Origin of the sequence: Phormidium tenue FACHB-1052 (genome assembly GCF_014696675.1) — a bacterium.
Classification (GTDB): domain Bacteria; phylum Cyanobacteriota; class Cyanobacteriia; order Phormidesmidales; family Phormidesmidaceae; genus Nodosilinea; species Nodosilinea tenuis_A.
Map to the genome: position 1 here is coordinate 1 of NZ_JACJQN010000023.1, position 57671 is coordinate 57671.

47 protein-coding genes and 3 pseudogenes (1 of these 50 running past the window's edge) are annotated in these 57671 nt (G+C 54.6%); 28 read left to right on the plus strand and 22 right to left on the minus strand.

Annotation, left to right across the window (positions count from 1 at the left end; translation table 11 throughout):
- The 7 genes and pseudogenes from H6G07_RS26165 to H6G07_RS23465 all read left to right on the plus strand — a co-directional run.
- Positions 1-181, plus strand: a pseudogene (locus H6G07_RS26165) (hypothetical protein); the annotation flags it as partial.
- Positions 182-546: 365 nt separating this feature from the next.
- Positions 547-1317, plus strand: a complete 771-nt coding sequence (locus H6G07_RS23440) for a ParA family protein (protein WP_073610799.1) — start codon at positions 547-549, stop codon at positions 1315-1317.
- Positions 1318-1331: 14 nt separating this feature from the next.
- Positions 1332-1793: a carboxysome distribution maintenance protein McdB gene (locus H6G07_RS23445; RefSeq protein WP_479684961.1), complete on the plus strand. Its 462-nt coding sequence runs from the start codon at positions 1332-1334 to the stop codon at positions 1791-1793.
- A gap of 299 nt (positions 1794-2092) precedes the next feature.
- On the plus strand, positions 2093-2641 hold the full coding sequence (locus H6G07_RS23450; RefSeq protein ID WP_073610797.1) for a tyrosine-type recombinase/integrase: 549 nt from the start codon (positions 2093-2095) through the stop codon (positions 2639-2641).
- 930 nt (positions 2642-3571) lie between these two features.
- On the plus strand, positions 3572-5029 hold the full coding sequence (locus H6G07_RS23455) for an ABC transporter substrate-binding protein (protein ID WP_084173605.1): 1458 nt from the start codon (positions 3572-3574) through the stop codon (positions 5027-5029).
- A gap of 188 nt (positions 5030-5217) precedes the next feature.
- A complete protein-coding gene (locus tag H6G07_RS23460; RefSeq protein WP_073610795.1) occupies positions 5218-6072 on the plus strand; it encodes an ABC transporter permease in 855 nt (284 codons plus the stop codon).
- A gap of 61 nt (positions 6073-6133) precedes the next feature.
- Positions 6134-6946, plus strand: coding sequence for an ABC transporter ATP-binding protein (locus H6G07_RS23465; protein WP_199312388.1), 813 nt, complete (start codon positions 6134-6136; stop codon positions 6944-6946).
- Positions 6947-6995: 49 nt separating this feature from the next.
- Here H6G07_RS23465 and H6G07_RS23470 read toward each other — a convergent pair whose 3' ends face one another.
- A complete protein-coding gene (locus H6G07_RS23470; protein WP_073610793.1) occupies positions 6996-9041 on the minus strand; it encodes a LysR family transcriptional regulator in 2046 nt (681 codons plus the stop codon).
- A 361-nt stretch (positions 9042-9402) separates the two neighbouring features.
- On the opposite strand from H6G07_RS23470, the gene H6G07_RS23475 reads away from it, so the two are divergent.
- The 6 genes from H6G07_RS23475 to H6G07_RS23500 all read left to right on the plus strand — a co-directional run bounded on the left by H6G07_RS23475 (position 9403) and on the right by H6G07_RS23500 (position 15594).
- On the plus strand, positions 9403-11106 hold the full coding sequence (locus H6G07_RS23475; RefSeq protein WP_073610792.1) for a fumarate reductase/succinate dehydrogenase flavoprotein subunit: 1704 nt from the start codon (positions 9403-9405) through the stop codon (positions 11104-11106).
- A gap of 158 nt (positions 11107-11264) precedes the next feature.
- Complete coding sequence (locus H6G07_RS23480) at positions 11265-11492, plus strand: 4Fe-4S dicluster domain-containing protein (RefSeq protein WP_073610791.1); 228 nt, start codon at positions 11265-11267, stop codon at positions 11490-11492.
- 105 nt (positions 11493-11597) lie between these two features.
- The gene (locus H6G07_RS23485; protein ID WP_073610790.1) at positions 11598-12575 is read left to right on the plus strand and encodes a HEAT repeat domain-containing protein; all 978 of its coding nucleotides are present in this window, start codon (positions 11598-11600) and stop codon (positions 12573-12575) included.
- Complete coding sequence (locus tag H6G07_RS23490) at positions 12568-13662, plus strand: Mrp/NBP35 family ATP-binding protein (RefSeq protein ID WP_073610789.1); 1095 nt, start codon at positions 12568-12570, stop codon at positions 13660-13662. Before H6G07_RS23485 ends, H6G07_RS23490 begins: the two co-directional genes overlap by 8 nt.
- A gap of 129 nt (positions 13663-13791) precedes the next feature.
- Positions 13792-14514 (plus strand): sulfite exporter TauE/SafE family protein, encoded by a 723-nt coding sequence (locus H6G07_RS23495; protein ID WP_171973096.1) that lies wholly within the window; start codon positions 13792-13794, stop codon positions 14512-14514.
- Between the two features lie 27 nt (positions 14515-14541).
- Complete coding sequence (locus H6G07_RS23500; protein ID WP_084173603.1) at positions 14542-15594, plus strand: YeiH family protein; 1053 nt, start codon at positions 14542-14544, stop codon at positions 15592-15594.
- A 272-nt stretch (positions 15595-15866) separates the two neighbouring features.
- Here H6G07_RS23500 and H6G07_RS23505 read toward each other — a convergent pair whose 3' ends face one another.
- On the minus strand, positions 15867-17570 hold the full coding sequence (locus tag H6G07_RS23505) for a hypothetical protein (RefSeq protein ID WP_073610787.1): 1704 nt from the start codon (positions 17568-17570) through the stop codon (positions 15867-15869).
- A gap of 429 nt (positions 17571-17999) precedes the next feature.
- Positions 18000-18170 (minus strand): ribbon-helix-helix domain-containing protein, encoded by a 171-nt coding sequence (locus H6G07_RS23510; RefSeq protein WP_073610786.1) that lies wholly within the window; start codon positions 18168-18170, stop codon positions 18000-18002.
- A 513-nt stretch (positions 18171-18683) separates the two neighbouring features.
- Between H6G07_RS23510 and H6G07_RS23515 the strand changes: the two genes are divergently transcribed.
- Positions 18684-19064, plus strand: a complete 381-nt coding sequence (locus H6G07_RS23515) for a single-stranded DNA-binding protein (RefSeq protein WP_073610785.1) — start codon at positions 18684-18686, stop codon at positions 19062-19064.
- 99 nt (positions 19065-19163) lie between these two features.
- On the opposite strand, the gene H6G07_RS23520 is transcribed toward H6G07_RS23515, so the two are convergent.
- Genes H6G07_RS23520 through H6G07_RS23535 form a run of 4 tightly spaced genes read right to left on the minus strand, consistent with a single transcriptional unit; the run spans position 19164 to position 24365 of the window.
- Positions 19164-19586, minus strand: coding sequence for a hypothetical protein (locus H6G07_RS23520; protein ID WP_139297183.1), 423 nt, complete (start codon positions 19584-19586; stop codon positions 19164-19166).
- 47 nt (positions 19587-19633) lie between these two features.
- Complete coding sequence (locus H6G07_RS23525; RefSeq protein ID WP_139297182.1) at positions 19634-21889, minus strand: SDR family oxidoreductase; 2256 nt, start codon at positions 21887-21889, stop codon at positions 19634-19636.
- Between the two features lie 17 nt (positions 21890-21906).
- Positions 21907-23172 (minus strand): UDP-galactopyranose mutase, encoded by a 1266-nt coding sequence (gene glf, locus H6G07_RS23530; protein WP_084173601.1) that lies wholly within the window; start codon positions 23170-23172, stop codon positions 21907-21909.
- A 23-nt stretch (positions 23173-23195) separates the two neighbouring features.
- Entirely contained in the window at positions 23196-24365 is a 1170-nt protein-coding gene (locus H6G07_RS23535) for a glycosyltransferase family 1 protein (RefSeq protein WP_242026963.1), read from the minus strand.
- A 1006-nt stretch (positions 24366-25371) separates the two neighbouring features.
- Between H6G07_RS23535 and H6G07_RS26555 the strand changes: the two are divergent.
- Positions 25372-25848 (plus strand): annotated as a pseudogene (locus H6G07_RS26555) (NAD-dependent epimerase/dehydratase family protein); the annotation flags it as partial.
- 176 nt (positions 25849-26024) lie between these two features.
- Here the strand turns inward: H6G07_RS26555 and H6G07_RS23545 are convergent.
- The 7 genes from H6G07_RS23545 to H6G07_RS23575 all read right to left on the minus strand — a co-directional run bounded on the left by H6G07_RS23545 (position 26025) and on the right by H6G07_RS23575 (position 33687).
- Positions 26025-26363: a signal peptidase I gene (locus H6G07_RS23545; protein WP_073610782.1), complete on the minus strand. Its 339-nt coding sequence runs from the start codon at positions 26361-26363 to the stop codon at positions 26025-26027.
- A 9-nt stretch (positions 26364-26372) separates the two neighbouring features.
- Positions 26373-27377, minus strand: coding sequence for a glycoside hydrolase family 43 protein (locus H6G07_RS23550; RefSeq protein ID WP_073610781.1), 1005 nt, complete (start codon positions 27375-27377; stop codon positions 26373-26375).
- Between the two features lie 90 nt (positions 27378-27467).
- Complete coding sequence (locus H6G07_RS23555; RefSeq protein ID WP_073610780.1) at positions 27468-28274, minus strand: phytanoyl-CoA dioxygenase family protein; 807 nt, start codon at positions 28272-28274, stop codon at positions 27468-27470.
- Between the two features lie 168 nt (positions 28275-28442).
- On the minus strand, positions 28443-29501 hold the full coding sequence (gene galK / locus H6G07_RS23560; RefSeq protein ID WP_073610779.1) for a galactokinase: 1059 nt from the start codon (positions 29499-29501) through the stop codon (positions 28443-28445).
- Between the two features lie 2 nt (positions 29502-29503).
- Positions 29504-30607 carry a M24 family metallopeptidase gene (locus H6G07_RS23565; protein ID WP_073610778.1) on the minus strand — a complete coding sequence of 368 codons (1104 nt, stop codon included), beginning with the start codon at positions 30605-30607 and terminating at the stop codon, positions 29504-29506.
- Positions 30608-30677: 70 nt separating this feature from the next.
- Complete coding sequence (gene galT, locus H6G07_RS23570; protein ID WP_338420726.1) at positions 30678-31760, minus strand: galactose-1-phosphate uridylyltransferase; 1083 nt, start codon at positions 31758-31760, stop codon at positions 30678-30680.
- Entirely contained in the window at positions 31690-33687 is a 1998-nt protein-coding gene (locus tag H6G07_RS23575; RefSeq protein WP_084173597.1) for a glycoside hydrolase family 2 protein, read from the minus strand. Before H6G07_RS23575 ends, galT begins: the two co-directional genes overlap by 71 nt.
- Before the next feature lie 473 nt (positions 33688-34160).
- On the opposite strand from H6G07_RS23575, the gene H6G07_RS23580 reads away from it, so the two are divergent.
- The 3 genes from H6G07_RS23580 to H6G07_RS23590 all read left to right on the plus strand — a co-directional run bounded on the left by H6G07_RS23580 (position 34161) and on the right by H6G07_RS23590 (position 38069).
- Positions 34161-34304 (plus strand): transposase, encoded by a 144-nt coding sequence (locus H6G07_RS23580; protein ID WP_139297181.1) that lies wholly within the window; start codon positions 34161-34163, stop codon positions 34302-34304.
- A gap of 410 nt (positions 34305-34714) precedes the next feature.
- Entirely contained in the window at positions 34715-36244 is a 1530-nt protein-coding gene (locus tag H6G07_RS23585) for a hypothetical protein (protein ID WP_073610775.1), read from the plus strand.
- Positions 36245-36422: 178 nt separating this feature from the next.
- Positions 36423-38069, plus strand: coding sequence for a hypothetical protein (locus tag H6G07_RS23590; RefSeq protein WP_073610774.1), 1647 nt, complete (start codon positions 36423-36425; stop codon positions 38067-38069).
- Between the two features lie 90 nt (positions 38070-38159).
- Here H6G07_RS23590 and H6G07_RS23595 read toward each other — a convergent pair whose 3' ends face one another.
- Positions 38160-39422: a glycoside hydrolase family 10-like protein gene (locus H6G07_RS23595; protein ID WP_199312390.1), complete on the minus strand. Its 1263-nt coding sequence runs from the start codon at positions 39420-39422 to the stop codon at positions 38160-38162.
- A gap of 270 nt (positions 39423-39692) precedes the next feature.
- Positions 39693-40391 carry a Crp/Fnr family transcriptional regulator gene (locus H6G07_RS23600; protein WP_073610773.1) on the minus strand — a complete coding sequence of 233 codons (699 nt, stop codon included), beginning with the start codon at positions 40389-40391 and terminating at the stop codon, positions 39693-39695.
- A 215-nt stretch (positions 40392-40606) separates the two neighbouring features.
- On the opposite strand from H6G07_RS23600, the pseudogene H6G07_RS26560 reads away from it, so the two are divergent.
- A pseudogene (locus tag H6G07_RS26560) lies at positions 40607-41068 on the plus strand (SAM-dependent methyltransferase); the annotation flags it as partial.
- Positions 41069-41425: 357 nt separating this feature from the next.
- On the plus strand, positions 41426-41758 hold the full coding sequence (locus H6G07_RS23610; RefSeq protein ID WP_084173607.1) for a cupin domain-containing protein: 333 nt from the start codon (positions 41426-41428) through the stop codon (positions 41756-41758).
- A gap of 14 nt (positions 41759-41772) precedes the next feature.
- Here H6G07_RS23610 and H6G07_RS23615 read toward each other — a convergent pair whose 3' ends face one another.
- A complete protein-coding gene (locus tag H6G07_RS23615; RefSeq protein WP_073610772.1) occupies positions 41773-42294 on the minus strand; it encodes a hypothetical protein in 522 nt (173 codons plus the stop codon).
- A gap of 248 nt (positions 42295-42542) precedes the next feature.
- Positions 42543-43016 carry a hypothetical protein gene (locus tag H6G07_RS23620; RefSeq protein WP_073610771.1) on the minus strand — a complete coding sequence of 158 codons (474 nt, stop codon included), beginning with the start codon at positions 43014-43016 and terminating at the stop codon, positions 42543-42545.
- A gap of 338 nt (positions 43017-43354) precedes the next feature.
- Between H6G07_RS23620 and H6G07_RS23625 the strand changes: the two genes are divergently transcribed.
- Positions 43355-43546, plus strand: coding sequence for a hypothetical protein (locus H6G07_RS23625; protein WP_073610770.1), 192 nt, complete (start codon positions 43355-43357; stop codon positions 43544-43546).
- A gap of 174 nt (positions 43547-43720) precedes the next feature.
- On the opposite strand, the gene H6G07_RS23630 is transcribed toward H6G07_RS23625, so the two are convergent.
- Positions 43721-44776 (minus strand): PDDEXK nuclease domain-containing protein, encoded by a 1056-nt coding sequence (locus H6G07_RS23630; RefSeq protein ID WP_073610769.1) that lies wholly within the window; start codon positions 44774-44776, stop codon positions 43721-43723.
- A gap of 89 nt (positions 44777-44865) precedes the next feature.
- Between H6G07_RS23630 and H6G07_RS23635 the strand changes: the two genes are divergently transcribed.
- The gene (locus tag H6G07_RS23635) at positions 44866-45111 is read left to right on the plus strand and encodes a WGR domain-containing protein (RefSeq protein WP_073610768.1); all 246 of its coding nucleotides are present in this window, start codon (positions 44866-44868) and stop codon (positions 45109-45111) included.
- Positions 45112-45195: 84 nt separating this feature from the next.
- On the opposite strand, the gene H6G07_RS23640 is transcribed toward H6G07_RS23635, so the two are convergent.
- From H6G07_RS23640 to H6G07_RS26565, 3 genes are all read right to left on the minus strand, one after another.
- Positions 45196-45468, minus strand: a complete 273-nt coding sequence (locus tag H6G07_RS23640; protein ID WP_199312392.1) for a hypothetical protein — start codon at positions 45466-45468, stop codon at positions 45196-45198.
- Positions 45452-46048, minus strand: coding sequence for a ParA family protein (locus H6G07_RS23645; RefSeq protein WP_073610767.1), 597 nt, complete (start codon positions 46046-46048; stop codon positions 45452-45454). Before H6G07_RS23645 ends, H6G07_RS23640 begins: the two co-directional genes overlap by 17 nt.
- Positions 46049-46486: 438 nt before the next feature.
- Positions 46487-46834: a DUF6464 family protein gene (locus H6G07_RS26565; RefSeq protein ID WP_338420727.1), complete on the minus strand. Its 348-nt coding sequence runs from the start codon at positions 46832-46834 to the stop codon at positions 46487-46489.
- 572 nt (positions 46835-47406) lie between these two features.
- Between H6G07_RS26565 and H6G07_RS23650 the strand changes: the two genes are divergently transcribed.
- The 6 genes from H6G07_RS23650 to H6G07_RS23675 all read left to right on the plus strand — a co-directional run.
- Positions 47407-48429, plus strand: coding sequence for an IS701 family transposase (locus H6G07_RS23650; RefSeq protein WP_199312394.1), 1023 nt, complete (start codon positions 47407-47409; stop codon positions 48427-48429).
- Between the two features lie 1065 nt (positions 48430-49494).
- Positions 49495-53688, plus strand: a complete 4194-nt coding sequence (locus tag H6G07_RS23655) for a WD40 domain-containing protein (RefSeq protein ID WP_073610766.1) — start codon at positions 49495-49497, stop codon at positions 53686-53688.
- A gap of 301 nt (positions 53689-53989) precedes the next feature.
- On the plus strand, positions 53990-54346 hold the full coding sequence (locus H6G07_RS23660; RefSeq protein WP_073610765.1) for a hypothetical protein: 357 nt from the start codon (positions 53990-53992) through the stop codon (positions 54344-54346).
- Positions 54347-54517: 171 nt separating this feature from the next.
- Positions 54518-55156 carry a VOC family protein gene (locus tag H6G07_RS23665; protein WP_073610764.1) on the plus strand — a complete coding sequence of 213 codons (639 nt, stop codon included), beginning with the start codon at positions 54518-54520 and terminating at the stop codon, positions 55154-55156.
- Positions 55157-55263: 107 nt separating this feature from the next.
- Positions 55264-57309 carry a calcium-binding protein gene (locus tag H6G07_RS23670; protein WP_073610763.1) on the plus strand — a complete coding sequence of 682 codons (2046 nt, stop codon included), beginning with the start codon at positions 55264-55266 and terminating at the stop codon, positions 57307-57309.
- Between the two features lie 88 nt (positions 57310-57397).
- Positions 57398-57671, plus strand: the start of a protein-coding gene (locus tag H6G07_RS23675; RefSeq protein ID WP_171973094.1) for a DUF3574 domain-containing protein. Its footprint extends 1394 nt past the window's final position; 274 of the gene's 1668 nt are visible here — the first part of the coding sequence; the start codon lies at positions 57398-57400; its stop codon lies beyond the right edge, outside the window.

Consider the following 57671-nt stretch of genomic DNA (forward strand, 5'->3'; position numbering starts at 1 on the left):
CTTTCGTGGCCTCTATCACTTCTCCGTCGCTCACTCACAGGGTCAAGCCCATGACCTCATTGCCTACTTCACTGACCCAGCCAATGCTGACCTCGGTACGGCCAAAGCCCGGCGTAAAAAGCCTCCTAGGCTTACGTTCGACCCCGCACCAACTACCTTGACATCTGAAACCTATGCTTAAGTTGTCACCATTGGGTTGAGGCATAAAGCAGTAGTCATTTGGTAGATCAGCGGTAATAAAGTGACATGACCAGCGCAGAAACTCTGAATCTTGTAACAACGGTTCGACAAGGGTTTCAAGAGATGGGGCTCATTTTCACACTAAGTGGTGCCAACACCACCCACCCTTGAAATGCTTATTGTGTAATTATACAATTGACTAAAGACATAAATTTAAACTATTTTGACTTCGATCTGAACGAACTTCTCCTGCTAGTCTTTAATCTACAAGGGCTTGAGCCTTATTCAGATCTCGCTATACTCTGGCTTAATTAATTTCCTACGTCTTTAGCTAATTGTATAATTGTGTAATTAGGTGATCAATTCATGCTGACACTAGCGTCCCTTTCTCTATCCGGGGGGCAGGGCAAGACCACGGTGGCTGTCCTGCTGAGCAAGTACCTGGCCCGTGCGGGCTATACCGTGCTTGTGGTAGATGCAGACCCCCAGAGCAACCTGACTACGTTTTTACAGCATGAGGTTGCAGCCGATCAGCCAACCCTGCTAGAGCTTTATCGCAAACAGGTAAGCCTAGAAGATGCAACCTACCCGACAGCAACCAAAAATCTCTTCCTAATTCCGTCCGACGATGGGCTAGATCAAGTTCAGGAGTACTTGGCCAGCTCTGGGGTAGGGGCTCTGGCTTTGGGTAAACGGTTAGAAGCCGCCAAGGGATCTTTTGACGTTGTAGTGATCGACTCCCCACCTCAGCGGAGTCAGATTTGTAAAAGCATCATCGGGGCTGCGGATCAGATCGTGATTCCCTGTGAGGCTACGGTCAAGGGATATGGTTCGCTGATTCGTACAGCGGAAGCTGTTCGCGAATTAACAGAGGATGGCGCTTCTGACGCAAAAGTCTTAGGCGTAATTCCCTTTCGAGATCGCTGGGTAGGCCGCTCTCGCACCAAAGAGAGTGACATGGTCATTAGCGAAATGGCAGGAGAGGTTGGAGAGAACGTGATGCTGCCTTCGATTCGAGAGTCAGAAAAATATAAGCAGGCCATCAGCCAAGGTGTTCTCCTAGAAGATCTAGGCCATCCAGATCTGGCCTATCCCTTTGAATCATTGATTGGTCGTATTCGGGAGGTGCTGAAGTGAGTGATGGACAAGATATGTTGGCTCGTATTAAGTCTCGGAGTCAGCGGCCTAAGGTAGCGCGAGACACATCTCTAATTTCATCTGCCCAAGACTCCCGGGCTTTTGAAGCAGTGGCGATGGAGCCTTCACCACCGGCAGCAGATGATCCAGCGCATCTTCAGGAGCCCCCCAAAGTGACTGCTGAAAAGCCTGGGTTTGAAATACTTTCTATGGAAGACCAGCTAGGGCAGTTGATTCAGGTCGCACCTCGGCGCAACATCCGTCTAGAAGAAAACCTGGATAAGGAGATTGAGCGCTTTGTCCAAGACCAGGATTTGACTATAGATACGTTGCTAGAGGCTTGCTACCTCATCCTGCAAGAGGATTCTGAACTGCAAGCTCGCGTTGTCTCCCAGGCTTTAGAAAGGCTGGCTGAGCGCAAAGAAGCGGGCAAGCTACGCCGGATCTACAGCCAAATGCAAAAGCTCAAAGGATAGGTAACATTATTATACAATTATCTAATTACACAATGAATACCTTATGTATATAGCTTTTTGTATAAATAGTGGATTGAATAACAAATGGTGGAGGTAACTCAGCACCATAACTCAGATTCCGTCTCACTATTCCAGTTCTGAGACTGTGCAACGAAAAATCAAGGGTTTCCGGCTGTCTCACCTGAGACGCCAACCCGTTCCACGAGCCAACACCCCTAAAGGCTTTATAAACTTGGGATTTCTACTCTACAGAATTATCATACTGTCTAGTAAAATAAAGGAGGCACACAACGGATCCAATGAGCACGAACGGCCAGGCCAAGGTCTTAACCCACGATGAAATTGCCCGGCTGTTTGCAGCGATGGGCTCTCCCCGCGATCGGGCGCTGTTCGGCATCCTGCTCTACGGCGGGCTGCGGGTGAGTGAGGGGATCTCACTTCGGCCTGGCGACATCAAGGGCGATGTGCTGGTACTGCCGGCCAAGGCGACCAAGGGCAAGCTGGCCACCCGGCAGATCGATATCCACCCCAGGCTGGCGGCGCTGCTAGCGGCCTATGACAACGGCGGAGCTGAGTATCTGTTTCCGGGTCGGCATGGTCGGGGGCGATTGGCTCGGTCGTCGGCGGATTGGCTGCTCGACCAGGTGCTGGCCTATGCGGGGCTGGACGGGTTGGGGATTAGCACTCACTCATTCCGGCGCACGGCTCTAACCAATTTGAGTAATGCGGGTGTGCCCCTGCGGGTGATTCAGGAGATCAGCGGGCATCGCAGCTTGGCCAGCTTGCAGCGGTATCTGGAGGTGAGCCCTGAGCAAAAGAAGAAGGCGATCGCGGCCCTAACCTATTAAGCCAGCATGCCACGTATCGGCTGTGTGGTGACAATTCTGGCAATGGACTGTGATGTGAGTTCCCTCAGCTATAAGCGCAGCTCGCAGGGGTGCTATACGCTTGTTAACTGAGCAAATACACACACTTGGCGCTACACCGTTTAGCTGCTCCGAAAACCTTATTGGCCAGACCAATTCTTTATATGAGTAAGCGATGAACCTTATGGCAATTGATTAAGGCGAAGGGTGTCTTGGGCATAGCTAACAAGTGCCCTATGCCTATGTAAATGAGCAGTTCGTCCTTTTGGCCAATTATCTATTCCGAAAGCGGTTCGACCCTCAGCTAGTGCGGCTAGGCAGGTTGGCGAGCGCTACTGTAAGGACGACCCCTGTGCCTACTTGATTAAGCTTCGTTATTACGGAGAGCTGCTAGCTCAATTAACCGTTGCCAAGGCAGAGCTGTATGAAGACACCCATAAAAATCAGGTTGACCTGCTGCGCCGTGCGCGATCGCCGCGTTTGTCTGTGACATGTTACGGATGAGCGCTGTCGCTACTGTGGCGGCTCTTGGAGCATCTCTGTGCCACCGTCAGTGCCCATTGTTATTTGCCCATGCTGCAAAAAGTACTCCTTTACTGGGCGACCATCGCTGAGCTAAAGCCAATGTCAGCCTATTTCTTGACGATAAATGGTCATCTAGGCTTTTTGACTTCACTAAAAAAAGAGCTAGAAACTCAAAGAAACTCTAATTTTTCATAAGTGATTTGTATAGACCTAGAAAATAATTTTATGAGTAAAAGACCTAGATAAATCGAGATGTATCTCGGTTTACAATCCCCAACTAAGCTTGGTGGAATAAATGTCTTCAGATGAGTTGATGTAGGTAAAGCTATGCGCTACTTGCTGGGTTGGTCTCGGACTAAAATTGCTTCAGGTTTATTAGCAACCACGATGATTTTTATGGGAGCCTGTTCGTCAGGTGAAGTTAGCTCCAGCGGTGAATCATCTAGTTCAGGCAGCAATTCTGGCAAGGTCATTCGAATCGCTATTGGCACCCAAGATCAGGTGATCAATACTGCCGTAGGTGGGGCCACAGTGCGCGAGCTAGAGCTTTTAGAAAAACACTTGCCCACCGATGGTAAGTATGAAGGCGTTAAGTACGATATTCAGTGGTCTAGCTATACCTCTGGTCCACCAATTACCAACAAAATGTTGGCCGATCAAATTGATATTGGCCTGATGGGTGACTTTCCGGCGACGATCAATCTAATCAAGTTTCAGCAAGAAGCTGCCGATGCCGACACCATTTTTATTGGCACCCTAGCCTACAGCCCTAACGGGGCAGGCAATGCCGTCGTAGTACCTAAAGATAGCGATGCTAAAACCTTAGCTGACTTAAAGGGCGGCACCGTATCCGTTCCCTTTGGCTCGGCGGCCCACGGCATGTTGCTCAAAGCGCTGGCCGATGCTGGGCTTGATCCAGAAACTGATGTAGAACTGATTAGCCAGGCCCCCGAGGTGGGCGGTTCTAGTTTACGCACGGGGCAAATCGATGCCCACGCCGACTTTGTTCCCTTTGGCGAGCTGTTTCCCTTTCGCGGCTTTGCAAGAAAGATTTTTGACGGTGCTCAAACTGGCGTGCCCACACTCCACGGCATCACGGTGCGCTCTGACTTCGCTGAGGAATATCCAGAAATTGTCGTAGCCTATTTGAAGGCTGTACTGGAAGCCAACCAGATGTTTCAAGATGATCCAGAGGGTATTTCTGCCCAGATCGAAGAGTGGTCAGGCGTTGAAAAAGAAGTGGTCTACATGTTCCTAGGCCCTTCTGGTTTACAGACTCTTGATCCGACTATTGGAGAGGTGCAGGTGAGCACTCTTAAGAACAGTATTACTACCCTCACCAGTCTTGGTAAAATCGAAAAACCTGTCAACCCAGAGGAAGTCGTTAATTGGATTGATGAGAGCTATCTGCTCACCGCCATGGAAGAGCTGGGGCTGAATTATGACGAGGTGATTGCTACCGCTGAGGCCTATCAAATTACCGGCAAAGATGCCCTCACCGGTGAAGCGATTGAAGATCCGAAACTGGCGGCTCAGTTTTGGGTACAGGGGGAGGAGACCGTGACCAACTTTGCCTCGATCGCCAATATGGTCAAGGCGCTGTCTGCTCTCCAAACCGAGGGCCAAGCGGCGGATGTGATGTTCGTTCACGACTACAACAACGGTTGGAAGCTGTTTGCAGAGAACGCCTACTTTGTCAGCAACGGAGACGAGGTGGCGGCCTTCTTAGTGGAAGCTGATGCCCAGACCTATGCCTCATCTACTGGCGGCCAAATGACAGCCTTTAGGGGGCTACAAGACCTCTATGCCGATCGCCAGCCCGTGCTAGTCGGTGCTCAGCAGTAGCGGCTTTGATTCACCTGCGCCACGGTAGGGCAGCGGCCCTATCTATGCTTTGACACCCAGTTACTCTCACGGCAATGCCGCTGCACCTAGGGGGGCTTTGCGTGGGTCATAGGGAGCAGAATGGCGCAATCTGCTTGTCCTATTGTGGCTTCCAGCTAATACGTATTGATGTGATTGAGAGGCAACCCATGGCGGTTTCGGTTTCACGGGTAGGTAATCCGCGTTGGTTAAATCAGCTTGGTGATGTTTTTAGTGTCATATTTTTAGCCAACCGTTCGGCTCGGCGGCTGCTGTCTCTGGTTCTGTTTTTTGGGGTCTGGCAGCTGCTGTGCGCGATCAATCTCGACTTTTTCATCAATTTTCAGTTTGTGCCATCTCCAGTGGAGGTGTTGAAGGCAACGCTGACATTTTTTGCCTCTGGCCCTTGGGTGCATTTTCGCTCTAGCATCATGCGGGTGCTGATCGGCTTTAGCCTGGCAGCCTGCTCGGGTGTGCTGCTTGGAGTGTTGATTGGCTGGTTTGCGGCGGTTGAAGATCTGCTGCTGCCGCCCCTAGAGCTGCTGCGCCCGATCCCAGCAGTAGCGTGGATTCCGCTGGCGATTTTGATGTTTCCCAATGCCGAGAGCGGCATGGTATTTCTCACTTTTGTGGGGGCATTCTTCCCAATTTTAATTAGCACGATTAACGGGGTTGAGAGCACCCTCAGCGATACGGTGCTGATGCGGGTAGGGCAGTGTTTGGGGGCTAAACCCTGGCATACCTTCAAAGATATTGTGGTGCCGGGGTCGCTGCCCAGCATTGCCAGCGGGCTGACCATCGGCATGGGCAATGCTTGGTTTTGTCTAGTGACGGCGGAAATTTTGGCGGGCCGCTACGGCATTGGTTACATCACCTGGGAATCTTACGTCACCTCTAACTATCCGCCGATTGTGATGGGGATGCTGCTGATGGGGCTGATGGGGGCGTTTAGCTCTTGGGCCGTGAGCCGAGGCATGGGGGCGCTGATGCCTTGGCGGGTAGTGAAGAAGCAAGGCAGCGCCTAGGTTTTGGGGGAGTTTTGAGTTTTGAATTCTCAGTATTAAGAAGGAACGACCAGACGTGATGATGACGCAGCTAGAGCAACGGCAGACGGTCAAAGGCGCGGTGCAGGTGGAGGGGCTATCGGTCACTTTTCGCAGTCGGGGCCAGGATGTTCATGTGCTGAATCAAATTCAGCTAGGCATTAAACCGGGAGAGTTTGTCTGTTTATTGGGGCCTTCGGGATGTGGTAAATCGACGTTGCTGAATGTGATTGCTGGGTTTATTAAACCGACGGCGGGCTATGTGATGGTAGATCAGGCTCCAGTTAAGCGACCAGGGGCCGATCGCGGCTTTGTGTTCCAGCAATATTCGTTGCTGCCCTGGAAGACGGCGTTTCAAAACATTGAGCTGGGGCTCAAAATTCGCGGCATGGCCAAGGGCGATCGCACCGAACTGGTTCATGACTACCTCAACCGGGTAGGGCTCTACAAGCACCGCAACAGCTACCCCCACCAGATGTCAGGGGGCATGCAGCAGCGGGCTAGTATTGTGCGGGCGCTGGTCAACTCGCCCTCGGTGCTGCTGATGGATGAACCCTTTGCGGCGCTGGATGCTCAAACCCGGCACATGATGCAAGAGCTACTGCTGGATATCTGGGAGGACCTGAAAACTACGGTAATTTTTGTCACTCACGACATTGAGGAAGCCATTTTTTTGGGCGATCGCATCTGCATCATGGGAGTGCAGCCGGGGCATATCAAGGCCGAGCTGCCGATTGGCCTGCGTCGCCCCCGCCACTTTGACGACACCCTCTCGGCAGAGTTTGTCAATCTGCACCGCCAGGTGTTTGAGTGCATCCGCGAAGAAACCATGAAGAGCATGGAAGGGTGCCTGTAGGGGCAAACGCCGTTTGCCCTGTCCAACGGGGAGCAAACAGGATTTGGTGCTAAAGCGACGCGATCGCCCGTTCTAAAAACTCGGGCTGCATCCAGCGGTCGAGGTTGATTTGGCCCAGGTGCTCTTGTCCGGCAATCTGGCCTAACTGGTGGATGTGGGCCTGGAGCCAATCGGTGCGTAGCTGGGTCTCGGGCAGGTAAACCACATCGGCGCGATCGCTGGAGCTGGAGCGCAAAGTTTTGGCCACAATGGCGGCATCCATCTTTACCCAGCGGCTGACCAAGGTGATGGCCATGGGCTGGTTGGCATACCAGTACTGGGCGGCCAGCAGCGCCCGCAGATAGGCCACGGCAATTTCGGGATACTGCTCAGCCAGGGCGGCGCGAATCACTACCCCGTGGAAGGTGGGCAACCCGTCAAGGTTTTCGTGCAGCAGGCGGCGAAACTGGCCCCTGTGCTTGGCAATTTCGTGAAAGGGGGCGAAGTAAGCGTAGCCATCCACTGGGGAGGTACTACGGCCCGATCGCTGGGGGCCCGTGCTGTCAATGGAGGTGAGGGTGACATCATTGAGAATTTGCCGGTGGTGGAGCGATCGCATCACCATGCCGTGGGCCGCCGAGCCAAAGGGCACCGCAATCACCCGCCCTGCTAAATCATCAATACAGTCGAGGGTCGAGTGCTGCGGCACAATGATGTCGTTGCCGGTGCCATCTAGATTGCTGGCCACAAAGCTGATTAAGCGGGTACCCGTCGCCGGGGCCGTGCTGTCAGCGGGAGCCGCGCTGAGCAGCAGTGGGTAGTCGCCTAGCACGCCAATGTCGATCTGCTGAGCCTCTAGTCCGGCCACAATCGGTGCCCCAGAATCGTAGTCAGACCAGCGCAGCCGATATTGCACCCCACTGTAGCGACCCTCGCGGGGTAAGAAATGCTCCAGCAAGCCCAGCCGCTTGATAATTAGCCCAGCCGTAACGGTTTGAATGGTGCGGTTTTGGGTGCCGATAGTGAGGTTGATGGTTTCCGTGCCGCTGGTAGCACCAGAGCGCACCAAAAAGTTATGGGCCTGGAACCGGGGCACTTTCTCTGGAGTTTCAGTTAATAGTGTCGTCAATGGGTTGGAGGAAGACGAGCCTTGGGAGAGCATGGCCTGAGTAACACCAGGCCGGCCCTGCACCATGGCCACAAACTGACGAATCGGCTCTATACCCAGTCCACCCCGACCAGCGGGCTGACCCATCACCCCCAATGCGCGCCCTAGGCGCTTGGCCATCAGTAAAAACAGTGGTGTGCCGAGGGCAAATTCTTCTAGGGGAATGCGGCGCAGCAGCCCGGCCTGGCATTCCATTTGAAATTCTAAATCAGAGACAAACCCCAGATAGTGACCCTGAAGCAAATAGGTACGCATCAAACTTGCCGCATCGACAACTTCGACCTGGGCAAAATCGGTTAGATTTAGCCCCAGTTCTTGCACGCGCTTTTGCAGCATGATGCGGCTAGGTACGCCCTCGGGGGGAAAGACCCAGGCCTGGTCAGCCAGCTCTTTTAAGCTCAGCCAAGGGTGCTGAGCAAGCTGATGGCTACTAGACACTATCAGCGAGTAGTGAACGGAACCAATTGCCAACCCCAAAATTTCGTCAAAATTTGAAAAACTTAGATCTGAAACAGCAATATCGACTTCGCCAGTCTTAACGGCGCGATACAGCGGCTCAACCGCGTCAAACTGCAAACACTTGGTCTGAACATCAGGATAAGCCCGACGATACTCGTACAGCATCGACGGCAACCAACTACTTAACACATCAGGCATACAACCAATTTTTAAGGTGCTGAATTTTCCTTGTTTAATCTCTTCGATTTCAGCTACTAAACGGGTTTCTAAATCTACCAGGCTAGGACCCTCTTCTAGCAGATACTCGCCTACCCGAGTGAGCTCTATGCGCCGCCCTAAGCGCCTGAATAGAGGAGTTTCAAGGTTAGATTCCAGACACTTGATTTTGGCACTTACCGCTGGCTGAGTCAGATTTAGCGTATCAGCAGCCTCCGTAAAGCTCAAGCAGCGAGCGACTTCTAAAAATACTTTGAGCTGGTAAATTTCCATATCGCTTTACTTGCTTGATTTGCCTTGAAAGTTAGGTTTAAGTCTGCGATCGCCTCTCAGTCAATCATACTCCTTTCCAATCCATAGAAAATATTATAGATGCTTATTTTTCACCTTAGGGAGTTCTTAAAAATATCTAGAACAGTAACTTTTTTAATCTCATTTATTTTTTTAATGAGTGTATAGAAGGCTGTGATGGATAAACCGTAGCTATTGCTACAAACCGTATTGATTGACCTTGGGAAGCTCCCTTAAGCTACATATCAAAGGCCCAGAAGCTCAGGACTAGTCGTTGACTTTTAAGCATTAGCTAGCCTCAGTATTTCAATTTCACTGCCGTTTAAACCAAGGACGTGGTTACGTGAACATTCAGTATCTTAAAACTGATTTTCTAGTCGTCGGCGGTGGCACCGCTGGCACTATGGCAGGCATTAAGGCGAAGCAGGCCAATCCCGAAGCCGATGTGCTGATTTTAGAGAAGGCCAACATTCGTCGCAGTGGGGCGATCGCTATGGGCATGGACGGGGTCAACACCGCCGTCATCCCCGGCAACTCGACCCCCGAGCAGTACGTGCGCGAAATCACCATCGCCAACGACGGCATTGTGAACCAAAAAGCCGTCTACGAAACCGGGCGGCTGGGCTTTGAGGTGATTCAAGAGCTAGAGAGCTGGGGCGTCAAATTTCAAAAAGACCACGAGGGCAACTACGACCTCAAGCAGGTACACCGGGTGGGCAAATACGTGCTGCCTATGCCCGAGGGCAAAGACCTGAAGAAAATTCTCGCCCGCCAGGTGAAGCGCCACAAGGTCAACGTCACCAACCGGGTGATGGCCACCCGCGTCATGGTGCAAAACGGTCGCGTCACCGGGGCGGTGGGCCTCGACGTGCGCAACGGCAATATGGTGGTGATTCAGGCCAAAGCCGTCGTGCTCTGCACCGGAGCCTGCGGTCGCCTGGGTCTACCCGCCTCCGGCTACCTCTACGGCACCTACGAAAACCCGACCAACGCGGGTGACGGTTACTCCATGGCCTACCACGCCGGAGCCGAACTGACCAACATCGAATGCTTCCAGATCAACCCGCTGATCAAAGACTACAACGGCCCCGCCTGCGCCTACGTGGCCAGCCCCTTTGGTGCTTACACCGCCAACGCCGAGGGTCACCGCTTCATCAACTGCGACTACTGGAGCGGCCAGATGATGCTGGAGGTCTACAAAGAGCTGCACTCCGGCAAAGGCCCGGTACACCTGAAGATGTACCATCTCGACGACGACACCATCAACGAAATCGAGACCATTCTGTGGGACAACGAACGGCCCAGCCGGGGCCGCTTCCACGAGGGCCGGGGCGAGAGCTACCGCACCCACGGCGTCGAGATGAACATTTCTGAAATTGGTCTGTGCAGCGGCCACAGCGCCTCGGGCGTCTGGGTGAACGAGCGGGCCGAAACCACCGTTCCCGGCCTCTACGCAGCGGGCGACATGGCCAGCGTGCCCCACAACTACATGATTGGGGCCTTCGTCTACGGTCGCATCGCGGGCGAAAACGCCATGGACTACGTGCGCGACCTGGAGCATGTGGAACCCGACCCCGACTTTCTCGCCGCCGAACAGGCCCGCATTTACGCGCCCCTGCAACAGCCCGACGGTGTGCCCCACACCCAAATCGAGTACAAGCTGCGCCGCCTGGTCAACGACTATCTGCAACCGCCTAAGTCGCCCCACAACATGGACATCGGCCTGCAAAAATTTGTCGCCTACGAAGACACCCTCGGCCTAATGGGTGCCCGCGACCCCCACGAACTGATGCGCTGCATGGAGGTACACTTCATTCGCGACTGCGCCGAGATGGCCGCTCGCGCCTCCCTATTCCGCAAAGAGACCCGCTGGGGCCTCTACCACTACCGCCTCGACTATCCCGAAAAGAACAACGAAGAATGGTTCTGCCACGTCAACCTGAAGAAAGGCGAAACCGGCCACATGGAGCTGTTTAAGCGCGCCGTCGAGCCCTACATCGTTGATGTCGATCTAGTCGAAGAAGTTTACGATGTCGCCGTTCGGTAAAAAAGTGATGGATTGGGGACGTTTTGAGTTTTGTCCTATGGATTAAAGTTCAAAATTCAAAATTCACAGTTGGTGCTTCTTTCTGATTTTGCATTGATCATTTTGAACCCCCACCTATTCCTCCTCGCCTATTAACCTATCTATTTCAAAGAAAAACCATGGCCTTAACCTCCCAACGCGTTGACGTACCCGTAATTGTCGATGAATCGAAATGTCTCGAAAAATGCAACGCCTGCATTGAGGTTTGTCCTCTGGACGTGCTGGTGAAGAATCCTGAAACCGGCAAAGCCTACATGAAGTACGACGAGTGCTGGTTCTGCCTGCCCTGTGAGAAGGAATGCCCGACTGGGGCAATTACGGTGCAGATTCCGTTCTTGCTGCGATGAGGACGAGAGATATCGGTGAGGTAGGTGTATTGCTGCGCGAATGCACCCTACCCGTCTAACCTTCTCACTTCCCTCCCCCCTGCCGTCATTTTGGAACCCTTGCCCATGTACACCACCGATATGGACCCCGAAGTTGCCCAATGGGTTGAGCTGCTGCGATCGCCCGATCTCGATAACCGCCTGGTCGCCGTCAAGACCCTGCAACACCTGGGCGACGAAGATGCGATCGAGCCCTTGATTGGCGCACTCAGCGACGAAAACCCCACGGTGCAGGAGATCGCCATCACCACCCTGTGGGAATTTGCCAACCCAATCGCCATCAACCCGCTGATCGAGTGCCTCAGCTCGCCCCACGAGAATGTACGCAGCGAAGCGCTGTCGGCTCTCAAAGAGCTGGTTTCCACCAACGACCTGATGAGGCTACTCGATGTGTTGCAGGTGGGCAATGTTCACGCCCAGCTCAACGTGCTGGTGCTGCTGCGCAAAATCCACGATGCCCAGGCGCTGCCGTACGTCATGCCCTTCTTTGAGTCGGAGAACCCCGAGCTGCGGGAGGCGGCGGTGATCACTCTGCGCTACCTGAACCAGGTGGTGCGCTGCGAACCGGCCTTGGCCCTGGCAAAAGATCCTAACGAGGCGGTGCGGCGGGCGACGGCGCTCACCCTGGGCCACCTCAGCGATGCGGCGGTGGTGCCTCTGCTGTGCGAGCTGCTAACCAGCGATGAGGACTGGCAGGTGCGGCGCAATGCGGCCCAGTCGCTGGATATTTTGGCGGATCCTGTTGCCGTTGAGGCTCTGGTCAAAGCGATGGATGACTCCGAATGGCAGGTGCGCAAGTTCACCGCCCGCGCTCTGCAAAAAACTCCGGATATTCAAGCTCTGCCGGTGCTGATCAAGTCCCTAGCCGACGAATACTCCGACGTACGGCGCGATGCGGCTACTGCCCTGGGCAAACTGGCCGACACCAACGCCCTGCCCGCCCTGCAACAGACCCTCAACGATCCCGATATGGACGTGCGGATTTTCTCCCAGCGGGCGATCGATGCGATCCAGAAGTCTCAGCCAGAAACCTCTAATGTCTAGCCATTCCTCTCCGTTTCATCGCGCTGCTGAAGCCCCCGCTGAAGTGGCTCCCAGTGCTGAGGCGATCGCCCGCAAGGCCGAGGTGATTGCCCAGCTCAAAACCCTGCGCGAGCCCACCCTGGGCAACGATCTAGTCAGCCTGGGCATGGTGCGCAATCTGCAAGTGGTCGATGACTACGTCTACCTGCGGCTCTACGTTGGCCGTCATCAGCTGGACCTGCAATCTCAGGTGCAGGAAACTCTGGGGCAACTGCCCTGGTGCAAAAAAGCCTACGCCCAGCTCTGCACCATCCCCGGTGTGCGCACAACCCTGGCGGTGTCGAGCGGCAAGGGCGGCGTGGGCAAATCGACCACTGCCGTCAACCTGGCGGCGGCCTTGGCCAAAACCGGGGCCAAGGTGGGGCTGCTCGATGCCGACATCTACGGCCCCAACGTGCCCCAAATGCTGGGCCTAGGACATTCGGAAGTCCGTGTGATCGACACCTCCGAGGGCCAGCGGTTTGTGCCCCTGGAGGCTCACGGCATCAAGCTGATGTCCGTTGGGCTGCTGGCCAAAGGCGACCATCCCTTAGCCTGGCGCGGCCCGGTAATGCACAAAATTCTCACCCAGTTTCTCCACGAGGTAGCCTGGGGCGAATTGGACTATCTGCTGATTGACCTGCCCCCCGGCACGGGCGATGCTCAGATCACCATCGTGCAAGAAAGCCCGATCTGCGGCGTGGTGATGGTGACGACCCCGCAGCAGGTAGCGGTTTCCGACGTGCGCCGCAGTGTACACATGTTTCGCCAGGTGGGAGTGCCGGTGTTGGGCCTAGTCGAAAACATGAGCTACCTGCTCTGCGGTCACTGCGGCGAACCCACGCCGATCTTTGGCAGCGGCGGCGGTGCTCAGATCGCCACTGAACTCTCGGTGCCGCTGTGGGGTCAGGTGCCCATCGACCCCCGCATTTGCGAACAGGGCGATGCGGGTGTACCCCTGCCGATGAAGCTGCCCGATGCCCCCCTGAGCCAGATCTTTGGGCAAATCGCCTTGGGCTTGAATGCGACCTTTGGCATAGCGGCGGTGGAGGAGTTGATAGCGGTGTGAAGTTGAAGGGAGATGAGCGCCACCCCCTGAATCTCACCTTTTCCGGATCCCCACCGATACCTCACTCCTGACTTAACCTGGTCAATCGGGGATCCTTTTCTAATGTTTGCACTGGCAGGAGACACGCCCATGGGCATCGAGATCTGGCTGATTAGTCTGGGGGTGGTGGCGATCGCAGGCTTTACCCGAGGCTTCTCTGGCTTTGGCTCAGGGTTAATTCTCGCTCCTGCTTTGAGTTTGTTATTCAACCCGCAGCTAGCGGTAGCGACCATTCTCCTGATCGACATGACGGCTGGGGCTGGGATAGTGCCCGGAGCTGTGCAAAAGACCAAGTGGCGGCAGGTCTTGCCTTTAGCACTCAGCGCCATCGTAATGGTGCCGGTGGGAGCGCACTTTCTGGCCCTGCTCAATCCCACCCTGCTGCGGCGCATCATTGGCGGGCTAATTTTGGGGTTTGTGCTGCTGCTGCTGAGTGGCAAAAGCCGCTACACCGACCCCCACCTAGCCTTGACCTCGGGGGTTGGTGCCCTAAGTGGCTTCTTGACCGGCTTAGCAGGCATCGGTGGGCCTCCTATTGTGCTTTACCAGATGTCTAGCAGCAACTTGGCGGCAGCCAACCGGGCTAACTTTATCGTGTTTTTTGCTCTCATCCAGCTGATTGCCCTGGGATCTTACTGGGCCAGCGGTTTGATGTCGGTAGCGGTAGGGAGCCTATTTATCCGCTTTTTACCGGCGTTTTTTCTGGGGCAGATGCTTGGGCAGCTATGCTTCAAGCGGGTTGATGAGACACTCTTTCGCCGCTTTGTTATGGGGCTATTGCTGACGGTGGCGGTGCTGGCCTTAGTGGCTTGATCTAACCCTATCAACGGTCTTTAAATCATGAAGCTATCTTCTAAGGCTGACCTAGGGGTTTCTACCCTGGGTCGGGTGACGAGTGACTGGAAAACCCAGAGCCTCTCAATTTTTCCAGGGCTGTTGCTGACGACGCTGATTGCGGGGGTGGCCCTGGGGTTAGATCGCTTGAGCGACCTACACACCCTCAATCCGTTGCTGATTGCTGTTTTGCTGGGGATGAGCTGGCGACAGTGGGGCGTGGTGCCCGCCTCCTATCGCCCCGGCGTCAAGTTTGCGATGAAGCGGGTGCTGCGCCTGGCGGTGATTTTGCTAGGCCTGCGGCTGAGCCTGACAGAAGTGCTGGCGGTCGGTTCCTGGGGCTTGGGCCTAGTTACTATCGGCACTCTCAGTACCTTTTACGTGACCTGCTGGCTGGGGCAGTGGCTCGGTGTTAACCCTCGTCTGGCCAAGCTGATTGCGGCGGGCACGTCGATCTGTGGAGCCTCGGCGGTGGTGGCCACCAACCCAGTGATCGAGGGGTCTGAGGAAGATGTGACCTACGCGATCGCAACCATTACCGGCTTTGGCACCCTAGCTATGCTCACCTATCCACTCGTGGGGACCCTGTTGCAGCTTAGCCCCCAGTCCTTTGGCATCTGGTGTGGGGCATCGGTGCATGAGGTAGCCCAGGTGATTGCCACCGCCTTTCAAAATGGTGACCTCAGCGGAGAGGTGGCCACCGTCACCAAGCTCTCGCGCGTGCTGCTGATCGTGCCGATTATTCTCAGCCTTGGCTGGCAAACCCCTCGTCCTCGCCAGACCAAGCAATCAGCCCGCCCACTCCCCATCCCCTGGTTTGTGCTGTTCTTTTGCCTCTTGGTGGGGGTCAACAGCTTGGGCTTGGTGGCGGCCCCTATCAAAGCTGTCGTACTTAGCGGCAACCAAATTTTGCTCTGCATATCGCTGGTGGCCATGGGGCTAGAGACCAACATATCTAACCTGACCCAGCTTGGCCTCAAGCCACTTTATCTAGCCGGGCTTTCGTGGCTATTTTTAGCGGCGATCAGCCTATTGATGGTTCTTCTCGGCAGTCTTTAGGTAAAACTTCCCCTCTGAGGGGCGTTGTTGCATAAATGGGGTGTTACGGACGGGGTGATGGCTTTAAGGTTTAAGTACCACCCAAAGCCTGACGCCGATGCAGTTCCGAGTCCGTGGCTGGTCTGAGTATAACGCTGGCTTGAAGCAGCGCACAGATCGACGCACGAGTGCAGATTACTGGGGCGCGACGGAAATCCGAACGAGTGCCCCAAATCCTGACCCTGTTTTGACCAGCACGAAATTCAGGCATAGCAACACTCTTGAATAAAAAACTATTGATTAGTGGGGGAGAGTTTCTGAGTAGTCATGTCAGCAGGCTTTCCAGCCTCAAGAGAATCAAGCACACGCAGATGATAGAGCAGCAAGAACCACTCATCTTCCGTCAGTTCCGACCAGCGCTTGCCCTCAAATCGGTCGGCTATGAATTGGCGAATCACGTTCATAGACCAACCTAGGCTTCTGATCTGGTTTTGAATCTGCTCGTGCAGGGCTGAGTCATAGGCAGCAGGCTCAGCCTCCTGTGGAAAAGCAAGCTCATCCCCCCGCACCCCCCTGTCCGGAGTAAAAGAGTTTATATCCGACCCCACCCCACCGGCGCAAAGCGCCCCACCCTTCATGTCTCTCTCTGAGGGGTGTAATTCCTTGATTTCTAAAGGGTCTAGCGATTCTAGCATCGCTTCAGATCTCATATTTTCAGGGGCTAGAAGGCTTGCTAGCTGGGCAATTACACCCTCTTGGTGCTCGGGGTGCCAGAGGCGGAGGTGCTTGTAGAGGGTCTGCTGGCTGACTCTGGCTGCCTGGGCGATCGCTCTAGCTCGGGCCGTGATCTGCTCTGGCAGCTCTCCCGCCTTCTCTAGGTTGGTGTAGGCAGTGCAGATGCGGTGCTGGGCGTCTTCGGTCTGCCGCTGATTAAAAGGCACCAGGTTGTTTTTAGGGTGGCTAGTGTCACGGGTGGGGGTGGTGCCTAGAGGCCAGTAGTAGCCTTCGACGGCTCTGGCCCAAGCGGTGACTTTGCGCTCGATCTCGTGCTGGTGGCGACAGTGCTGTTCGTAGCCAGGGCAATGGAGGGCGATGCGCAGGGTGTAGTCAATTAGGGCTTGGCCCTGGAGTCCCTCAAAGACACGACCGTAGCAGGCGATGGTTTTAAGCAGGTGGTTGGTCTGACCGTAGGCGGTCCAGCCTTCGGTAATCTCAAGATCGAGGTCGTGTCGCCAGCTCTCGACGGGGTGGCTGCGGCGCTTGGGCCACTTGCGGTGGTTGTCGCGGCCAATCTTCATCGCATGGCGCAGGGTGTCCATGTCTTGGTGGCCAGCTGCACCATCCCAGAGCCAAAAGAATCGGGCCAGGCTAGCACCGGTGGGGTTGAGGTCATCGTCGAGCAGACAGGAGCCGCTGCCGGGTTGGAGGGGCAGGCGATGGCCCATGTATTCGATAAAGGTTTGAACGCCGTAGGCTTTGACGTTGGGGAAAATTTCGAGCTGCCCCGCTTTCAGGCGGACTCCTTGGGCTTTGAGGCATTCTTTGAGGGTAACGGCCAGGTTGAAGGTGTTGACCAGCTCAGCAAAAGGAATGTAGAGGTGCAGGCCACCGCTCCAGCTAGAGCGCAGCAGCAGGGTGCGGGTAATGCCAATAGTCTCTAGAGCAGCACGGATTTGAGCGACCCCGTTGGCGGTGCAGTAGTCGCCGCCAGCGTCGAGGTCGAGCAGGGCGTAGCGGGTGTCGTGGGTAAAGCGAACGCCGATCAGCTGGTTGGCGTCTTGCCAGTGGTTCCAGAGAACACGGGGTCGCAGCGGGTAGGTGCTGACGGTCGTCCAGGCGGCTTTGGTGGCGGCGTCATCCGGCAGGTCAGCGCGGATGAAGTTCCAGCGGTAGTGGCCAAAGATTTCACACAGCCGCTGGCCGGTGGGGTCAGCGGGGAGGGGTTCGGAACGGGGAGCCTTACGCGACGCCTCGCCCCATCCTGTCGATGCGGTCATGGGGGCTTCTCTCTCAAAAAAGAGCAATGGGTATTGCCCCGAGAGAGATCCGGTGTTACCATAACCGCATAAGAAATTTGTGCGCGGCTTGGGACTGGTCCTCTCGGGTTTTCGCTTTTTAAAGAGCCGGTGGCATTTGCTGCCGGTTCTTTTTGCCTATTAAGGGTCTGGTCAGGACGCTTAATACTGATGGACGCGATCGCTAGGGGGTCAACCCAGCGGCGTGTCAATCATGGCCGGATCATAGTACAGCTATCTAAACCGAGCAAGGCAAACGCTAAAAATTTGACTTCATCGGTGTTTTGGGGTTATATCGGCCTCCTTACGGGCAACAAAAGACTTTGGTTACCGCTCGCTTAGCGGTAGTTGCCAAGGCTCTAGACCAGCGTCGGTTTAGCCCTGCTTCGATTAGGCGATCGGCGCTCTGGGTCATGACTTTGCCTCCGATGGAATTTCCCCATTCTCCTTAGCAGCCTCAATAGCCCGCTCAATGAGCACAGCGATCATCTGCGACATAGAGCGCCGATCTTTATGGGCCAGAGCCTTGAGGTCATCTTTCAATTCTTCTTCGATGAACGCCGTAACGGTGATTTTTGCCATTGCAACAGAGTTGGAGTCTGAAAAACATCATACTCACCTGTTCAAAAATTAAACAACTCTAACTAGTAATAAATAAATTTATTACAATCCTAACAAGATCTGTCAGGATGCGCCAAGCCGCGAAATGGCATAGGTACAGAACTGGGCCTAGTTGGCTCACTGGTTGTCGTGCCATGATGCGCCTATCCTCACCCTACGCTGAATTTTGCAGACGTTTCAGACGGTTTACCTAGTAGTCTGCCAAGCCAAAGGTGACAAGTTAAGGGGAGTTCAATCTGCTGTTTACCGCAACGCTGGCAGAGGATGTAGGCCGAACCTGCGAAGGAAGCAATTATGAATGTAATTTTGGCAGTATAGCCAGCCACCAATGGTAGCTCTGGTGTCGTGCACACAATCGCTGGTATCGGTGTCAGTGTGGAGATAGGAGCCGATCTACACCGCCCCAGGGAAGATGCTAAGCACTGAATTTGTGCTCGACGGTTTCAACGCCGCACACCTCACCTATCCGCAACCATGACTGACAACACCGCAGACCTAGCCCGCGCCCTGAAGCAGATTGAAGTCGCTACGATGGCGATCGCCGCGAGTAACCCACCCAACTGGAAACGCCCACTATCGGCCTACAAAAACGGCTGGGTGGCTGCCATCGGTGCGATCGAGGTCGCCCACGACGACCACGGCCCCACCGTCATCTGGTGGATGGGCCATCATTACACCCGCCGCAGCGGCAGTAACCCCAAGTTTGGTGCGGCGATTTGGTTCAGCCGCAGTATGGGCAAAGGCGAAGATGGCGAGGCTTCCTACGTGAGGCTGATTACCTTCGCTGACGGCCCTGCACCCACAGCAGAGCCGCTGCCTGACTACGTGGTAAAGGCTCTCGATCGCAGCAAATAGCGCGTCCACAACGGCTCAGATAGGCACCGCAATCGCCTCAACGGATATGGGTGGCTCGTACTCTGGGCCTGGCCTGGCAGATTGACCCTAATTCATTTTTTAATTATGCAATGCCGAGAAGTTTGAAGAGTGGGTTAAGGGCGGAGCGGATGGGGTAGAGTACCGGAGCGTTGGAGTAGCGATCGCAAATTGTTTAAATAGCTCGTTCATCAAGCTCTGACACATGGCTTCACGCAATTTGTCACTGACCCAATCGAGAACGTGGGGCACAGCCACCCATACCCCCCACTCGTTCTGATTAACATCAATCCACCATGAATCAATAAATTCAACAACAGGTGCTTCGATAAAAAATACCCGTTGTTTTTGGGTACGACTGCCTAAGGTTTGTTGCGATCGCTGGCTCAGCATTTCCCACCGTAGGGGTGAAAAGTAAACCAGATCAGAAGCACTGAATAGGCGATCTTCAGTGCTTACCATAGACGGGCTATAGCTATTTGAGGTGCCAGTTTTAATGATCATTCGCTTTTTTGCAGTTTGGTGAGTTGGCATTTTTAGGAACGATGTCTCTACCCATAGACTCGATCGCACTCATGCAAATATTGAGCGATCGCCCGATCTAGATCGGGCAGCAATACCCCACGTTCGCTGCTGAGCACACTATAAGCGGGGCGAGATGCCGCATAGCCAAAGCTATGGGTGGAGCAAGATTGAATGGCGGAAGCATCTAACCCAGCTAGCTGCGCTGTCTGACGGGCAAGGTCGGCCCAGGCGATCGCCCCTGGATTGGCTAGGTGCCAGATACCGCGCTCGCCATCGATCAGTAAGTCAAGGCTGGCATTTACCAAATCGGGAACATAGGTGGGGGACACGATCGCATCTTCTGCCGCTAAAAAGGGCTGACCTGCCTTCAGGGTGCGCAGGGCAACCGTCAGGAAGTTGTGATCATCCCAGGGGCCAAAGAAAGCACTGGTGCGAATCACTAAAGACTCGGGATAGTGATGCAGCACCTGCCGTTCTCCCTGAACCTTGCTGTGGCCGTAGACATTCAGCGGCGCGACGGGATCGCTTTCCAGGTAGGGCTGTTGGCGATCGCCATCAAACACCAGATCCGAGGAAAAGGTAATCAGCCCAATCTTTCGCTGGGCACAACTTTCCGCCAGAATAGCGGCCCCATCCGCATTAATGCTGCGGCACAGGTGAGACTCCCGCTCTGCATCATCGACGCGCACATATCCCGCCGCATTGATCACGGCCCACGGCTGCATTTCCGCCAGCACCTGCTCAACCATGACTGGATTAGTAATATCCATCTCCTGGCGGCTCAGCAGGCGGTAGGGAATGCCTCGCACATCACAGATGCGGGCAAAGGCTTTACCGAGGGTGCCAGTCGCTCCGGTGATGAGGAGGGGAGATGGGGTAAGGGGGTGAGGGGGTGAGGGGTGGGTAGATAGGAAATTAGCAGACTCTTCTGACGTGTGGGAAGCAGTACTGAAACAGGAAACAGGCGGATAAAACAGCCGCTCGCTCCGTTGCCACCAGCCGGGGACGGCTAAAAGGGGGTGATCGTAGGACTCGCCTTGGGAGAGGTGGCGGAGCATGGTGGCGATCGCCGTGGGCCGGGGCTGGGGCGATGGCAGAACGCTGTTGCACGGTGGGCGCACGTCAAAAACGCCCGGTTCATAAAAGCACTCGTCGCGGGTGACAAGGCTATTCCAGTCGTAGGCACCCAGGAGCGACCAGGCGGTGACAGCGCGCAGGTCTACCCCATCCTGGTGCAGGCGTTGGGCGGCATCCCAAATTTCCTTAAGCCAGCGCAGTTGTTCTTCTCGGGTGCAGCCCAGGTGAACCTCGGTGATGGCGATGGGCTGGTGGTAGCGATCCCAAACTTCCTTCAGCAAGACATCGGGGGGACAAATGCCTGCCTCGCAGACCCGCACGGCTTCTACATCGGCGTATTGATGCTGCCCGTTGCCGCCATAGGTGTGAGACGGGTAGCGATCGAGCCGTTCATCCAGGAAGCGATCGCTGGTCAAATAGCGGTTGATGCCAAAAATATCCGGTGGGCAGGGATGATCGAGAAACCACGACAGGTCAGCCTCATCGGCCCCACTCCAGCGCAGGTAATGCCATAACTCATGGTTCTGATCAATTCGGCCACAGAGCAGATCAAAGGATAGCCAGCGCCGCGCATTTTCAAAATCAACTTGATAGCTTAACAGTGGCGTACCAAAGACCTTGCCCAGGTCTTCGGTCTGCACCAGTTTCGCCGCCGGATTGATGCGACGAATGGCCTGCATAGACAGGGCAACCCCACGGCACTGATTTAACAAGGCTTGAATAAAGCTGCGATCGTCCTGGGCGTGGGGGTGCCAGTGGCCATACAACCCGCTGAAGCGAGCGGTGGTCAGGGGTTCATTAACTGGGGTGTAATATTCCAGCCAGGGATAGCGAGTAGCAACGGCCTCGGCAAACTGAGCCAGGCCGTTGGCAAACTCCGGGTCTAACAAACTGGTGTGGGGCGGGCCACTGCCGTGATGCACCAGACCCACAATGGGACGGATGCCGATATCGTCCAGGTAGGTCAACCGCTGGTCTGCCCAACTCCAGTCGGCCTGCTCTGGGCCATGGGGGGCGGTGCGTTCCCAGAGGATAGGATAGCGGATGGCCTGAATGCCCAGGGTGGCAAAGCAGTCGAGGTCTTCGATGCGGGCATCGTGACCACTGCGCTGAAGCTGATCAAAGTAGCGATCGCCCACCCGGTTCACGGTGCATTCAACACCACCCCACAGCTCTAGCTTGGGTGAAATCTGATTGACACTCATCACACACTCACTATTGCTTAACGGGCTTTACCATTTTGGTCGGCTTTGCCTGCCGCGACAGGAGCAGCGGAATGGTTAAAGCCGTTGCTAGAAGCAGCCTTAAAGGCACGATTGCCATTGCCGTTAGACCCATTAGACGTAGGCGTGATGGGTTGCTTCGCGGGTTGGCTGGCTTGCTTGGGGTGCCAAGTTGGGCGATCGGCCAGTTGGGCATGGAGTGCTAAGGCTTGAGCCACCACCTGATCCATGTTGTAGTACTTGTAGGTGGCGAGCCGCCCCACAAAGTGAACCCCCGGTTCGGCATCGGCTAAAGCTTTGTATTGCTTGTAAAGTTCGGCATTTTCGGGGCGCGGTACGGGATAGTAGGGATCGCCCTCGGCCTGGGGATATTCGTAGACAATGCTGGTTTTGGGGTGTTCCTGCCCAGTCAAGTATTTGAACTCGGTGACCCGGGTGTAGAGGTGTTCATTGGGATAGTTAATCACGGCCTGGGGCTGATGCACGTCCTGATTCAGCGTTTCATGCTTGAAGTCGAGGGAGCGATAGGGCAGCTTGCCGTAGCAATAATCAAAGAAACCATCCACCGGGCCGGTATAAATCATTTCCTGGTAGGGAATGACATCCTGAATTTCCCGGTAATCGGTGTTGAGCATGATTTTGATATTGGGATGCGCCAACATCTGCTCAAACATGCGGGTGTAGCCGTGGAGCGGCATGGCCTGGTAAGTATCGGTGAAGTAGCGATCGTCCCGGTTGGTGCGAGTGGGAACGCGAGCGGTAACGGATTTATCTAGCTCGGAAGGGTCGACGCCCCACTGCTTACGGGTGTAGTTGCGAAAGAACTTTTCGTAAAGCTCTCGCCCCACTTTGCTCACCACCACATCTTCAGAGGTGCGAATGTACTCTTTAGTCTCGGCTAGGGAGGCTAGAAATTCCTCCACCTCAAAGGCGGTCAGCTTCAGTCCGTACAGCTTATTAATGGTGTCTAAGTTGATGGGAATGGGGACTAATTGGCCATCCACACTGGCTAAAACTCGGTGTTCGTAGCGTCGCCACTGGGTAAAGCTAGACAAATATTCAAATACATCACGGGAGTTGGTATGAAAGATGTGGGGGCCATATTTATGCACCAAAATCCCGTCTTCGTTGTAGTGGTCGTAGGCATTGCCACCGATATGATTGCGAGTATCTACAATCAGAATTTTTTTATTTTCTTGAGTGGCTAAGCGCTCTGCCAAAACACTGCCAGCAAAGCCAGCACCAACAATTAAATAGTCAAACATGGGGGCACTCCTTGCGGTGAAAATTAGATCGCGAGCTGGTCAACGTTGGCTGCGATCGCCGTTGGATATTTGGTCTTAGACGGGGGAGTCTCGCGGGCGTTGGTGGCGATCGCCGCCTCAATCCGGTCATTCATAGCCTGCCAGGTCAAATCCCAGGAGGTTTGAGCCAGCCGGGCATCAACTCGGTCGAGCCAGTCTGAATGGGTTTGGCCTTGGGCGAGAGCAGCGGCGATCGCCGCCACAAACTCCGGCACCGTATCGGCAATGTGAACCAGGTTTTCGTCGCCGTAGGGCCGCACCACATCTTTGATCGAGGTAGACACCACCGGTTTTCCACCCGCCAGGTATTCTGGTGTTTTGGTCGGGCTGATGAAACGAGTCGATTCGTTGCGGGCAAACAGCAGCAGAGCCACATCCCAACCGGCTAAATAGTGAGGCAATTCTTGATAGGATTTGCTCCCTAGATAATGAATATTGGGACGTTGAGGCAAGGATTCCGAGTCAATTTTGGCGATCGGGCCAACCATAACTAAGTGCCAGTCGGGCCGAGCCTGGGCAATTCCATCCAACAACTCCAGATCTAGCCGTTCATCAATCACCCCATAAAATCCCAAACGGGGATGGGGAATATTGGCCTGATCGTGTGGCTCGGGTAGGGGCTGCCGAGCTTGGGCAAAGTGAGCCGCGTCGATGCTGCTGGGAAAGGCATGGACACTTGAATGCTGGTGCTGCTTGGCTTCGTAGAGGCTGTGTCCACCCGTAAATACGAGGTCGGCCAGCTCAAACAAACGGGCTTCCCAAGCTTGCAGTTGAGGGTGGGCTCCTTTAAAGGCGGAAAGCTCATCCATGCAGTCATACACCACGGCGGACGCAGGCAGATGATGGGTAAACGGCACTGCCATCGGCGTGTAATACCAGAGGATCGGCTGTTGAATTTGAGCCTCGGCAAACAGGGTATTCAACAACTGTTGTAGGGAGAGGGTAAATCCCTCATCGCTCAGGCTTTCGGAAATATGGGGAACAACAATCCACACCCCACAATCACGCTTGCTAATGTCGAGCCAGGAAGTCTCGTCAGGAACGGCGATCGGCTCCTCCACGACAAAAACACGGCGGGCCTGAGCACAACGGCTGAGCAAATGCTGAGGCCGCTGATAGACAAAATCCCATCGCAGATGGGAGAAACAAATCAAATCTGGCGCTCCCAGTGCTGGGGATGCTAACTCCGTACCTTCAGGCCACCGTAAAATAAGAGATGCGGCGCTTTGCGCCAAATAAGGATGATCTTCTATCGAATTCTTATCTGACAACCTTCTATTAAGATAGCGCTCTGAAATATAGTGGGTTGACATCTTCACCTTCCAATTCGCAGGTTAAATAAGCTAGTTTTTCTAAAATCTCGGTTCGTCTTTGGAGCTAATGCAGGCAGAATTCAGGTAAAACTCTATGTTTTGCGCAGTTATCCATTGAAAACGACGATCATTTATTTTCGATTTTGAAAAATCTTCGCTCTTAGCCATCACCTCAAGCATCGCTAAGGATCTTCAGGTGATGGCTGTCACCCTCAGAATAGGAGGTTTGTTTCCATTAGCAACATCCCTTTCGGTAGAATTTTGAAGAACCAAAAGTAATGTATCTGCGCTATTCAAGCTGTTATTGCTAGCGTTAATTGCTCAACTAGGTTGACGAGAGTTGCTATCTGCAGGAAATTGAGTCACACATCTGATCTACAGCAATGCGTTGAATATCAACGGTTTCAGCAGTTGCTAGAGCATCGTCTCCCCAAAAATGACCGATGGTTTTTCGCTCTCGATAATGGCCAATCTTGGTTTCCTAGATGCGATCGCTTGCCTTTGATGCCTTTTTCGTGCCCTAGCCCCCAGTCCAATTGGTTACTGCGTAAGCAATTACTTCTAGAGTTAGAGGAATCAGCCGCTACTTTTTATTAATTTGTTAGGTTAAGTCTAGGGATTCATTGACAATCTTTACAGAGATTATTACCCATTAATAGCAGATTCATTTTCTAAAGACTTGATCAGTTTCTTTTACGGCCTTAATAACTAAAAAATGAACGCAAAAGATCTGTGCATTAACTTCTGCTCTTTGAAGTTGAGTTAGTTTCCATTACGCCAAGCAGAATTCTTTGGATGCGAAAGCTTCAAAGACGGTTGAAAATGCCATTCAAATACGGAGAACACCATACCTGAGAAACCATTAATTTTAGTAACTGGAGGGGCCGGATATATTGGTTCCCATGCAGCTCTGGCTTTGCAGCAGGCAGGGTATGACCTGTTGGTGCTGGAAACTTGTCGAATGGGCACCAGGAGCTTGTGGAGCAGGCGTTGCAGGTCAAGGTGGTAGTGGGCGACATTAGCGATCGCCCCTCCTTGATCACCTTTTTTCCACCTATCCCATTGCCGCTGTCATGCACTTTGCTGCCTACATTGCCGTCGGGGAATCGGTCACCAATCCTGGCAAATATTACCGCAACAATGTGGCCGGAACATTAACGCTTTTGGAGGCCATGGTGGCGGCTTCATGGTGGAGCGGATGCTGGCAGATTTTGATGTCGCCTATGGGCTAAAGTCGGTTCTCTTTCGCTACTTCAATGCGGCAGGCGCTGATCCACATGGACGATTGGGCGAAGACCATGCGCCGGAGACCCACCTCCTTCCGCGCCATTCTCACCCATGCATGGCAATGGCATCAGCAACAACACGGGAGCGATCGCCCCTGATTGCCGCCGTTACTAGGTAGCAGACAGCCGGGACGGCTATCCCACAAGAGCTTCCCTAGAATTCTCAAACCTCAAATGACCACCTGATTGTGGGATGGGCTTCTGGCCTGTCCATTTACCATCGAACGGTCAGCACGACAGAGTCTGCTTCTGCATGCCAGCAGTGGGCAATGCCGGGTAGCCAGAGGGCATAATCTCCCTGGGTCGCTAGCACCATTTCGCCATCAGGAAACTGTAGGCAAAAGCGACCGCTAATCAGAACGGAGAGAGTTGTGGTTTCAGCCGGGTCTGTCCATTGGTCGCGGCGATCGCCCTCTTTGTGAACTCCCCATTTCACTTCGACCGCCGAACTTGAGCGGGGACTGATAGATGGGGTGATAAACGAGCCGACAAACCATCCCCGCCGTTCTTCCCCATCGCTATAGGCGTTACCTATAGTTACGTTTGTTAGCATGCCAATACCCTAGCTAAAGTCAATTCCTGCAATGTCTTGGGGTGTCCAGGTTGGGCCATGGCAGCGGGGGCCTGCTGCGGTCCAGAGCAGCCGATCGATGCACATCCGCCGTGCCGTCATCGCTGGATCCCAAGCATGGTAAACCAGGTATTCGGTTGAGTTGTCAGGATGCAAGGCGATCGAGTTATGGCCGGGGCCTAAAACGTAGCCGGGATGCGATCGCAACACCCGTGGCCCCTGGTCATTTCCAGTATCCGAATAGGGGCCTAGAACGTGATCGGCCACGCCATAGTCAACCCCGTAGCTGTCTGTTTCCCACCGTCCACCGCTGTAAAAGCAGTAGTAGCGATTGCCCTGTTTACGCACACAAGGACCTTCTAAGGTGTGCCAATCGTAAATGCCGCCATACATGGGGCGATCGGCCAAAAACCGCTGCCAGTCGTGCCGCGCCCGCAGAACAACTCTGGGTTCTCCAGCCAGGGTGGTCATGGTTGAGAGGCGATCGACCACCAGGGCCGTGCCCGCCCGCACCCCCGATTGCGCATCTAAAAAATCCTGAGCATAGAAGAGATACCACTGCCCATCATCATCCCGAAAGGGGCTGGGATCAATGGCAAACGAACAGGAATTGGGATCGACTAACGACTCACCAACGTCCTGAAAAGGCCCGAGGGGGTCAATACTGGTGGCGACCCGCAGCTGATGGTTTTTATCCTCATGCCCTACGGAGTAGTAAAGATAGAAGATGCCGTCGTGGTAAGCCACTTCCGGTGCCCAAAAACTATCCCCTAAGGCAGGATCAGGCCGCAGTAGGGCATTTCTGGCAGGCTGCCACTGGATCAAATCCTCAGAGGTCAGGAGTGGAAAAACTCGCCGATTGTGCAGCTCATCCACGTCAACCGCCGCTTCCGCTGGCCCCGTACCGATCGCATAATAAATTCCCTGGTACTGCCACACAAATGGATCGGCAAAATACTCTGGGTAAACCGGATTGGTATAGGTTCGCGGAGCCATTGTTGAACCGGGGCTAGGTTTAGCGGTCGCAGGAAGTAGCAAGCAGCAAGTAACCACCTCCGTCGGTCGCTAACCTCGCATCCCTCGCGACTAATATTCGAACTTCACGTAGGTTTCCGTAGCGTTGTCGGATAACCGTTCTACAGTGTTGCACCGGAGCAACTGCTGCCGCTCTGGCGATAGCCCATTGTAATAGTCTTGCTCCAGAGTTAAATCTACCTTGTGGGTGTGAAGCCAGTGCATGACATACCCCATCACCACCATGGGGCGGGGTTCAGGAGTGTGGTTGGGGGTGCCCCGGTGAAGAGCCAAGGGCGATCGCACCATCACATCCCCCGGCTGCATATGAAATTGCTCCATCGCAATTTCGCCCGCGCGAAGTTTGACCAACCCTGCTTCGCGAGACATCCCATGGGTGCCCCGCGCCATCTCAAAGGGGCCGTTGTCAGCGGTGACTTCAACCAAGGGAAAGTTGACCGCCAAAGCATAGAGCGGTGTCACAATCTGGTCAGAAAATAGGGGGCGAAAGTCGCGGTGAATCTCCTGATATTCAGACCCCTGCATGGGAATATCGGCGGCCAATTGTACCAGCTTGTATTCTTGGTAAAAGACGCGATCGAGGATGCCCAGAATGGTTGAGTTAGCGAAAACGTTAGTGTCGGCAAAGGGCGCGACCCAGGGCAAGGTCACATAGCCACGGGCGGTGCCTCTGGGGGCAACACCACCGGGTTGTTGCTGCCGCTTCTGGAATAAGGCATCAAAGGCGGCTTTCCATGCGTCAATCAGGGCGCGATCAAATAGTCCACGAATGATGCAAATTCCATCTCGATTTAAGTCTTCCGCAAACTGATCTAAATCTGTTGAATTAAATGTTGTTGTAGAGCTGCTCTGAATCATCTTTTAATTCGCTTGAAGGGAGAATAGGGATTAATCTTGCTGCTGAAGATTGACAAACAACGCAAAATTTAACCCTCGCTGATCTTTATTTCCCCACTGGCAGAGGCGCTATGGATGTGATCCTACAGATTCTTCAAGAATCTCAATTTCTCCTGCTACACCCATGCTCTAGCTAACAAGAATACGTCCCTGGTTGCCGGTGTAGTTGTATTGTTCGAGGGTGGATTTGGCGATCGCGTCCCCTTTACCCTCAGCCACCAGGGCAACGCAGGCCCCGCCAAATCCGGCTCCAGTGAGGCGGGCACCAAAAACGTCGGGAGTGGTTTGAAGAATATCCACCAGAGCATCGAGGGCAGGGACAGAAACTTCGTAGTCATCTCGCAGGCTGGCATGGGAGTCGTTCATCAGTTTCCCAAAGGCTTCGGGAGTGATGCCTTCCAGGGCTTTTAACACTCGGTTGTTTTCAGTGATCACGTGCCGAGCCCGCTGACGCAGTGGGTCAAGTAATGCCTCGGCTTGCTGAGGATCAGTAACGTCTCGCAGGGCTTTAACACCCAGATGTTGAGCAGCGGCTTCGCACTCGGCTCGGCGCTGGTTGTAGCCGCTGGTGGCCAGCGATCGCGCCACACCACTGTCGATCACGACCATCTCTGCGCCTTCAGGAAAGGGCAAAATTTGGCGATCGAGGGTGCGGGTATCGAGGAACAGCATGTGTTCCGTATCGGCCAGGCTGGAGGCCATCTGGTCTAGTATGCCGCAGCTCACCCCGGCATACTGGATTTCGGCCTGCTGGCCAAACTGGGCAATTTGCACATCGTCTAGCGGCAGGTCGAGGAGCGATCGCAGCCCTCTCAGGGTGGCCACCTCCAGCGCTGCACTGCTGGACAGCCCAGAACCGATCGGGACGGACGATGTGACGAAAATATTCAGGGTTGGAATTTTGTGGCCAGCCGTTTCCAAGACCCGAATGCAGCCGTCAACGTAGCTGGCAAAGCCCTGGGGATTGGCCCCAGCAGGGTCGAGGTCAACCCGCTCCTCCAATTCGGCAGAGTAGAAATGGTGGCGATCATCGGGGCTCAAGCCAATAGCCACGGTGGTGTGTTGGGGAATGGCGGTGGGCAGCACAAACCCATCGTTGTAGTCGGTGTGTTCACCCAGCAGATTCACCCGTCCGGGGGCACGGGCTTCAACGTCGGGGGCGGTATTGAAAATTTGCCTGTAGTCCATGGTTAACGCTCCAGGGGAATTGGTCGGAGCCGTCCGGCAACATCCTGGTGGGGAAACTGAGGATCAAAACTCAGATTCTCCAAACAGTTATCCGGATGCAAAATAAAGGTATCTTCAACCTTTGCCCTCGGAATGCTGGGGTTCCAAGCCAGAATCGTGGGGGCCGCGAGGCGATCGCTCGTCTCTGCGGTAGCGATCACCTCCCGCGCCCCATAGCCAGCCGTTCCCCCCTGGTGGTGTTCTCGAATCGCGTCGGGAAAACCGTGCTGTTCATAGGCTGTTGCTAGAGCGTGATAAATGTCATTCAGCGGTGCATCTACCTGGGAATGATTTAGGGCAACGGCTTCAATCTCAGCAATGGTGCGATGGCGTTGTTGATCCGACTCCGACAATTTTTCAAAGAAAACAAAGCGGGTCAGGCTGACAATCAGCCCATGACCGCGCGCACAAAATACCAGCATCGCCTGTCGTCCCAGGGTTTCACCGCTGGGCAGGGGATGGCGGTAGAGGGGGAGGCGGCGATCGCCTGCGGCTAACGTCAACACCGGATGTAGCCCTCTAGACCACATGGCTTCTGCGCCTGCCCCCGCCAGTTGATACTCCGTCCAGGTCGGCTGGGCCTGAGTCAAAACCTCGGTCATCGCTTCGCTGGCCAGCCGTCCCACCTGACGATAGCGATCTAATTCGCTGGGCAACATGACCCATCGATGCTGAGTAAGAGATGCAGGCAGGGCCGCTTCAGTAGCCCCCCCCGATGGCTTGTCGCTCAACACCTGGCCGGCCTGGGTCGCTTCCTCGACAAAGGCTTGTCGCTCAGAACCTTGTGCCCACGGGCTGACCTGAAGTTTGTAGGGAGAACCTTTTGGCAGTTCCTCATCCTTTAGCCGCTGGGCTTCGATTTCATCGGTCAGAACCCAGGCATCGGTCGGGGTCACCAGCACCTCAGCCACCCCCGTCTCAGCCGCCAGCAGCACAGTATTGGCCCCCCCAGCCGTCGCCCAGGCAAACCAGTCAGTTCCCCGCAGGCAAATTCCTGCGGCGTTTGTTTCTTGGAGCGTGTGCCGCAGAACGGCCAATTTTTCAGAAATTTCTTCTAACCGATTCATGGCACAAATTGCCTGGTTTAGGGGTTGATAAGGAATTAAAGCTACAGCAAATTACTTGTCAAACGTCCTCTCATACATGCGTAACTTCTTCCAATTCAACGTTGACGGCCTGTAATTCCTTGGCTTTTTCTTCCGGCAGCGAGTCATTGGCAAACATACCCGCCGCCAGTTCTGTTCCGGCTAAATACTTGAGCCGATCTGCCGTGCGATAGGGCGGATAAAACTGGGCGTGAAGGTGCCATTCTGGGTGCGCCTCCCCATTCACAGGCGCTTGAAACCAGGCCATCAAGTAGGGAAATGGACGCTGCCACAATCCGTCATACTTCAGGGTCACCGTCTTGAGCGCTCTGGCTAAGCTCGCCCGTTGCTCGGCGGTTAGATCTAGAAATGTGGCAACGGGATGAATTGGGGCAATCCACACCTCGTAGGCATAGCGCGCGCACACGGGAACAAAGGCGATCGCCCAATCATCCCGATACAAAATCCGCTGATCGTCCTCAATTTCCGCCTGAATCAAATCCTCCAGCAAGCCCCGCTGATGCTGCTGGTAATACTCCTGCTGGCACGTCCCCATCCGAGCCGGAACCGGAGGCACAAAGGGATAGGCATAAATTTGTCCGTGGGGATGGTGTAGCGTCACCCCCACCTCAACCCCTTTGTTCTCAAAGGGCAGCACGTATTGAATTTGGGAGTGCTGGCTAATGGCCCGGGTGCGATCGCCCCACACCTCAAACAGCAGCTCAATATGATCCAGCGGTAGCGAACTCAGCGCCGCCTGCGGATCTTGGGTAAACACCACCACCTCACAGACACCGTTGGCGGGCACCGTATCGACAATTTCATGCGGAGCGTCCGCCGCGGTCGGCGTCAGCGACGGAAAGCGATTCTCAAACACCGCAATGTCGTAGTTGCCCTGGGGCAGCTCGGTAGGAAACTGCGGATCTTTGGTGGGAGCCAGCGGATTATATTCTGGGGGCGGCATGAATGTCCGCCCCTGGCGATGGCTGGCATAGGCCACCCACTCCCCCCGCAGGGGATGCCAGCGGAGGTGGGGATTGGCCTGAACGGGTTCACTGCTCGGACTAGGCGCAGTTATTCCCGCCGCAATGGGTGACCGGCTGTACAGGGTGAGGTTGCGCCCATCTGGCTTCAAGAGCGTCTGAGAGTGCATGTTCTATCTGAGCCTGGGCTACTTTTGTAGACTCTTGCAGCATAGACGGGGCATCCTCTCCTATCCCCCTACCTAAAGTGGCAAATGCGATCGCTTCAATGGGAAATTTCGGCGTGCGATCGATAGTCAATAGCCCATTGGCCTCCTGGAAGGTATCCGTCAGTTGGGTGTAGCAGAAACCGCTAAATATTTCCACCTGATTCACCGTTTGCAGCAGCGCCGCATATTGCCGATGAAACTCCAGCGCATTGTCTGAGCGCGCATACCCCCAGGTGTTGCTCTGTTCTTCGGGTTTGGTACAGGCAATGCCGCCAAACTCCGTCAGCATAATGGGTTGACCTTGATGGGGATAACCATCCAGGGTCAGCACCCGTCCACCGGGACGCTGGCGATCGAATAGGTCACTCAGCTTGACCTCAGGCCCATAGCGCTTCGCCAAACTGTGGGAGTTGGTGTCGTAATCATGAATGGCCAGAATATCCGTCGCCGTACTTTCCCAGCCATCATTACCAATCACGGGTCTGGTAGGATCGAGGGTTTTGGTCAGGTGATATAACGCCTGAACATAATGGCGATGGGCCGAGGTTGCGGTCAGGTCAGGGACTCCCCACGACTCGTTGAAGGGCACCCAAACAACCACACAAGGATGACTGGCATCCCGCTCGATCACCTCCGTCCACTCTTTCGTGAGCCGTTCTACCGCCTTGGGGCTAAAGCGGTAGGCACTGGGCATTTCTTCCCAGACCATCAGCCCCAGTACGTCGGCCCAGTAAAGGAAGCGAGGATCTTCAATTTTCTGGTGCTTACGCACACCGTTGAAGCCCATTTGCTTGACCAGTTCCACATCCCGGCGCAGGGCTTCGTCGGAAGGGGGGGTCATCAGCGTGTCTTCCCAGTAGCCCTGATCGAGCACCAATCGCAGGTAGTAGGGATGCCCGTTGAGCATGAAGCGATCGCGCTGAATATCAACCGTCCGCATGGCGGTATAGGAAGTCACCTCATCCACCAACTGCCCCTGACACCAGAGTTGAATCTGGGCATCAATCAGCGTCGGTTTCTCAGGACTCCACAGCAATGTATTGCGATAGTCATCAATTCCGGGGTCAGACAGGGCAATGCGGCGGTGAATTTCACCATTCAGCACCTCATACATGTCGTTGACTAGCAGTTGATTGCCCGCCGTCAACCGCACCTTCAAGTGCATTTCCTTTTGCAGGTCACCGGAGACAAATCCTTCAAAGCCGATTTCCCAGCGCTCAAAATGGGGTGTCCATTTAATGCGATCGATATAGGTAGCGGGAACGTTTTCCAGCCACACCGTCTGCCAGATGCCGCTGGTGCGAGGATACCAGATGCTGTGGGGCTCCCGCTGCCAGTCCTGCTTACCCCGGGGTTTTGCCAGGTCGTAGGGGTCATCTTCGGCCCATAGGGTTACCGTCTGCATACCATCGGGGCGCAATACAGAAGTAATGTCCATGGAGAAAGGGGTGTGCCCGCCCTCGTGGTCAATCATGAACTGGCCATTTACCCATACCCGCGCCCGATAATCGACGGCCCCAAAGTGAAGCAGGACGCGTTGGCCTATGGCCGGTTTTTGACCATCGCCTTCCACCGATACCTCAAACTCTCGCTCGTACCAGCAATTTGGATGAAACCCCGTGTCATGAATCCCACTGCGGATAGATTCAGGAGCGAATGGAACTTTGATATCGTGACCCCACGATGTAACATCACCGGGTCGTGCATAGGCCCCTTCGTCATCGTAGGTAAACTTCCAGGTGCCATCCAGGGAAGTCCACTGAGAACGCTTTAGCTGAGGACGGGGATATCCTGAGCTTGCCTGCGCCTGAAGGGCAGGTGTCAAGTCGCAGGGATACTCTTCTTCCAGACATTTACCAAAGAACTTCATGGGGTCTAACCAAACTGGTTCTGTTGAGGTTGCCCTCTTATCGTTCCCTATATAACCCCATTCTGACAGGCAGGAGAGCAGGTCAGCAGAGCAGATATTAAAAGCCGAGGCTTGTGACGCTAGATCCAACAGCCTTGCCGTCTGCGCACAAATCTAAATTGACTAACCAAGCTGAGTGAGGGGAACGACTGGCATCCTCTAACCACGCTTTATGATCCAGAATTCTAACAACACTTTTTCTCAACAGCAGGAGAGAATTCTCAATAAGCCTCGCTGTTTTGCGCCCTTGCCGTTGCCGCTCTAAATCGCTGCAACAGCAAGGGCGCGTAACTATGATCGCCAAGTATTGAAGGCATTCGTGGTCAGTTTTTTGGCGTTGCTGATCAGCCGTATGATTGCCCCCCCTAGCCCCCCAATTCTGGGGGGAACCAGACGACTTCAAAGTCCCCCAAAATTGGGGGGTTGGGGGGCCGATGCAGCAACCGTTGCTTTTGCAAATTTATTCCTCAATTCAGCAACGTCAGATTGTTCAGTTAATTGAGGCCGCAAGCTCTCAGGTCGTTTACCTTCCACCCTATTCCCCCGCCCTAAACCGCATTGAAACATGCTGGGGTTAGTTGAGCCGGATTCGCAAACACCTTCCCTATCCCAAGAGCTGACGTGCGGCGATCGAAGTCGTGCTTAAGTGTGCCGCGTCTTAACCCAGATGACCACAGCTATGTGGCGCAGCAAGGTGGCAATGGTTTAACGCCTCAGCCGAGGTATCTACACAATTGCCTAATTTGCCCACCGATGAATCTTGGAGGACATCGGTAAGAAGTACCCGCGTGGGTCATGGCAAACAAATATCAGGGTTCCATACTTAGAAACATAGTCAATCGGCAGCATTTTTGCTCTTCAATTCCTGAATGTTTAAGCCCAGGATGAATTACAAATTTGACAAGAGTTAGGCTGCCAAAGCTGTGCCTCAAAATTAGGAGACCTGATTATGTCCTTCGAAACCCCGAGTGCTTTAGCCAATTCAATTATGGCTAGCCTATACGATGTGCTAACCAGTGGTGATAATAATGTTCCTGCTTCGGAAGACAACTTCTTTAGCTGGTCAACACCTGGTATGCCCATTGAAGCCGATGATTTTGACTTTCTTAGCCAGGGCCTAACTGGCATTGTCAATAAAACTGCCATTAAAAATCTAGGTACTGAAACTGAAACTCCGGAAATCACTCCAGAGCTTCTCGATCAATTGAGGGCAACCGATACTGCTCGGCTCTATATGCAGGCCGAAAGTTTTGCCCGCATGGTCGATTTTGTCCCCGATTTGGCCAAGCTTAACAACCAGCAATTCACCCGCCTGAGCGTAATGAATAATGAGGGTACGCTCTCTGAACGCTACGAATATGTCCTGCGGATGAGTCAGGTCATGCAGTCAGAATTGCCTGCTGATATTAAGCAACGTATTGAACAATTTCGAGGCCTTCTAAACGTAACCCGCACTGAGACAGACCTATTTGGTCGCGAACGGGAAATCACCGAAGATGGCCCAATTGTGAAACTCTATCAAGAGAAAATGGCTAACTACGAAGCCGCTGCTCTGGAGTATAATAGCCGCCGCATCGCTGCTCTAGCAGCTAGCCGTCCTGAGGATGTGCATTACTGGGCGATGAACGCCAACATTCTACGCAATCGGGTGCGGGCAGCGCTGGCCGATTGGGTTTCCAACGGCTACAAAAATGACTACGAGCAAATTAACGCCTTTATCGATCAAGTGATGCAGCGAGATATGTCGCTGCTGAAGGATCAATATCGCGATGATTTGCTGAAGGCGAAGCTCACCAGTTTGGCCTCAGGCAGCGATTTTTACTTCACGTCGGTCGTTCCGGGTAACTTTACCCGAGCCTCGGGTTGGACGCAGTTTACCTTTAACTCCGCCCGCTACAACCGCTATAGCAACTCTAAGTATGCCTCCCAATCCTCTAGCACCAAGGCGGGTGGTGGTTTCAGCCTTGGCTTCCTCACCGTGGGCGGTGGCGGCGGCGGCAGCAATACTAGCTCCTCCTACGAATCGAAGGTGAAATTTGACAGTACTCGCTTCCGGCTGTCGTTCAAGATTGCCCAGGTGATGGTGACTCGGCCCTGGTTCAAAACGTCCTTCCTGAACAGCAAAACCTGGCGCTTTGATCAAAACAACCCCGATTCTAAATCGCAAATGGTGAGCGACGGCGGCAACCCGGCCAAGGGGTTGATTCCGGCTTACCCCACGTCGATGGTGGTGATTAAGGATTTGGAACTCTCCCTCGGCCAAAGCAGCGGTTTCTCGGACTACCTCTCTGAGTACGAGCGGTCGTCGGCCAATGGTGGTGGTGCTCTTTCCCTCGGCCCCTTTAACCTGGGTGGCTCCCACAAACGCAGCACCAGCCTGGGCGAAACTACCTCCAAGCACGGCTATTCCTTTGATGGCCAAACCATGAAGGTGCCAGGGATGCAGGTAATTGGCTTTAAGTGCCATATTCTGCCTAAGTCGCCCAATCCATTGGCCAACATCGAGAAGTGGATCTAATTTGTGGGGAGTGACGAGATGAGAGAGTAGACAGGTTTTGGGTATTGAGATTGAGATTTGAGTGATTAATTTCGCTCAAATCTCAATCTTTAAATCTTACTTCCTCTCCTCCTGTTGGATAACCCACTGCCCTAACTATGGCCCGTGATCTTAAACTCGTTTTACTTAAGGAAAAACTATGGATGCGATCGCTCAATTGGCCCTTACTCAAAAGGCCCAACATGTTTTTGGGGGTGACAATACGTTTCTCAGCTTTCCCCTCACACCGCTGCAATATACCCAGGATGACCTGAGTTTTGTGCAAAATTTCAATGTGTCTCGGCTAAAAGAATTTTCACTACTGGTCAACTTAATTCCCAATGGACAGGCATGGCAGCCCGTCGAAGCTTCCTATCTCTGGGATGTTTATGGCGATGTTTTAGGTGGGCATGACACCGAATTGGCCCAGTCTACTCGCACGGCCCAAGAAGAAGCTCAGTACCAGCGAGCTGTGCAGTTTTTAAGTGTTGCTGGTGCCGATGGCTGGCCAGAGCAGAGCCCAGCGGTGAAAGCCTATCATCAATTCCGTGATCAGTGGTTTGTGCTCCAGGAGTATTACAACTCAGCCAAAATCACTGGCGAAACCACAACTGATCTCACTCTCAAAGAGCACTGGGCTAGAGTAGAAGAACCTCGGCTTCGGCAACAGCTCCGTGATTTAGAGAACCGCTGGGTGAATGAAGGATTTAAGCAAGAGGTAGAGCAATCTCAAGAGATACGCAGCCGCCTAGGAGCCAAAAACCCCCACAGAACATGGGGAGAATGGAACAGCAAATTTGACCCCAACATTAATGCTCTGACCGATGTGGATGGAGTAGAATTTTATCCCAGCAGTTTTTCGCCGATGAATGCGTTGGCGTCAGGTTCTTGGCAAACCTTTAATCTGACCCGAGATGAGGTAGACGCGATGGTTAAAGCAGCTCCTGCAGAGTTGCGATCGCGCCTTGCCGCTGACCTCCAAACCTCAGATATTGAGTCAATTTCGCTGGAATTTAGCTCGGCTGCGATCGTGCGAACCTGGCTGGATGCTGACCTGTTTAAAGCCCGTTTTTGGCGGTTTATGGATCGCTCGCGGCAGCTTTCTAACGGCAATACGCCCCCTGCTGGTCAATGTCCGGCCTATGTCAGTGCCGTGGTGTTTGCCCGCAACATTACAGTGAAGCGCCGGGTTCAACCACCTACGCCCACACCCCCGACACCCCCCAACCCTTTCCCCCCAAAAACGCCCGTAGTGATTGGCCCTAAGCGTCCTAGACCCGATATCTTCATTGACCCCACTGATTTTCCCAAGGGCAAGCGCTACTTAGATCATCTCGATCGCCCCCCTGTGATGATGAAGATGGTCGCCAGCCCCGTCACCTCGCTTGACCTGGCCTATCCCATCTTGGCCCAAACGGCACAACCCAACGTAGCCCCAGGGAACCTCGCTCAATCGGGGGTGGCTCAACCCCTGAAGGTGGACGCTCGAGCGCTTAAGGTCAACTCGTTGAATACGACGCAACTCCAGTCGATACGGCCTATTGAATCAGTGAATCTACCCTTGAAGAAACCGCTACAGCCAGTGGATAGGAACCCCGAAATTTCTCAGGCCATTGCGTCAAAGGCGTTTTTGCGGCTTCAGCAGGAAGCCGTCATGCGCCCTAGCCTGCCCCAAGCGAGTCAGGTTTCGCAGGAACCCAGCCAAACGAAAACTACCTCCACAGCGGCTGACCAAATTTACATCCTGGCGTTTATTTGCAAGCCTCTACCCCTCAGCCCTAACCCCGATTCTGCGTTGCCGTGGTGATGGGTAGTGATAATTCTGGAGATGGGTCGTGGTGTGGGTGCTCTCGGCAATCGGTGCAGAGTACGGATGCCGCCCTGGCGATCGCCCCGTTTAGCTGCTAGCCGGGGCTGGCCGGGGGCTGTGGGCAACGTTGGGGCGCTGCCGGGGGGTGACAAACAGGCGCTGCATCGCCTGGGTGCGATCGCTACTGGTTTCGCCCGCCGCCACCGTCCACAGGGTGTCGTAGAAGAAGAATGAGACCCCAGCAAAGCCCATGCCTCGGGCTGTCTGCACCTGCTGCTGAATCAGCGCCATGGGCACGGGGCGATCTTTCAAGCCGCTGAGAATGCCAATGCCGGTGGGAATATGGCGACGGGCCTGCTGCAGGGCGCGATCGCGGAGGGCGTTGCGAAAGCTGGCCAGGTTATCGCGGTAAATCTGAACGACTAGCTCTTCGATGTACCCCTTTTCTCGCCAGCGGGGCCAGTCTTGGAGGTGGTGGGTATAGGCAAAGGTGGCCGGGTTGGGTGAAACCGATAGCACCGCGCTGGGGCGTCGCGCTTTGACCGTCCAAAACACGCGATCGACCAAGGCGGTGATTTTGTCGGCCCGCCAGCGCGTCCATTCGGCGTCGTAGGGGTTGGCGGGTGGGGCCTGGCCACGGTGCTCCTGGCGATAGAGGTTGATGGTGTAGAGGTCGTAGCCGTAGGCCACCGGCAGGCTGAAGTGATCGTCGAGCTGTAGCCCATCGACCTCGTAGTTGGCCATCAGCTCGGCCACCAGGTCGAGCATGAACTGCTGCACCTCTGGGTGAAACGGGTTGAGCCACACCCGGGGGTGTCTGCCCTCCTGCTCTAATCTCGCAGCGGGCAGGGCTCCCTGCTTTTGGGTCAGCCAGTCGGGGTGGCGCAGCGCCAGGGGTGAGTTGGCCGGGGCCATGAAGCCAAACTCAAACCAGGGAATCACGGTGAGGCCGAGGTCTTTGGCGGTTTGCACCAGGTTGAGCAGCAGGTCGCGATCGCCCTGGGCTGCTTCTAGAGCCTCATTGCGCCCCTGGTTTTCTAAGTCGGGATAGAGACCCTGTTTGTAGCCCGTCGCTCGTTCCGCCACCTGACTGGGGTAGAGGGTATAGCCCCAGCTCCACACCGCTGGGTAGACGGTGTTAAAACGGTTGGTGGCGAGCTGTTGTAGCGAGTCTCTGACCCCTTGCTCTGAAAAAAGCACCTGACTATCGACATTGGTCAGCCAGACTCCCCGAATTTCAGCGGGTGGGTTAGCAATAGCCTGCGCTGGCAACAACCCGATCGCACCTTGAGCGACCCAGATCCCTAGGGCGGTCAATACAGCGAGGCCCAAATAGCAAAACCGTCTCATGGCATTTCCCAGATAGCCCTGTGGGCGTTTTTATACTCATTACCAATTGCCAATATTTCGGCTTGATTTTTTGAACTTGTCAGCCTGATATTCAACTGGTACACCGGTTTGAGAAACGATTTAGAAAATGGCCTAGGCGCTCCTGGCGGGAGGAGACGTGATGGCGAGAAGGTGCTGGGGGCGCGATCGCAGCCAACCCAACCAAGATTCTGCGAGTTCATTGCGCCGTCGCCATCGGTCTCCTATGCCAGGGGTCTGGCCAAGGGCGGGTTAGTCGGCCTGGCGCTGCACGATGGCCGTAAGTTGATCGGGGTCAAGAATGGTGATGTTACCGCCCCGCTGGTAGGCCACCGCGCCCTTGAGCTGTTTGAACAGGCGCACACATTCTTCGTAGGTGATGCCAATGCTGCGAGCGATTTGGTAGTGGGTGAGGTGCGATCGCAGCCGTTGCCCCTCGGGCACCGCCTCCGTACCGGCGCTAGCGGCAAAATACTCCAGGTAGTGAATCAACCGCACGATCGCCCGTTCTGACACCAGGCCATGCACTCGGTTGTGCAGATGCTGAAGCCGCTGGTTGAAGATGCCCAGCAGGTGTAGCGCTAGCTCTGGCGCTGCCTGAAACCCCCTCAGCAAAGCGTCTCGCTCGATGGTCAGCACCGCAATCGGCTCCATAGCGGTGGCGGTGGCCGGAGCCTGACCATCGCCAAACAGGGCCGGGGCCGCAAACACCTCATCGGCCCCCAGCAGCCGCAAGATCGTCTCTTTGCCTGACTCAGAGACTTTAGTCAAGCGCAGCGAACCCGCTGCCAGTAGGTAGAGGCAGGCGGGCAGGGCATCACCCTCTTGAAAGACGGTCTCATCGGTGGCGTAGGTTTTGAGGCGGCTGTGGGTGGCAAGCTGCGCCAGCAGCGGCAGGTCTAAGTCTTTAAATAGGCCAATTTTCTGTAGCTGCTGGGCATCGACCGGCATGGGTGAGGTAACTCAGAGAACGTCGGGCCTCACTCAACTATACCGATTCTCTAGCTCCATGCTGGACGAGCTGCGATCGCCCCTAAGCCCTGTAACACAAGCATCTTGAAGAATTGGAGAAAATGAGCGCCACCTTTTAGGGCGTTTATGAGCTACCTCATAACCAGCCCAAGCCGACTCTGCCACAGTGGAGACATCCCCTTCTGGTCAACGCTATGACGGCACCACCGCTCAATCTCAAAACCGCTCCTGGCCATGAGGTGCTAGCCGCAGCAGGCAAAAAGATCCTGCGCCCCGGCGGGCGGGGAGCCACGGAAACGCTGTTCACCTGGGTTGACTTTCAACCCGGTGACACGGTGCTAGAACTGGCCGCCAGCTTTGGCTACAGCGCCATCGCCCTGGCCCAGCGCTACGGCGTCAAGGTCGTCGGGATCGAAAAAAATTCTGAGAGTGTGGTTCGCGCCCGCGCCAATGTAGCCGCAGCGGGCCTGGGCGATCGCGTAGACATCCGCGAAGGCGATATTTTTCACCTAGAGCGAGTTCCTGAGCAGTTTGACTACGTGCTGGGCGAGGCAATTTTGTCGATGCAGTCGGCCCCCGCCAAGGCCAAAATTTTGCAGGGGGTGGGCGATCGCCTCAAACCCGGCGGCCAGTTTCTCAGCCATGAAATGCTGGCCCAAGGTGCCCGCATTGACGACATTTACCGCGAGCTGGCCACCACCATTCGCGTCAACACCGCCCCCCTGAGCGAGGCGGGCTGGCAAGCGGCCTCTGAGGCGGCGGGTCTAACCGTGCAGCAGCACCAAACTGGCCCCATAGCCCTGCTCAACCCGCTGCGCATCATCCAAGAAGAAGGCCTGGCTACCTTGCTCAGCCTGGGCTGGAATGTGCTCGTGCATCCGCCCATGCGGCAGCGCATTTTGGCGATGCGACGGGTGTTTACCGAGTACGGCGACGACCTGGGCTACATCATCCTGCGCGCTGCAAAACTGAATCATTCTCCCCAGGGCCAATGTTCTTTCTTGAAGGTCACTATGACAACCACAATTCTCTCGCTTCAGCCAACTTTTACGCATCTGCAAGAGCACATTGAGTATCCTAAAGCAGGCACGTTGAGCAAAGTGCTGTTGCAAGACCAGGTCTGTCAATACACGCTCTTTTGCCTGGCGGCAGACACCGAAATTTCAGAACACACCTCCACCCGCAATGCCGTTGTTCAGTGCCTCGAGGGCCAAGGGGTGTTGACCCTAGAGGGCAAGGATATTGCCCTAGAGCCGGGGGTATTTATTGTGATGCCCGCCAACGCGCCCCATGCTCTGAAGGCGATCGCAAACCTGGCCTTTTTGCTCACCCTGTCGAAGCCCTAGGTCAAGGCCAACCTTCAACAACCCGCGTCCCCTAGCACCGGAATTTCTGTCGTTTCGCCGTTTTGCTGAAGTTGCAGGGTGCCTGTTACCGAAACCGACTCAATTTCTCCCGGTTCACCCTGGGTGACATCAACGTGCAGCTTAATGGCGTCATCTGGGCTGGTAAAGGTTTGCGAGGTTTGTTGGCCATAAAACTCATTCCCCGATGCGGCGGTGCGGCGAAAGCGGATAAATTCGCCATTGAGTTTCATCAGGGCCACAGCATCGGCTGAGGGTTGAGCCAGCCCGTTAAAGAAGAGATATTCCGGCGATCGCAGGCCATCCTCCCGGTGCCACAGCGTCATGCCGCAGCCACCCCCATCCTGAGCAAACAGTTCGTCGAGGGTAAATCGATCAATCGCCGGGAGTGTGGGGTTATCAGCAGGGTCGCTCAGCACCGATGATGAGGGGGGTTGGGGCCGGTCGGCCACTGGGGTGCAGGCCAAGCCCACGGGCACCATGATCAAAACCAGCAGCAGGGATGGTAGTTGTTTCATCACTGGGTCACCTCACGCTAGATGGCATCACTCGAAACGGCTGGGGACTCTCACAAGTGATCGGGGTTGATAGACTTTTGATCCTAAATCCTTCTTGACTATCGCCGATTTAGCAGGGCGAATGCAATCGAGCCTCTGGCTCTGCTATGCCTACATTGCTACGATTTGGTCAGGGTCACGCGATTCTGATAGGAAAGCCCAATGCCGCCCTGGCATGGTGTCTAAGGTGGGCTATAAATATGGTTACGTCAGGGTTTTTGTTTGCGTTCTGCTCTAGCTGCCTTGAGTTCTTTGCTCTTTAATTCGGCTGCTTGATAAGCATTCACGTAGTCTTTTCCCCCTAGCATCACGTCACCGTAATACTCGTAGGGCGGAGCACCATAAATCGGCAGTGGAGGATCGTCTGGGTAATCTTCCCGGGCCTCTTCAACAGAGGCTTTTAAAGCCTTGATGCTGAGGCGTTGGGCAGGAAAGTAGTAGATGTCTTGCCGGGCTTTATTTATATGCGGTAGCGTCGGGTCGATAATATCGTCACCCAATTCAATCCAAGCGTGTTCGATCGGCTCATACTGCCCGTTATTCAAAACCACAAACCCTTGGACGTAGGTCGCTCCAGTCAGTGTCAGCACAGCTCGATGGGTGTTGTCAAAGGGAGCGCCTGCTTTGCTTTTGATTTGTTCAAAAATTTCGATGGAAAGGGGTTCATTCAGGGTTGGGGGCATTGGGCGTGAATTTTAGAGGCGCTACTGCCGATCGTAAGCATCTGCGCGGCGTATGTCTATTGCCGCTAGACCGATGTTCAGGTCGTTGAGTAGGTGCTAGCGCTAAAAGGCTCAGCCGTAGCGGGTTGGGGAGTGCGATCGCAGCCACAGGGCCTGGCCCATCGGCAAGGTAGACGAGGTTCCCGCAGACACCTCTACTCTGACCACCTGCACGGCCAAAGGAGCCAGCGAGCAAGTCGTGCACAGTTTTCAGGCAAGGCAGGGTACCCACCAGCCCCCAGTGCCGTAGCCGATATCACCACCGCCGTCGAGGCGCTAACGATGCGCCGATCAACACGGTGCCGGCCCTGCTAACGGCTGCTGAAAATACCAGCCTTGCGATCGCCTCCATCTCCATCAGCGACCCTGAAAATGCGGTCGGGCAGACCATTGCCAGTGAACTCGCCAGCGTTCAATTAGCGGTTGCCAATGGCCAGCTGAGCATTGGTAATCTCAACGGAGCCACGATTTCGAGCGGGTTAGCCAACTGACGTGGCCAGATGGGTGGCACTTTAGGTCAGGTCAGGTCATTTATTGGGAGTTCTCACCAGCTCATTATTAGGCCTGGTAGGGTGACCTAAGTTGAGGAGCTGAAGTACCTTAATCGTTCATCTGAAAACACGTTTGGGGTGACCGAAATCGACGCGGAAGACAGCTTGGTTAGTTCACGGTTCAACCGCTTCACTCCCCTCTGACAGTTCAGTCACCACCGCATCTAGCTCTGTTTCTAGCTGCTCGATAGTGGGTAGGTTGGCCTTGAGTTGATCTGGCAGGCTGTGGGTAGTGACAGCGATCGGGGTGTTGACGTTGCGTAGGGCATATTCAGCAATCGTCTTATCCTTTGATTTACACAGCACAATGCCGATAGTCGGCTGGTCATCGGAGTGGCGCAGCAGGTCATCCACCGCCGCGACGTAGAAGTTCATTTTGCCGGTGTACTCAGGCCGAAATTCTGTCACCTTCAAGTCAATGACCACATAGCACCGCAGCTTGAGGTGGTAGAACAGCATGTCTATGAAGTACTCGTTGCCCGAGACTTCCAGGCGATACTGGCTGCCGACGAAGGAGAAACCAACACCCAACTCCAAGAGAAAATCTCTGATTCTTTCAACCAGGGCTTTTTCCAGCTCTCGCTCTTGGGTTGCGGATGTCAGATTGAGAAAGTCGAAGTTGTAGGGGTCTTTGAGCAGTTGTTGAGCGAGATCGGACTGTTCAGGCGGTAGGGTGCGCTCAAAATTGGTAATAGCACCGCCCTGACGCTGGAATAGGTTGGATTCTATCTGCATGACGAGAATATTCCGACTCCAGCCATTCTTAAGGCTGCCTTGGGCATACCAGAGCCGTTCAGCGGGGGCTTTTAACTTATCTAATAGAGCTTGATTGTGGTACCAGGGAATTTGTGCAAGCACCTCCTGCACAATTGTCTGGTCTGGGTAAGCTTCGGCAAACGCCCGCATGTATTTGAGGTTGCGCGGTGAAAACCCCTTCATTTCGGGGAACTCCCGCTTCAAGTCCTTGGCGAGGCGGTCAATGACCTTTGTCCCCCATCCTTCCTGCTGCTGACGGGCGAGAATTTCCTGCCCCATCTGCCAGTACAGGATGATCAACTCCTGATTAACAGCGAGAGCTGCCTGTACCTGCGCTTGACGGATGCGTGTTTTGAGGTCTTTGAGAAAGACGTCATAATTATCGGCAGGGAATAGAGAATTGTCTGGCGGCAAGGGACTTTTCCTCCGTTTGCAGGCACCCTATTATCAGGCTAAGACGGCAACGAGCTATAGGGCTTTTGTTGATCGGGACGGTAAAGGCTATGACCCAGCTAAGCTATGACCCAGACCAATGGCAGGAGCTGTTCTGGCAGCGGGGCGATCGCTATTACTGGTGCGCTCTACGCCAGAACCTATTTGGTGAGTGGGTACTGCTGCGCAGGTGGGGTGGACGCCGAACGGGCAAGGGTGGCCAGTGTGAAACCCTATGCGCCGACCTTGAAGAAGGCCATCGGCTGATACAGGATATCCTCAAACGTCGTCGCTATCGAGGGTATGTGCTGAATTAGAGGTCAGGCATACATCTCATGATGTCCAGACGGCGACCACTCTAAATGTCGATTAATCGATTAATCAGCCAATCGATTAACTGATTAAGCATTATTTTTCTGCACCCATTGTTCTAACAGTTCGGCTACCAAATCTGAGAAGTCTTTATCATCATCCACCAGTAGCCGCTTCACGCTCTTATTTAACTCAATGGGAATGTAGGCCCCCACCTGAATGTAGTTAGGGTCAGAGCGCTTGCCGGTGGCTTTGCGCTGCTGTTTCTTCGGTTCCTTTTCCGGGATTGGAGCCGCTTTCCCCTTTTCTCGCTTCTGGGCCAATCGGTCAAACATGTTTGCGGCATCAGGCACGGCTTTCAATCTCCTTCGCTAGTGATTCGTACTCTCCCCAAGCGATGCGGCCAAAGCGATCGCCCGTCTCATATACAGGCACCCCGACTAGGGCCGCTTTCTCATAAGCGGTTAAGCGCCTAATCATTTGATTAAACACTGGGATGCTTAATCGGTTAAACGTTTCTTTGGCCTGGGTAGCGGTGCCCTTTTTGCGACTGTCAACCATCGTGAGCACCACCCCGTAAGAGGTCAGGTTTTGTAGGTTATCGACGGTGGCTAGCAAGGCCTCTAGGGCCAAGGCATCGGGGGTGGAAGGCAGCACCAGCAGATCGCACCCCTCGGCCAATGCCTGTAGCTCGTCTTCGTCGGGGTGAGCCTCGGTATCGACAATGACGTGCTCTTTGCCTCTAGAAGCTTTTGCCGCCGACATCAGGCCGCATACCTGAAAAGGAAGTGTTCCCCGCTTTGACCAAGAAAGGGATGAGCGGTTGGGGTCGCCATCTACCAGCAACGTCTTGTCAGACTTTTTGGCAAAGTAGCAGGCCAGGTGCACGGCAGTGGTGGTTTTGCCAACCCCGCCTTTGAATCCGGCAACGGTAATAATCATATGCTTATTCGATTAATCAGTTGGCCAGCTAATCAGCTAATTGTTTAATCGCTTGACTAGCCAGTCAAATCTTATCGCTTTATCGATGGGCTGAATAAACGCTTAATCAGTTAACTGATTAAGCGGATCAGTAGTTAATCGGTCAATTGATTTTGAGAATAGGGCTGAGGTGCTAGGGAACTCGCTGTAGCGCGTACAGCCAACAGTAGAGGGTAGGTCAATCTGATCTGAGCGATGTCACTCATTCTAGAGTTGATTGACTAATCGCTCAATCGATTAACTGATTAACCACTTAACTAAAAGTTTGGTAGAGATCGCCTAGGCTGTACTCTGTCCTTAGCAAGTGCCATGGGTTAATGCAACTGATCGGCGGTTCCGGTGGAGGAGAGGGTAGATTGTAGAGGATTCATCTAAAGCTGCTGTCGAAATCTTGGAAATTTAGTCGCCCTCATCCAAATCCTCTGATTCCCAGAAGGCTAGCCATTCATCTTCTGACGGGCCCCAGAACCTCAGCCATTCAGGCTCTATGGCTGAGACCTGCTGTGAGCTGCCCCTAGGGCGCTGGGCAACAGATGCGCACGACTCAAAGTCGGGGCATCGTTGCTGCTCTGGCCCAGTTGGATGCACCGCACAAACCAGGTAAGGACTGCGCGCGTTGAAACGACAGCTCCGGCATTGCCGCGTAGGGGAGAGGTTGAAAGAAACGTTGATCATTGCTAAGGCACAGCTACTGTCTATGCGAATCGCTAGGCCAATTTTAGAGCCCTCACCTAGTTCGGAACCCATGTCAGGCTTTGCTATTGGGGACTTTTGAGTTCTGTAAGTGACGGGGGTCACAGTTTACCGGAAGATTGAGGGACTTTGGGTGCAAACCAAGTTCTGATGAATATGACCAGGAAGTTTGCCCACGGCCTTGGGTCTAAGGCACTGTAGGGAAGGCAGCCGCCGCTCCTTCTAACACAGTCAACTTATAGCTAACTTCATATAACGAAACTGCCCCCGGTGCCTTGTGCACTGGGGGTTATTTAATGGGCACACCCTAAAGCATTGGCCGGGTTGGGTAGCCCACTATTAAATCCATGGATATCTGACCAGGACCTTATCTTGATCGCCCAACCGGAGCCTTAGTTTTGAGTAGGACAAGCACTTACCTGCTTAATCGATCATCCAGAACAAATAGTCTTTTCGCTGCCGAAAGCCTGGCCGCTTACCTGATTAATCGATTAAGCATTTGAGTGGTCAATAAAAACTCTCATTGGCAAAGGCGTGTTGAGGATGTTAGCTCGACTTTATCCATTTTGATCCAAACAGGAAAGCAGCAAGCAGAATTCAGATGAGGGTCTGAGGAGCTTGCTGCAATGGAATACATGTCGATGATGATAGCGTTTGCGCCCTTGTTTTCACAGCGGGTGTGGCCTCAAGCGCTAACGCTGGTGATGGGAGCGGTGTTGGCTCCTGGGAAACGGACGGTGAGCCAGGTTTTGCGAGTGATGGGGTTAGCTGACGAGCCTCAATTTCAGCGCTATCACCGGGTGCTGAATCGAGCCGTCTGGTCTTCCCGGCAGGCGAGTCGGCGGTTGTTGTCCCTGTTGGTGAGCACCTTTGCAGCTGAAGGAGTCGTTGTGATGGGTCTGGATGACACCATTGCACGACGGTGGGGCAAGCGGATTGCAGCGCGGGGGATCTATCGAGATGCGGTGCGCTCCAGTGAGGAGCATTTCGTCAAGACCAGTGGACTGCGTTGGCTCAGCTTGATGCTGTTGGTGCCCATTCCCTGGGCACAGCGAGTCTGGGCCTTACCCTTTTTGACCGTGCTTGCGCCTTCGGAACGCTATAACCATCAGCACGGGCGTCGGCACAAAGCCTTGACCGATTGGGCCAGGCAGATGCTGGTTCAAGTCCGGCGCTGGTTGGGAAATCGGTTCATTGTGGTGGTGGCCGACAGCAGCTTCGCCGCTCTAGACTTTTTGTGGTCCGTGAGCCATCGGCCCAATCCGGTTCACGTCATCACTCGACTGCGCTTAGATGCCGCCCTTTATGAACCCGCTCCGCCCCGGAGTTCCCACACCATGGGCCGGCCTCGCAAAGTCGGGCAACGCTTACCTACCCTAAAAACCCGGTTGGAGGATTCCACAACCCGCTGGCAGTCCCTCACCCTGGAGGGCTGGTATGGTCATCAAACCGACACCTTAGGGTGGGTCTCCCAAACCGCAGTGTGGTGTCACACCGGACTGCCCCCTGTCCCCATTCGATGGGTTTTGGTGCGTGACCCCCTGGGCAAGTTAGAGCCTCAGGCCTTTCTCTCTACGCATCTGGAGGAGACCCCCGCTCAAATCTTGCAGTGGTTTCGGCAACGCTGGCAAGTCGAAGTCACTTGCTAGAAAGTTCGGGCTCATCTAGGTGTCGAAACCCAGCGACAGTGGGCTGACTTAGCTATCCTACGCACCACACCTGCCCTACTCGCACTCTTCTCCCTCGTCGTGATCCTTACTCAGCGTCTGCACCCACAATTTGCATTCCCCCTATCTCAAACCGCTTGGTACACGAAGCAACGCCCGACCTTTGCCGATGCCTTGGCCTTTGTCCGCCGCTATTTGTGGGCTTCCCGACTTTTTCAGACATCACGAGATGACGCTGACTACGTTAAAGTCCCTCGCTCTATCTTCGATACCTGGACCGAGTTACTCTGCCATGCCCCTTGATTGGATAAAGTCGAGCTAAGCGATTTGAGGAGGTCTGCCTTGTCAAGGCATTGCATTGTTGAGGAGCTAGATGAAGGGAAACTCTCACGTCTGGTTCTGAAGACGAGCCGTTGAGACGACAGCGGCTTAGTTTAACGTGCTGGCTTGTGCCAGTTGTCTCAAAGCCTGATGTCGCCGTTCTGCCGACCAAGTCGCAGCCAAATCGCTTGATTGACTTGGATGCTTTGTGTAGAGAGGGTTTTCGCAGGAGATGCAGCTGCGGCATGGTTGCGGCGCAGGGCAACTAAGCAGCTTGGTCGGAATTTCTCCCAAGTGCCGGAGCCTTAGCTTTCCTTCCACCAGACCGAAATGGTTCCGGGTTGATGAGGTTTGTAAAGATAATCTTTGCGATCGCGGCTAGAGTTAAACCGAGATATCTATGCCCACATCAGCCGCTAGAACAAAACCTGGCAACTCGCTGAGGTTTGTCGCTGAACGTTTCGATTGTCTCGCTCGCGGACAATGCAATAAGATTATCGTCATTTATGGTGTATTCCTTCATTGGTTATTTTGCTTTATCCATCAGAATACACCCTTCCTTTTTCCCCCTCTATACACTGGAAATCAACATAACTCGTAGCGAGGTTTTTCCTGCTGATATGCACACCCCATAGTTTCAAGCAGGTGGATATCGGCTATCTACAAGGCAATGACAGAATTAGGCTACTGATTTAGCAGTTTTAACTGAATCGCAAGGCCACCATTTTGGAAAACGCTCACCTGATCCCTCTTATTGACTGGGGCGAGGCTCCAGATGTCTCGGTTTTCTTTGGGCGCGAGACAGAGATTACTACCCTTTCGCAGTGGGTGGTTGACGATAGCTGTCGCCTGGTGGCGGTGCTGGGGATGGGCGGCATGGGCAAAACTAGCTTAACGGCCAAGCTAATAGAAACCTTAGTCGAATCTCAAAGCTGTGCGTTTGAGCGGATTATCTGGCGATCGCTGCGTCATGCTCCAACTCTTGATGAGCTGCTCGAAGATCTGGTGGGGTTTGTCTCTGGCCAGCGCGACACCCGTGGCACGCTAAAACAGCTGCTCTATTGGCTGCGGCAGAGCCGATGTCTGCTGATGCTCGACAACATGGAAACCCTTTTACACGAAGGGGAGCGGGCTGGCTATTTTTGCGATGGTTATGAAGACTATGGCGACCTGCTACAGCTCGTGGCAGAAACGCGCCACCAGAGCTGTGTGGTGCTGACTAGTCGAGAGAAGCCCGCTGTGGTGGGCACGTTGGAAGGCAGTGGCTTGCCGGTGCGATCGCAGCTGCTGGCGGGTTCTCCAGAGGCAGCTATGGCTCTGAGCGAGGCTAAAGGGTTGGCCGGCTCAACCGAAGAAAAGCGCCTGCTGGCCAATCGCTACGGCAACAGCCCCCTGGCCTTAAAAATTGTCGCCAACTCCATACAGAGTCTATTCGATGGAGAAATAGCGGGGTTTCTGGCCGAAGACACCGTCATTTTTAACGGTCTGCAGCGGCTTCTCGATCAGCAATTTCGGCGGCTGGCTGAGCTAGAGCGCACGGTCATGTACTGGCTCGCCATCAACCGCGATTGGACCTCAATTTCTGAGCTGGTCGCCGATATTCAGCCTGCGGTTTCTCGGCCTCAGCTCCTAGAGGCGCTAGAGTCGCTGCGGGGGAGAAGCCTGATTGAGACCCAGGCGGGGCGCTACAGCCAGCAGCCCGTGGTGATGGAATACGTGAGCGATCGGCTGATTGAGCAGATTACCCACGAATTGGCCAGTGCCGATCTGGTGCTGTTTTTGCGTCACGCCCTGATCAAAACCACAGTCAATGACTATCTCCGCGACAGTCAGCTGCGACTAATCTTGCAGCCGATCGCCCGTCAGTTTAGCCAAGCCTTTAGCGCTGAAGCGGCCCAGGAGCAGCAAATCCTGCTGTTGTTAACGGTTTTGCGCCGCTGCGAAGCTCAGATGCCGGGTTATGGGGGCGGCAATCTAATCAATCTCTGCAGCCATCTCGGCGTTGACCTGACTGGCTACGATTTTTCTTACCTCAGCCTGCGCCACGCGTATTTACCCCACGTCACGCTGCACCGGGTCAATTTTACCCAGAGCCAGTTCATCGATGCCGTCTTTAGCCAGACCTTTAGCAGCATTCTATCGATTGCCTATAGCCCAGACCGCACGCTGCTGGCCGCCGGGGACAGCAGTGGGGATCTGCGGGTGTGGCGACTGACTGATGATCAACTGCTCTTGACCATATCGGGGCACACCGACTGGGTCAAGGCGATGGCGTTTAGCCCCGACGGACATTACCTGGCCAGCGGCGGCGACGATGCCATGATTCACCTCTGGGATGTCGCTACCGGCCAGCTGATGCAAACGCTCTCGGGCCACACCAACTATGTGCAGGCGATCGCGTTTCACCCCCAGGGATGGCTGGCCAGCGGTAGCCACGATGGCACGATTAAGTTTTGGGATACCCACGCTGGCCAGGTTTTGCAAACCCTACCTGGGCATCGGTCGCCGGTACGGGCGGTGGCGTTTAGCCCCGACGGCAGCTATCTGGCCAGCGGCAGTTCTGATCGCACTATCAAGCTGTGGGACTCGGCGACGGCAGCCTGTCTAGCTACCCTGGAGGGCCATAGCGATCGCGTTTGGACCCTGGCCTGGCACCCTGACGGTAAAACCTTAGCGAGCGGCAGCTCAGATACAACAATTCGGCTATGGGATGTGGCCACCCACACCTGCTACCAGATTTTAACGGGTCATTCTCACCCTGTTCTCGCCGTGGATTTCAACGCTGATGGTGATCTGTTGGCCAGCAGCAGCGCTGGTCAGACGATCAAACTTTGGCAGATACCTTCGGGCACCTGTCTGCGCACCCTGCAAGACCACCACGACTGGGTATGGGCCTTGGCCTTTAACCATCAGCAGTTGGCCAGCGGGGGAGACGACCAAACCCTCAAATTTTGGGACGTGCAGACCGGCCAGTGCCTTAAGACTCTGCGCGGCTTTACCAACCAGATCTTTTCGGTGGCCTTTCACCCCCATCAGCCCTGGCTGGTAAGCGGCAGCCTAGACGGCTTGGTGCGCCTTTGGCACCGGCAAACCGGGGAAACTCTGGCCACGCTGGTGGGCCACCGTCTCTGGGTGCGCGCTACCCGGTTCAGCCCCGATGGCCGCACCTTGGCCAGCAGCAGCACCGATAAAACCATTCGCCTGTGGGATGTGAGTGCAATCGCCCAGCCCCAGAGAGAAAGAATTAGCCAAATCCTGCGGGGGCACACCGACTCTGTGCGGTCTCTGGCCTGGGAGCCTACCAGCCAACGGCTGGCCAGCGGCAGTGCCGACGGCACCATTCGTCTGTGGCAGGTGAAGACCGGTCAATGCCTGCGGGTGATTTCGGGTCACACCAACACGATTCGCTCAGTGGCCTGGAACCCAGTGCAGCCCCTATTAGCCAGTGCCGGGGATGATGAAACCCTGAGGCTGTGGGATACCGAGACTGGTCAGCAGATTCGACTGTTGCAGGGCCACGACAAGTGGTTGCTTAGCGTCGCCTGGCACCCCAACGGCCAGTGGTTGGCCAGCGGCAGTGCCGACCAGACCATTCGCCTTTGGGATAGCGACAGCGGCGAACTGTTGCAGATCTTTAGGGGCCACCGCAGCCAGGTTCAATCAGTTACCTTTAGCCCGGTAGAGCCGATTTTGGCCAGCGCCAGCGGCGACTCTACAATCAAACTCTGGCACATCGAAACCGGCACGTTGCTCCGCACCCTGAATGGCCATACCAACCAGGTGCAGTCCATCGCCTTCAGTGCTGACGGTCAAACTCTGGCCAGCAGCAGCAACGACGGTACGATTAAGCTCTGGCACTGCGCCACGGGTGAGGAGGTGCAATCGCTCCAGCCCGAGCGCCCCTACGAAGGTATGACCATTGCCGGAGTGCAAGGGCTTACTACCGGTCAGCTGGCGGTTCTCAAAGAATTAGGGGCCGTCGATCACGCCTCGCTCCCTGCACCAGCCCAACCCGCTGGGGGCGATTCGCCCTGGGAAACTGCCGTCAACTTTCCCAGCCACCTCACCGGCTACGATCCCACTCTGGGCTGGAGAGGGCCTGTCGCTGAGTCCTCAATTATCGGCGCAGCCTTGACCCCAGAGCCGCCAGAGGTGAGTGGAATCGCCTCAGACCTCGATTTCCCGGTGCCCAGTCTACAAATACAGCTCTTAAATAGCTTTAGCCTGCGCTACGAAGGTGAGGCTGTGGCTGTCACTAATGAGCGATCGCAGGCCCTGCTGGCCTATCTGGTGCTTCATCCTCAAGGCCCCCACAGCCGCCAGCAGATGACCTACTACCTTTACCCAGATCTAGGTGAGGCCCAGGCCCGCACGGCCCTGCGCAAGAATCTTTACAACCTGCGGCAGGCACTGCCTGAGCCAGACTCGTTTTTGCACATTGAGGCTCAGGTGGTGCAGTGGAGACCAGAATCTAGCTTTAGCCTTGATGTGGCTGCCTTTGAAGCCGCCCTAGACCGCGCCGAGACTGCTCCGACCGAAGCCCGATCTAATCAGCAGCATGACCTGGAAGCGGCGATCGCCCACTATACCGGTGCCCTGCTGCCCCAGCTAGACTACGAATGGCTAACACAGGCCCGAGAACGCCTCCACCAGCGCTATCTGGAGGCACTAGCTCGGCTGCTTGATTTGCTTCAGCAGCAGCAGCAGTACCCCCAGGCTATTCGCTATGGCCAGTTGTTGCTGCAAACCGACCCCCTGCGCGAATCGACCTACCAAGCGCTGATGCAGCTTCACCGGCAGAATGGCGATCGCGCCACGGCCATTCAGATTTACCACCAGTGCATGCAGGTCTTGCAGGATGAGTTGGGCCTTGACCCCAGCGCCGACACTCAACGGATTTACCAAACCCTGCTGCAATAGGCTAGCTCCACAGCTATACCCATCGCTCCATGGCTTGGTAATTAGGAGCTTCTGAAAACGTTCCAATGTGGGGACATTTAGATTTTGCAACATTCCGACTGAACTGTCTGGATTGAACTGGTGACGGCGAAACGCCCTTTTGCCAATACATTTACCCCTAGTTCAACTGATAGAACGCTGCTGGAACGCTTTGGAACGGTTTAGTAACGCCTCGACCTTTAGGGTAGAACCAACCTGATAGATGACTCAGTTCGATAGCTACACCTGAACTGACTTATTTAGCCCCCAAGGAGCCAAATTTATGAAACGTTTTGCACTGTCTATACTCGCTGCCTCTGCTGCTGCGATCGCGATTGTTCCCATTGCCTATGCGGTTGACTTCGATCAGCTGCGCCGCGAAAACCTCGAGAAAAGTGCCGTTGATTTCGACCGCATTCGTCGCGAGAACCTGAACAAATCTAACGCGGTTAACTTTGATCAGCTGCGCCGGGAAAACCTCGAGAAAAGTGCGGTTGATTTCGATCGCATCCGTCGCGAAAACCTAGATAAGTCCAACGTGGTCGATTTTGATCGGCTGCGGCAGGAAAACCTTGAAAAAAGCACCGTCAATTTTTATGGACTGCAGCGAGGAAATCTAGGACTCGTCTTCACTTACTAAGTTGTGGTTCTGTAGATGACCCATGGCCTAAGCAGCGTCCCCACCTCCTGGCTGGGGGCACTGCTGATCTCCAACCTTACCGCGTAAGTTCAGAACGAGTATTTCAAAAAACTTGGTACCAGAATCCCCAACCAGCACTGTGGGGCAACAACTATTCCGGAGAACTATCCGATGAAGAACACAAACTCTGAATTCAAAATTATGGGTCTGAACCATGTCGCGCTGGTATGCAGAGACATGCAGCGCACGGTCGATTTTTACACCCAGGTGCTGGGTATGAAGCTTGCCATAGCTTTTGACCTCCCGGCAGGTATGGGACAGCACTTTTTCTTTGACATAGGCGAAAACGAATACCTGGCATTTTTTTGGTTCACCGAAGCCGCTGAACGACAAGCTGGGATTTCAAATCCTCGCGGAAACCTCAGCTTAGAAACTGCTTTGAACGATCCTATTTCCGTAACCTCATCCCACGGTTCGATGAATCATTTTGCCTTCAATATTCCTGTGAAAAAAATCGAAGAATATCGGCAAAAGCTGATTGAAAAGGGTGTTGAGGTTAGCCCGGTCATGCACCATGACAACTCGCCGATGCAGACATCGGAGGAGATCAATGAACATACCTGGATTAGCTCTATCTATTTTAAAGATCCAGACGGCATCATGCTTGAATTTGCCGGTTGGCATCGAGATATAGACCCGATATATGGGGATACCGCAAATTGCAAGGCTGCAACCCCAGCGCAGATTGAAACCTATCGAGCAGTAGGTAGAGCCTTTGCGAAACAGATGGAAGCAGCAAAAACTGCTTAAAAAAGTAACTCCGTTGAGAGCGTATTTAGAGTTCGGAGAATCCCCCATTTTCTGCATGCGCACCCAACATTGATGGCTTTTCATTCATACAACAGGGAAATTTGATCATGGTACTTATTACGGGTAGCAACGACAGCGACTTTGGCACCTCTGGCCTGGGCGATCTGCTCGGCACCGATGAGGCCGACACAGTTTTTGGATTGGATGGTGACGACCTGATCGCCAGCCTCGGCGGCAACGATACGCTGGTAGCTGGTGCCGGTGATGATTCGGTTTTCGGCGGCGATGGCGACGACCTAGCCTTCTTAGGCGATGGTGACGACCTCTTTGGTTGGAACCCCGGCGAAGACAATGACACCATCGAAGGCGGCAACGGCTACGACACTATGCTCTTCAACGGGGCCAATGTTGATGAGCAGATTGACATGTCTGCCGTGGGCGAGCGGCTGCGCTTTTTCCGTGACATAGCCAACGTGGTGATGGATACGAACGACCTGGAGCAGGTGGACTTCAACGCCCTGGGTGGAGCCGATACCATTACCATCAACGACCTGACGGGCACTGACGTCAAGCAGATCAACCTCAATCTGGCCGCCGCTGGCTCAACTGCCGGGGATGGGGCCACCGATACCGTTATTCTCAATGGCTCAGGTAATGGCGATGCCGTCAAGGTCAGCGGGGTTGCTGGTAAAACCACTGTCAAAGGCCTAGCCGCTCAGGTTGACATTACGGGCGGCGATGGCGATCGCGATCGCCTCGTCATCAACCCGCTGTCGGGGTTAGATGAGGTCACCATTGATGACCTGACCGGGGCCGGGTTGCAGACCGTCGAAGTTAACCTGGCTGCCCTGGGCTCGACCGCCGGGGATGGCGCACCCGATCTCATTACCCTCAACGCCTCTAATCGAGATGATGTTTTGAATATCAGCGGGGTTCCAGGCAGCGTTACGGTTTCAGGATTAGGGGCGGAGGTCAAAATCTTGGGGGCCGATCTGGGGAGCGATCCGCTGGTCGTCAATGGCCTGGCTGGTGACGATACCATTGATGCCACCAATCTCTCCGCCGGATCGATGCAGCTTCTGCTAGATGGTGGCAAAGGGGATGATCTGCTGATTGGCGGCGCTGAAGACGATACGCTGCTGGGCGGCGACGGCAACGACTTCGTCGATGGCAAGCGCGGCGACGACAAAGCTTTTCTGGGCGCTGGTAACGATGCGTTTCTCTGGAACCCTGGAGAGGGAAACGACACCATCGATGGCGGCACGGGTTATGACACGATGCTCTTCAACGGCTCCGGTGCCAATGAAACCATCGACATGCTAGCCAACGGCGAGCGATTCACCTTCCTGCGCAATGTCGGTGCCGTGGTGATGGATACCATCAACTTGGAGCAGGTAGACTTCCGAGCCTTTGGGGGAGCCGATACCATCAATATCAATGACCTGACCGGCACCGATATTGAGCAAATCAACCTAAATTTGGGCATTGCGGGCACTGCTGGGGGCGATGGCGAAATCGACACCATTACCGTCGCGGGTTCAGACCGTAACGATGTCATTCGCATCGCCAACTCAGGTCACGATGTATTGGTCTCTGGGCTAACCGCCGACGTTTCGATCTTTCGGGCCGATGCCAGCGATCGCCTGCTGGTATTCGGCGGTGACGGCAACGATCAAATCAAAGCCGACCACCTCGGTTTAGACCGCATGCAGCTCACCATCGACGGGGGCGCAGGCCACGATCACCTCGTCGGCAGCGTCAACAGCGACACTCTGCTCGGTGGATGGGGCGACGATACCCTGATCGGTGGCAAGGGGGCAGATACCCTGACGGGGAACGAGGGCAGCGACTCCTTCCGCTTTGACCACTTAGATCAGGCGGGCGACACCATTACTGACTTTGTCGTTGCTGACGATCAGATTCTGATTCGGGCGGCGGGCTTTGGCGGTGGGCTAAATGCCGGTGCGGCAATTTCAGCCAATCAGTTTGTGTTGGGTGCCGCCGCCGCCGATGGCAGCGATCGGTTCATCTACAACAACACCTCCGGCGAGCTGTTCTTTGACCGCGATGGCACCGGCAGCCATACCCAGGTGCTACTGGCCACCCTAAGCGGTGCGCCGACAATTAGCAACGCCGACATTGTTGTGGTTTAAGCCACCTTGGTTCATGCCGGGGGCATAGCTCCCAGCATGAACCTCCTAACAGAAGATGAATTTTGAATACAGACAAAAGGAGACCCCGATGGCCCCCACCATCTATGCAGAAATGCACACCCAATCAGTTGTGCTGGCCGTAGAAGCTAATGATGTCAGTCCTGAACTTGTTCAGCAGGATTTATACTTCGGTCGCAATATCGCTGGTGGCGGTAAAGTGTCAGAGGCCGATTTTCAGGCGTTTATTAATGCCGAAATTACCCCGCGATTCCCCGACGGGCTGACGGTCTATGATGCCAATGGGCAGCTCCTAGACAGCACCGATAGCCTAATTCAAGAACCCAGCCAGGTGGTTACCCTCA

What these genes read in the sequence shown, in the direction of transcription:
- H6G07_RS23440 (WP_073610799.1), top strand. Translation starts at nt 547, where the DNA reads ATGCTGACACTAGCGTCCCTTTCTCTATCCGGGGGGCAGGGCAAGACC.
- H6G07_RS23445 (WP_479684961.1), top strand. Translation starts at nt 1,332, where the DNA reads ATGTTGGCTCGTATTAAGTCTCGGAGTCAGCGGCCTAAGGTAGCGCGA.
- H6G07_RS23450 (WP_073610797.1), top strand. Translation starts at nt 2,093, where the DNA reads ATGAGCACGAACGGCCAGGCCAAGGTCTTAACCCACGATGAAATTGCC.
- H6G07_RS23455 (WP_084173605.1), top strand. Translation starts at nt 3,572, where the DNA reads ATGATTTTTATGGGAGCCTGTTCGTCAGGTGAAGTTAGCTCCAGCGGT.
- H6G07_RS23460 (WP_073610795.1), top strand. Translation starts at nt 5,218, where the DNA reads ATGGCGGTTTCGGTTTCACGGGTAGGTAATCCGCGTTGGTTAAATCAG.
- H6G07_RS23465 (WP_199312388.1), top strand. Translation starts at nt 6,134, where the DNA reads ATGACGCAGCTAGAGCAACGGCAGACGGTCAAAGGCGCGGTGCAGGTG.
- H6G07_RS23470 (WP_073610793.1), bottom strand. Translation starts at nt 9,041, where the DNA reads ATGGAAATTTACCAGCTCAAAGTATTTTTAGAAGTCGCTCGCTGCTTG.
- H6G07_RS23480 (WP_073610791.1), top strand. Translation starts at nt 11,265, where the DNA reads ATGGCCTTAACCTCCCAACGCGTTGACGTACCCGTAATTGTCGATGAA.
- H6G07_RS23485 (WP_073610790.1), top strand. Translation starts at nt 11,598, where the DNA reads ATGTACACCACCGATATGGACCCCGAAGTTGCCCAATGGGTTGAGCTG.
- H6G07_RS23490 (WP_073610789.1), top strand. Translation starts at nt 12,568, where the DNA reads ATGTCTAGCCATTCCTCTCCGTTTCATCGCGCTGCTGAAGCCCCCGCT.
- H6G07_RS23495 (WP_171973096.1), top strand. Translation starts at nt 13,792, where the DNA reads ATGGGCATCGAGATCTGGCTGATTAGTCTGGGGGTGGTGGCGATCGCA.
- H6G07_RS23500 (WP_084173603.1), top strand. Translation starts at nt 14,542, where the DNA reads ATGAAGCTATCTTCTAAGGCTGACCTAGGGGTTTCTACCCTGGGTCGG.
- H6G07_RS23505 (WP_073610787.1), bottom strand. Translation starts at nt 17,570, where the DNA reads ATGACCGCATCGACAGGATGGGGCGAGGCGTCGCGTAAGGCTCCCCGT.
- H6G07_RS23510 (WP_073610786.1), bottom strand. Translation starts at nt 18,170, where the DNA reads ATGGCAAAAATCACCGTTACGGCGTTCATCGAAGAAGAATTGAAAGAT.
- H6G07_RS23515 (WP_073610785.1), top strand. Translation starts at nt 18,684, where the DNA reads ATGACTGACAACACCGCAGACCTAGCCCGCGCCCTGAAGCAGATTGAA.
- H6G07_RS23520 (WP_139297183.1), bottom strand. Translation starts at nt 19,586, where the DNA reads ATGATCATTAAAACTGGCACCTCAAATAGCTATAGCCCGTCTATGGTA.
- H6G07_RS23525 (WP_139297182.1), bottom strand. Translation starts at nt 21,889, where the DNA reads ATGAGTGTCAATCAGATTTCACCCAAGCTAGAGCTGTGGGGTGGTGTT.
- glf (WP_084173601.1), bottom strand. Translation starts at nt 23,172, where the DNA reads ATGTTTGACTATTTAATTGTTGGTGCTGGCTTTGCTGGCAGTGTTTTG.
- H6G07_RS23545 (WP_073610782.1), bottom strand. Translation starts at nt 26,363, where the DNA reads ATGCTAACAAACGTAACTATAGGTAACGCCTATAGCGATGGGGAAGAA.
- H6G07_RS23550 (WP_073610781.1), bottom strand. Translation starts at nt 27,377, where the DNA reads ATGGCTCCGCGAACCTATACCAATCCGGTTTACCCAGAGTATTTTGCC.
- H6G07_RS23555 (WP_073610780.1), bottom strand. Translation starts at nt 28,274, where the DNA reads ATGATTCAGAGCAGCTCTACAACAACATTTAATTCAACAGATTTAGAT.
- galK (WP_073610779.1), bottom strand. Translation starts at nt 29,501, where the DNA reads ATGGACTACAGGCAAATTTTCAATACCGCCCCCGACGTTGAAGCCCGT.
- H6G07_RS23565 (WP_073610778.1), bottom strand. Translation starts at nt 30,607, where the DNA reads ATGAATCGGTTAGAAGAAATTTCTGAAAAATTGGCCGTTCTGCGGCAC.
- H6G07_RS23575 (WP_084173597.1), bottom strand. Translation starts at nt 33,687, where the DNA reads ATGAAGTTCTTTGGTAAATGTCTGGAAGAAGAGTATCCCTGCGACTTG.
- H6G07_RS23580 (WP_139297181.1), top strand. Translation starts at nt 34,161, where the DNA reads ATGCAGCAACCGTTGCTTTTGCAAATTTATTCCTCAATTCAGCAACGT.
- H6G07_RS23585 (WP_073610775.1), top strand. Translation starts at nt 34,715, where the DNA reads ATGGCTAGCCTATACGATGTGCTAACCAGTGGTGATAATAATGTTCCT.
- H6G07_RS23590 (WP_073610774.1), top strand. Translation starts at nt 36,423, where the DNA reads ATGGATGCGATCGCTCAATTGGCCCTTACTCAAAAGGCCCAACATGTT.
- H6G07_RS23595 (WP_199312390.1), bottom strand. Translation starts at nt 39,422, where the DNA reads ATGAGACGGTTTTGCTATTTGGGCCTCGCTGTATTGACCGCCCTAGGG.
- H6G07_RS23600 (WP_073610773.1), bottom strand. Translation starts at nt 40,391, where the DNA reads ATGCCGGTCGATGCCCAGCAGCTACAGAAAATTGGCCTATTTAAAGAC.
- H6G07_RS23610 (WP_084173607.1), top strand. Translation starts at nt 41,426, where the DNA reads ATGACAACCACAATTCTCTCGCTTCAGCCAACTTTTACGCATCTGCAA.
- H6G07_RS23615 (WP_073610772.1), bottom strand. Translation starts at nt 42,294, where the DNA reads ATGAAACAACTACCATCCCTGCTGCTGGTTTTGATCATGGTGCCCGTG.
- H6G07_RS23620 (WP_073610771.1), bottom strand. Translation starts at nt 43,016, where the DNA reads ATGCCCCCAACCCTGAATGAACCCCTTTCCATCGAAATTTTTGAACAA.
- H6G07_RS23635 (WP_073610768.1), top strand. Translation starts at nt 44,866, where the DNA reads ATGACCCAGCTAAGCTATGACCCAGACCAATGGCAGGAGCTGTTCTGG.
- H6G07_RS23645 (WP_073610767.1), bottom strand. Translation starts at nt 46,048, where the DNA reads ATGATTATTACCGTTGCCGGATTCAAAGGCGGGGTTGGCAAAACCACC.
- H6G07_RS26565 (WP_338420727.1), bottom strand. Translation starts at nt 46,834, where the DNA reads ATGGGTTCCGAACTAGGTGAGGGCTCTAAAATTGGCCTAGCGATTCGC.
- H6G07_RS23650 (WP_199312394.1), top strand. Translation starts at nt 47,407, where the DNA reads ATGGAATACATGTCGATGATGATAGCGTTTGCGCCCTTGTTTTCACAG.
- H6G07_RS23660 (WP_073610765.1), top strand. Translation starts at nt 53,990, where the DNA reads ATGAAACGTTTTGCACTGTCTATACTCGCTGCCTCTGCTGCTGCGATC.
- H6G07_RS23665 (WP_073610764.1), top strand. Translation starts at nt 54,518, where the DNA reads ATGAAGAACACAAACTCTGAATTCAAAATTATGGGTCTGAACCATGTC.
- H6G07_RS23670 (WP_073610763.1), top strand. Translation starts at nt 55,264, where the DNA reads ATGGTACTTATTACGGGTAGCAACGACAGCGACTTTGGCACCTCTGGC.